This is a genomic window from Vibrio sp. B1REV9 (genome assembly GCF_905175395.2).
In the GTDB taxonomy this organism is placed as follows: Bacteria; Pseudomonadota; Gammaproteobacteria; order Enterobacterales; family Vibrionaceae; genus Vibrio; species Vibrio alfacsensis.
In genome coordinates this window covers 634386-692056 of the sequence record NZ_CAJIMW020000221.1, presented here as the reverse complement: position 1 = coordinate 692056, position 57671 = coordinate 634386, and the positions used below count along the sequence as shown (strand labels likewise).

Here is a 57671-nt window from a genome sequence, read left to right as displayed (position 1 = left end):
TGAAGCCGTCTTTACGAAAACGCTGCAGTTCTATCATGGAGGTAGTGACATCGGAGGCACTGATGATCTCGCCTCGACCAAGTTGGCGAGTAGAAACGATCATGGGTACGGATGCTGAGATCCTGACAGGGACATACACTTTCCAATTGTCGGCAACACACTCAACGAGAACATTAATGTTACTTCGTGTGCTACTGGTTGATGATGCTGAAGTTTCAAGTGGTTCGGGGCAATCGGTGGCTTTGATACGTGGATCAATATTTGCCGCATTGGCTGATAATTCTCCTCCCGCTGGTTGCTCTAGCGTGCTAAGAATGTGCTGTTCTGCCGCGGTTCTAATTTGATCAAGTTGGTTTTCCGTTGCTGAATGAACAAAAAAGCTAAACATACTGAGCATAATGCCGATAGACTTAGCGTACTTTATAAAGACCGCTCTACATATTGTCATGGTTAATGGTGTCGACATTATATTATGGTGCGCCATACTGTTTCCTTGGTATTATGCCTGCCAGTGGTAGAGTATCATTTAAAAACAAAAAGTTTGAGATGGAGTTGAGCATATGACGGGGATTCTTGATTCGGTGAATCAGCGTACGCAACTCGTCGGTCAGAACCGATTGGAGCTATTGACTTTTCGGCTGATGGGACGACAGCGCTACGGTATCAACGTATTCAAAGTAAAAGAAGTGTTGCAGTGCCCTAAGTTGACAATGATGCCAAATCTTCATCGATTGGTGAAAGGTGTTGCTCATATTCGTGGCCATACCGTATCTGTTATTGACTTGAGCTTGGCTATCGGCGGTCGCCCAACGACAGACATTGACAAGTGTTTTGTTGTGATTGCGGAGTTCAACCGCACTATTCAAGCATTTTTAGTGTCTTCGGTAGAGCGCATTATTAATATGCATTGGGAAGCAATTTTGCCACCACCAGATGGTGCAGGCAAAGCTCATTACCTGACGGCAGTGACGAATATCGACAATGAATTGGTTGAGATTCTCGATGTAGAAAAAATCTTAGCTGAAATTGCCCCTGTCGACGAAACCATGGATTCGAGCATTGGCGAAGAGATCGCAGTAGCAGAACAAGCGAAGCCAATCGTAAGACGTATTTTAATTGCGGATGACTCCACCGTTGCTCGTAAGCAAGTTGAACGTGCTATTACTTCTATTGGTTTTGAAGTTGTCTCTGTGAAAGACGGGAAAGAAGCGTACAATAAGCTGCTTGAAATGGCTCAACAAGGCAGTATTTACGACCAAATTTCATTGGTCATTTCTGACATAGAGATGCCTGAAATGGATGGATATACCTTAACGGCCGAAATTCGCAGAAATGCGGAGTTGAAAGATCTTTATGTTATTCTCCACTCCTCATTGAGTGGTGTTTTCAACCAAGCAATGGTTGAACGCGTAGGAGCTAACAGCTTCATTGCAAAATTTAACCCAGATGAATTGGGTAACGCGGTTAAATCTGCATTAACACAATAAAAGAGACATTAATGACTGCTATTACAATCAGTGATCAAGAGTATCGTGACTTTAGTCGTTTTCTAGAATCACAGTGTGGCATCGTGCTTGGCGACAGCAAGCAATACCTTGTACGCAGTCGTCTGAGCCCGTTAGTATCAAAGTTCAATTTAGGTTCTTTATCCGACTTACTGCGCGATGTTGTCATCGGACGCAATCGAGAGTTACGCATTGCTGCGGTGGATGCCATGACGACGAACGAAACACTGTGGTTCCGAGATGCTTATCCGTTCACGGTTTTAGCTGACAAACTTTTACCTGAAGTGGCGGCAAGTAAGCGTCCAATTAAAATTTGGTCTGCCGCTAGCTCTTCGGGGCAGGAGCCATATTCGATGGCAATGACGATTCTGGAAACGCAGCAACGTAAGCCAGGGTTATTGCCAAGCGTGTCGATCACGGCAACGGATATTTCTGCAAGCATGTTAGATATGTGTCGTGCGGGGGTATACGACAACCTCGCATTAGGACGCGGTCTTTCGCCTGAGCGTCGCCGTACGTTCTTTGAAGATGCTGGCGATGGCCGCATGAAAGTGAAAGACAATGTGAAACGATTGGTGAACTTCCGCCCGCAAAACCTAATGGACAGTTATGCTCTGTTGGGCAAGTTCGACATTATATTTTGCCGTAATGTACTGATTTACTTCTCACCAGAGATGAAGTCAAAAGTGCTTAACCAAATGGCAAACAGCCTCAACCCAGGTGGTTACTTACTACTTGGGGCATCAGAATCACTGACAGGATTGACGGACCGATTTGAAATGGTGCGCTGCAATCCAGGCATTATTTATAAATTAAAATAACTGCCTCCAAATAGCGGATTACCCATTTTGCTCACAAAGCCTGACCTTGCGTCAGGCTTTCTCTTTTCTGTCTCTTTCCTTTTTATTGCTTCGCTTCTTAATTTCCTTGTCCCATCATTCAACACGTTTTTACCCAATTCAAACAATAGGGTGTATATTTTGAAAGGATCGAGCTGATTACTCGATTTGATATGACATTCTATTAATCAGCCTGGCTTATAACTCGCTTGGCTTTTTACTTGCTTGGCTTTTTAATTGCTAAGTAACGACTTAAAAGTAAAGCGAGTTGAAGTAATGAACCAGCAGCAGGAGTTTTGTTTTAGCTTTAACTTTAACTTTAGTTTTTGGCACGCTACTTGCTATTTAATTATTAGTGACGGTCAGTTCTTAATGTAGAGGCGCAAATGGCTATATCTTTTGACAATGCACTGGGCATCCATCAACACACAGTGGGTGTACGTGAGCGTAATGCGGAGGTGATTTCCACCAACATCGCACAAGCGAACACTCCGGGTTATAAATCAAGAGGTTTAGACTTTGCTAAGGAATTACAGGCGGCAACATCTGGGGCAAGCATTGGTCTTAGCCGTACGGATGGTCGGCATATTCCTGCCACTGCAACGTTGACTGGGGATAAGTTATATCGCCTTCCAACACAACCTGATACGGGTGATGGCAACACCGTTGATTTGGATTTAGAGCGTAATTTGTTTATGCAGAACCAAATTAGACACCAAGCATCACTCGACTTTTTAGGTGGCAAATTCAAGAACTTAACCAAGGCAATCAAGGGACAATAATTTAGATGAGCTTATTTAACGTTTTTAATGTAACTGGTTCTGCAATGAGCGCTGAGTCTGTTCGTCTGAATACGACCTCAAGCAACTTGGCGAATGCGGATAGTGTTAGTAGCTCTGCGAAAGATACGTACAAAGCGCGCCATGCTGTCTTTGGTGCTGAGTTAAGTAACGCCATGCGTGGCGGTGATACGGTGCCAGTGAAAGTGTTAGGTATTGTGGAAAGCGATAAACCGCTAAGTGCGGAGTACAACCCAGATCACCCACTCGCGAACGAAGAGGGTTACATTTATAAGCCTAACGTTAATGTGATGGAAGAAATGGCAAACATGATTTCAGCTTCTCGTGCATACCAAACCAATGTGCAAGTGGCCGATTCAAGTAAACAAATGCTGCTGCGTACGCTGCAGATGGGTCAATAAGGATAAGGGGGTAGCGTATGGCCGGAATTAATAACGTTGGTCAAAGCGGCTTGTCCTATCTCGACCAGCTTAAAAGTTTACAAGAGAACAAGAAAACTGAAGAGAGCACAGGTAAGCAGGACCTAAAACAGGAAGACTTCCTATCTTTGCTCACTAAGCAATTGTCTCAACAGGACCCTTTTAAGCCGGTAAGTAACGACCAAATGATTGCCCAAATGGCATCATTTGCGACCGTTGATGGCATTGGCAAGATGAATTCTCAGTTTGAGAGTTTGAACTCATCAATGACATCAAACCAAGCGTTGCAAGCTTCTTCTTTGGTAGGGCGTGACGTATTGGTTCCTGGCGCGGCGGGTGTGAAGCAAGATAACGCCACGATGGCGGCAATGGTTAAGCTAACGCAACCTATCGACAACTTGTTTGTTCGTGTGGAAAACGAAGCTGGCCAATTGGTTCGTACTTTTGAGGTAGGTGCGAAACCCGCTGGTGACACTCGAGTGCTTTGGGACGGAAAAGATGAAAGCGGAAATCCAATGCCTGCTGGTAAATACAATGTGAAAGCATCGGGATTGGTAGAGGGCGCATCGCAAGAGTTCCCTGTTTCTACTTACGCCAATGTAAATAGTGTATTGCTAGGGAAAGGCGACGGAAACGTATTACTCAATTTGGCTGGTTTTGAATCGCCAGTTCGACTTGCAGAAGTTTTGGAAGTTGGCAAAGCGTAATCGATAGCCGCCCAGATTAGGAGAATTTAGAATGTCATATGTATCTTTAAGCGGGTTGTCCTCCGCTCAATTGGATTTGAACACCACCAGTAACAACATTGCGAACGCCAACACATACGGCTTTAAAGAGTCACGTGCAGAGTTTAGCGATGTGTACTCAAACTCTTTGTTTACCAACGCAAAAACTACCCCAGGTGGTGGTGCGCAAGCGAACCAAGTTGCGCAGCAGTTCCATGAGGGGTCGAGCATCTATACGAACAACCCTATGGACTTGCGTGTTGCGGGTTCTGGTTTCTTTGCCGTCGCGAAAGATCGTATGGTGCCGCAACAAAATGAAATGACGCGTAACGGTGCATTTCATTTAAACAAAGACAACTACATGGTGACAGCAAATGATGAGTTTTTGCTCGGTTATCAAGTAAATAAAGACACTGGTGAAGTGACATCTTATGAGCCTCAACCACTAAAAATTCCAGCTGAATTTGGTAAACCAAAACAGACGGCGAATATTGAAGTGGGGGTGAACCTACCTGCAAATGGCGATTTGAAAGATCCTACGCAGTTTGATTTTTCAGACCCAGATACATACAACCGTTCGACTTCTTCGACCATTTATGACTCGATGGGTCAGTCTTACAAGTTAACAACCTACTACTTGAAAGACCAAACTCAGCCAAATACATGGCAAACGTACTACACCGTGACAGATAAAGCGGGTGAAAAGCCACTCAATATTGCTAACGGTGACGCAGCAACACCAACGGGTCATGTTGGCCACACCATGAAGTTTAACAACGATGGTACGTTGGCAAGCTTGAATAATGGCCAACCGATTACTTCGGTAGCATTGGGCGATCCTGCAAGTAACCCTGCACCAATTGATTTAAATGGTGCAGACGCAATGCAAACATTGAACTTAGGTTTGGATTCGGCAACGCAATTTGCAGCCCCATTCGAACTGACTAAATTTGATGAAGACGGTGCAACAACAGGCTTCTTAACGAAGATCGATTTTGACGAAAACGGCAGCGTATTGGGTACGTACTCAAACGGTGAAAACGTAACATTAGGCCGTGTAGCACTAGTACGTGTTCCTAATGAGCAAGGTCTAGATAAGAAAGGCGGCACTCAGTGGGATTCAACGCAGTTCTCAGGTGATAAGATCTGGGGTGAATCAAACAAAGGTTCTTTTGGTACGATCAACAATGGCATGCTTGAGCAGTCAAACATTGATATGACTCAAGAGCTGGTGGACCTGATCTCTGCTCAGCGTAACTTCCAAGCAAACTCACGTGCGTTAGAAGTTCATAATCAGCTGCAACAAAATATCCTACAGATTCGCTAGTACGCTAGTCCGATAATCTGTTTGATCAAGCGAAACGAGCTGTTCTTCTTATCGCTTGATAACATCATGACATTCATCTGATGCTCAACCTGAACAAACCTCAATTCGGGTTGAGCATGCTTTTCTCTCTCACTTGCCGCTATTGCCGCTTTGTGGATCAAAGTTTTGCCTCTCTTGCGATTTATCCCTCTTCATTTTTTTCTTAAACGTCTCTTTTTACATTTAAGTTTTTGATTGATAAAATAATTTTTATATTGGCATAACTCTTGCTTCTTACTCCTTGTACAGAGAATTTTGGAGTAATTTATGGATCGCGCACTGTTTCTCGCAATGAGTGGCGCCAAGCAAAATATGCAGGCCCTGCAATTGCGTGCCAACAACTTGGCAAACGTGAGTACAACTGGCTTTCGTGCTGATTTAGCGCAAGCTCGTTCGATGCAAGCTTATGGTGATGGCTTACCGTCACGCGTATTCAGCATGACAGAACGTCCGGGGCACAACTTTGCTCAAGGCAGTGTGATCACAACCGGTCGCGATCTTGATATTACGGTTGAGGGCAGTGGTTGGATTTCTGTTATGGACCAAACTGGCAAAGAGGGTTTGACGCGTAACGGCAACCTAAAAGTCGATCAAAATGGCTTGCTAACTAACGCGAGCGGTCATGTAATTTTGGGCGAAAATGATGCGCCAATCACCCTGCCAATTCCTGTATCCAAAATCGAAATCGGTCGTGACGGCACCATCTCTGTACTGCCTCAAGGTGCGCCGGCTGAAGAACTAGAAGTGGTTGATCGTATTAAGCTTGTACGCACAGACGATCAAAACTTGTTTAAAGATACCAATGGCTTATTCCGCCATAAAACTCCAAACCAGCCTTACGAAGCAGATGGCTCTATCGGTATCCAAACGGGTGCGATTGAGGGTAGTAACGTCAATGCCGTAGGTGAAATGACCGCTCTGATTGACCTACAACGTCAGTTTGAAATGCAGGTCAAAATGATGAGCACCGCTGAAGAGATGGATAAATCTTCAGATTCATTGCTTCGTATGAGTTAACAGAGTTAGAGGTTCACAATGCATCCAGCACTATGGGTAAGTAAGACGGGTTTAGATGCCCAGCAAACCAATATCGCAACGATTTCGAACAACTTGGCGAACGCTTCTACCGTTGGGTACAAAAAGAGCCGTGCAGTATTTGAAGATTTGTTTTATCAGAACATCAACCAACCAGGTGGTCAGTCTTCTCAGAATACTGAGCTTCCAAGTGGTTTGATGCTGGGTGCGGGCTCTAAAGTGGTTGCGACGCAAAAAGTACACACGCACGGTAACGCACAAACCACCACTAACGCGCTCGACATGATGGTGGAAGGTGATGGTTTCTTCCAAGTGACGTTGCCAGACGGCAATATTGGTTATACCCGTAATGGTCAGTTCACGCTAAACGGCGAGGGTACATTGGTAACGGCTGGCTCTGGCTACGCAGTTGAGCCTGAGATCGTGATCCCAGAAGATGCGATTTCTATTACGGTTGGTACCGATGGTGAAGTATCTGTTCGTATTCGTGGTGAACAAAACAACGTGGTTGTGGGTCAGTTAACGATTACCGATTTCGTAAACCCTGGTGGTCTTGAGCCAATCGGTCAGAACCTTTACCTACCAACTGGCGCGAGTGGTGATCCACAAGAAGGCGTTCCTGGCCTAGATGGTTTGGGGGAGATTCGCCAATCCATGCTTGAAGCTTCAAATGTGAACGTAACGGAAGAACTGGTCAACATGATCGAAGCGCAGCGCGTTTACGAAATGAACTCAAAAGTGATCTCATCTGTCGACAAGATGATGAGCTTCGTAAACCAGCAACTGTAATAGCTAGGATTGGGATTTAAGGAGCCAATGATGAAACGTTTTTCTCTACTTGCACTTATTGTCACCATGTCGGGTTGTGCGATGCTAGAACCGATTGATACCGATGAAGTGACTCAAGCGACCACAGTGGTGGATGCCGTTGAGGGTGATAAGTCGAAAGAAGAGAGTAGTGGCATCATTGACACTTTACGCGGTAGGACCGATCCGCTGGCTGGCGATCCTGCTTGGGCTCCAATTCACCCAAAAGAAAAGCCAGAGCACTACGCTGCTGCGACAGGCTCGCTATTTAGCGCTGAGCATATCACCGATCTTTATGATGATTCCAAGCCACGCGGTGTTGGTGACATTATTACCGTCACGTTAGATGAGACGACACGCGCAACGAAGAGTGCTAACGCCGATTTATCAAAAACCAATGATGCGAAGATGGAGCCTTTGTCCGTCGGTGGTCAAGAGCTGCAAATTGGCGGCAAATACAACTTTTCATACGATCTGAACAACACCAACACCTTTGCGGGTGACTCTTCTGCTAAGCAGAGCAACAGTATTAGTGGCTACATTACCGTAGAAGTCATTGAAGTGTTGGCAAACGGCAACCTTGTGATCCGTGGTGAGAAGTGGATGACACTGAATACTGGCGATGAGTACATTCGCCTAAGTGGCACCATTCGTCCAGATGACATCAACTTTGATAATACGATAGCGTCAAATCGCGTCTCTAATGCAAGAATTCAATACTCTGGCACTGGTCTACCACAAGATATGCAAGAGCCGGGATTTTTGGCACGATTCTTTAATGTAGCCTTGTAAGACGCCGCATTGACGGCAATTTGACAGCAAGAGATTAAGTAAGCATGAAGAAAATCCTATTAGCACTGTTGAGCGTTGCGCTATTTGCAACCACGGCCCAAGCTGCACGTATTAAAGACGTCGCGCAAGTGGCAGGTGTGCGTAGCAACCAACTTGTGGGCTATGGTTTGGTTTCTGGCTTACCGGGAACGGGGGAATCTAACCCGTTTACAGAGCAAAGCTTTGCGGCAATGCTGCAAAACTTCGGCATTCAAATGCCGCCTGGCACAAAACCGAAAATCAAGAACGTTGCCGCAGTTATGGTCACAGCTGAGTTGCCTCCGTTTTCGAAGCCGGGTCAGCAAGTCGATGTGACGGTTTCTTCTATCGGCAGCGCAAAAAGCCTGCGTGGAGGGACCTTGCTACAAACTTTTCTAAAAGGTCTCGACGGCCAAGTCTATGCGGTCGCACAAGGCAACTTGGTGGTAAGCGGTTTCAGTGCAGAGGGCGCGGACGGTTCTAAGATCGTTGGCAACAACCCAACCGTCGGTCTTATTTCTAGTGGGGCAACGGTAGAGCGTGAAATTCCCAACCCATTCGGTCGAGGTGATTACATCACCTTTAACTTACTAGATTCTGATTTCACCACCGCGCAGCGATTGGCGGATGCGGTAAATAATTTCCTTGGTCCACAAATGGCAAGTGCCGTTGATGCCACTTCTGTGCGTGTGCGAGCTCCGCGTGACGTCAGCCAACGTGTGGCTTTCTTGTCGGCTATCGAAAACCTAGAATTTGATCCCGCAGATGGCGCAGCAAAGATTATCGTTAATTCTCGTACTGGCACGATCGTTGTTGGTAAGCATGTCCGTCTGAAACCTGCTGCGGTAACGCACGGTGGTATGACAGTGGCAATCAAAGAAAATCTCAATGTGAGCCAACCAAATGGCTTCTCGGGTGGTCAAACGGTTGTTGTGCCTGACTCAGATATCGAAGTAAATGAAGAGAAAGGCAAGATGTTTAAGTTCGAGCCGGGCTTGACGCTTGATGATTTGGTTCGTGCCGTCAATGAAGTTGGCGCAGCACCGTCGGATTTGATGGCTATCCTGCAAGCGTTGAAACAAGCAGGTGCCATTGAAGGCCAGTTGATCATCATCTAATCGATTAGGAGGCAAACTATGGTTAACAATCCTAACGATATCGGTTTTATTCATGACATCAGCTCTCTGGATACCTTGCGCCAAAAGGCGGTGAAAGAGGGCAAAGAGGGAGAACAAGAAGCGCTACGTGCGGCGGCGCGTCAGTTTGAATCCATTTTTACCTCGATGATGTTGAAATCGATGCGTGAGGCAAATGAAGGTTTTGAATCAAACTTCATGAGTAGCCAAAACGAAAAATTTTACCGTCAGATGTTAGATGACCAAATGGCGAGTAATTTGAGTGCTTCTGGCTCGATGGGCTTAGCTGACATGATTGTTAAGCAGCTATCTGTTGGTCAAGGCGACGACAAAAGTGAGACGGCGATGCGCGATGCAGCAAATAATGCCGTGGAATACCGTCGTGTGGATCCGAAGAAAGCACGTGAAATCGAGCAGCGCTTGATTGAATCGGGTCAGCTAAGTCGCTCAACGTCAGAAACAACGCGAGCAGGAACTGAACCCTCACGATTTGATACACCAGAATCTTTTGTTCATTCAATGAAGCCATACGCAGAACGTGCAGCTAAAGCTTTGGGTGTCGAACCTTCACTATTGCTTGCTCAAGCCGCGCTAGAAACCGGTTGGGGACAAAAAGTGGTGAAGAACGCGCGTGGCAGCAGTAACAACCTGTTTAACATCAAAGCAGATCGCAGCTGGCAAGGTGATAAAGTGACCACTCAAACACTTGAGTTCCACGACAATACACCTGTAAAAGAGACCGCTGCGTTCCGTTCTTACTCGAATTACCAAGACAGCTTTAACGACTATGTTCGCTTTTTGAATGAGAACCCGCGTTACGAAACGGCTCTCCAGCAACGTGGTAATTCAGAGTCTTTCATCCGTGGTATCCATAATGCGGGGTACGCAACGGACCCCGATTACTCAAATAAAGTACTGCAAGTGAAGCAGAAAATTGAGAGTATGTAATTCAATCCGATCTTGGATGCTGAGATACTTTTTGAGAAGGCTTGCCGCAGTGCAAGCCTTTCTTTTTGTGCGCTTTCTCGCCCACCCTTAAACTGGCACATCTTTTGCTAATTGCTAACTAGGTGATCGGTCAATACCGATTTTATTTCGTTTTTGGAGGCATGTATGGCGTCAGATTTGTTGAATGTGGGTACACAAAGTGTGCTTACTGCTCAGCGACAGTTGAATACAACTGGCCATAACATTTCTAATGCTAATACAGAGGGTTACAGCCGTCAGTCTGTTATTCAAGCTTCTAATGATCCGCGCCAGTTTGGTGGTTCGACTTATGGTATGGGCGTGCATGTGGAAAATGTTCGCCGCTCTTGGGATGAGTTTGCCGTTAAAGAGTTGAATCTTTCTACCACAGAGTACGCCAATAAACTTGATAACGAAAAGAACCTTGATTTGTTGTCGGGTATGTTGTCATCCGTATCATCAAAGAAAATCCCAGAAAACTTAAACGAATGGTTCAATGCAGTCAAAACCATGGCTGACACGCCAAATGATATGGGTGCAAGAAAAGTGGTGTTGGAAAAAGCGGGTCTGCTTAGTGACACACTTAATGAGTTTCATGAAACCGTTCGTCAGCAATCAGACATTGCCAACAAGTCCTTAGATATGGGGATTGAACGAGTCAACCAACTGGCGATTGAAATTCGTGATATGCATCGTTTGATGATGCGTAATCCTGGTCCACATAATGACTTAATGGACCAACATGAAAAGCTGATCAAAGAGCTGTCGGAATACACCAAGGTCACTGTAACGCCACGCAAGAATGCGGAAGGGTTCAATGTGCACATTGGTAATGGCCATACGTTGGTTTCTGGTACGGAAGCCAGTCAGTTAAAAATGATTGATGGCTCACCAGACGTTCATCAGCGTCGTCTTGCGATGGTTGAGGGTGGCGGTATTAAGGCAATCAAAGCGGATGATATTGATGGCAAGATTGGTGCCACTCTAAGAATGCGAGATGAGCACATTCCTCAGATTATGGATGAACTAGGACGCCTAGCGACAGCATTCTCTAGTGAAGTGAATCATTTGCAATCGCAAGGTTTAGATCACTACGGCAAGGTTGGGGATCCATTGTTTACTGACGTAAACTCAGAGCGATTAGCAACCTCACGCGTTATTACTGGACCGCAATCGACAGCAGATATGGCGGTTTATATTGATGATATTAGTGCACTGAAAGGCGGCGAATATTCATTACGTTACGATGGTGATCGTTATAGTGTGACCAAGCCAAATGGTGAGACGGTCAAAGTGGACACCGACTCATCGGGTAATGCCTTTTATCTCGATGGGATGCGTGTAGAAGTGCGCAATGAGCCTAAAGTGGGTGAGCAAGTGCTTCTTCGCCCTACGCGAAGCGGTGCCGCGCAAATGAAAATAGAAACGACAGATCCAAAGGCGATTGCCGCACAAAGTTACGAAGCGTCCACCACGTTTGCTCAAGGTAAGGCCAAGTTCGAGATCATAGATGCCGGTGATTTACGTGAATTTGAAGTTGTTGTGTCGCCAACGGGCGATCAATTTGCCGTTACGGATACTCAAGGGAATGTGGTGTTGGCGCCCCAACCATACCCACCGACGGAGCCAGTTTCCGTGTCACTACCAAGTTCACACCCCAATTATAAAAATGGTGCTGCAACCGTATTTGAACTGACGGGTGGTGCATTGGCAAACGATAAGTTTACCGCCAACTTAGTCCCATCGGAGGGTGATAACGGTAACTTGCGAAAAATGCTAAACATTCAAACAGATAAAAAGATGAACGGCAACGAGTCAACAATGCTGAGTGTGTACTTTAACCTCAATACTGATGTTGGTTTGAAAGCGTCTACGGCGACCCGTTTGTCTGATGTTGCTCGACTTGAGAATGAAGCCGCGCAAGAGCGTGTTGCGTCGATTTCAGGGGTAAACTTGGATGAAGAAGCGGCCAATATGATGAAGTTTCAGCAAGCCTATATGGCCTCATCACGAGTGATGCAAGCTGCAAACGACACCTTTAATACCATTTTGCAGTTGCGATAAAGGAGGCTGTAGATGTTAACGCGAATTTCTAGCTTCCATAATTACCAGTCGGTTCAAAATGACCTGCGTCGTCAAGAAAACAAGGTCCATCATAACCAAGCGCAACTTGCCTCAGGTAAACAGCTGACCAAGCCAAGTGATGATCCGTTAGCCACCCACTACATCCAAAGTATTGGGCAACAAGAAGAACAACTTAAACAGTATCTTGATGCGATTGTATTGGTACGTAACCGCTTAGAAAACCAAGAAGTCGTTATTGCCAATGCTGAGCAGTTTACCGACGAATCTAAGCGTATTTCAATGGAAATGATTAACGGTGCGTACTCTGCTGAAGATCGCGCGGCAAAAAAGCGTGAACTTGAAGAGTTAGCGAACAACTTTTTGGCGCTGGTGAATACACAGGACGAAACCGGAAATTACGTGTTTGCGGGTACGAAGCCAAAAAGCCAACCGTTCTTCCGTGATTATGATGGTACAGTGGTTTACACCGGCGATGACTATCAACGAAAAATGAAAGTTGCGAGTAACATAGAGCTGGGAATTAACTACCCGGGCAATCACTTGTTTACTGAAATACCAAACCCATTTGGTGATTTTGAACCGCAGTATGATTTGAAAGATGGTTCGGAGTTGTTGCTTGCTCAAGCGAACACACGTTCACGTGATGAAGCCAATTATAAGGTTACATTCGTTGATATGAGCAATGGTAAGTTTGGTTACCAGCTAGAGAAAAACGGCGATGTGGTTCAAGTGGATGATTACTCACCTATTGATGGCATTCAATATGAGGGCGTTAATATTCAGCTTAAAGGTCAAGTGACGGCTGGAGATAGTATTACGCTCGAGCCAAGAAAAACATTCAGCGTTTTTGATTCGTTTAAAGAAGCCATGACATGGTCAGATAGCTCCGTTTCGGATGCATCGGCAACGGCAAAATTGCATCAAATGACGGATGAGTTTCAAGCGGCATTCATTCATATGAACAAAGTGCGCACGGATATTGGTGCAAAGTTAAGCACGCTAGATATCCAAGAGCAAAACCATGAAGACTTCAATTTGTCTTTAGCGAAAGCCAAAAGTAACTTTGAAGATTTGGATTACTCAAAAGCAGTGATTGAATTTAGTGAAAACTCTAGAGCGTTACAGGCGTCTCAGCAAGCATTTGGTAAAACGAAAGATCTTACTTTGTTTAACTATATCTAAATTTAATTATATCTAAGTTTAGTTATTTCCAAATTCAATGGTTATAAATTCAAAGACATATATACCCAAGTAAAGAGTAACGCTCATTGCGTTAGTAACTTTGATGATTTCGAGTTTTATTCCATGCCTTATGTGCTATGCCTTAAGTGCGAAGTGATGATTCATCAACAATCGTTGAGTTTTGACGCGGCATATTTTTACCGAAAGCGGCAATCGGAAAAGTGGCAAATTCAGTGGCAAGAGAAAAAACTGAATCGCGCGCGACGATTTGAGTGTATCTAGCAAGATGAACATCGAATGCAAGGTTTTCTGTTTGTTTTAACTTGTTGTTTTTAGTTGGTTTTACGTTTTTGTTTGGTGGTTTGTATAAACTGGCACGCTAATTGTATTTACCATGTAAGAACCGATTTACTAGATTCTAATTCCTGCATTTAGGCAGAGTTTTAGTAAGAAATTTTCGGCTAGCGCTTATCAAATAGAGTGAAAGCAAGGCTGGCCGCTTCGCATAAGCTTGCGAACTCAACAGGAGAGTAAAATGGCTGTAACAGTTAGTACCAACGTCTCCGCGATGACCGCGCAGCGTTACTTAAATAAGGCGACCAATGAGCTCAATACCTCAATGGAACGTCTATCATCAGGTCACAAAATTAACAGCGCGAAAGACGATGCTGCAGGTCTGCAGATTTCTAACCGTCTAACCGCACAATCTCGTGGTCTTGATGTAGCAATGCGTAACGCGAACGACGGCATCTCAATTGCACAAACTGCTGAAGGTGCGATGAACGAAGCAACCTCAGTGATGCAGCGCATGCGTGACTTGGCACTTCAATCTGCGAATGGTACGAACTCTCCTGCAGAACGCCAAGCGATCAATGAAGAGTCAATGGCTCTGATTGATGAACTCAACCGTATTGCAGAAACGACGTCATTTGGTGGCCGTCGCTTGTTAAATGGCTCATTTGGTGAAGCCGCATTCCAGATTGGCTCCAACTCAGGTGAAGCCATGATCATGGGATTGACCAGCATCCGTGCTGATGACTCTCGTATGGGTGGCACAACATTCCTAAGTGACCTAGGCAAGGGTAAAGATTGGGGTGTGCCTGCAGATAAATCTGATCTTACGATTACTTTGCCAGATATGGGCGAAGATGAAGACGGCAACGTTCAGGATTTGACCATTAACATTAACGCGAAAGCGGGTGATGATATTGAAGAACTGGCGACTTACATTAATGGTCAAAGTGATTTGATCAATGCTTCAGTAAGTGGTGATGGTAAGCTGCAGATTTTTGTTGCAGAACCAAATGTAAAAGGCGCAATTGATATCTCTGGAGGTCTTGCATCTGAGTTAGGTTTCAAAGGTGTACCTATTGATACCACCGTTCAAGATATCGATATGACTACCGTTCAAGGTTCTCAAAATGCGGTTGCGGTTTTGGATTCTGCGCTGAAATATGTGGATTCGCAACGTGCAGATCTGGGTGCGAAGCAAAACCGTTTGAGTCATAGCATCAATAACTTGGCAAACATCCAAGAGAACGTTGATGCATCAAATAGCCGAATTAAAGATACTGATTTTGCGAAAGAAACAACGCAAATGACTAAAGCTCAAATATTGCAACAAGCAGGGACGTCGATTCTTGCTCAAGCAAAACAATTGCCAAACTCTGCGATGTCACTATTGCAGTAGTTTACCTAGCCTGCATTCAATTTTTCCAGACGTGGTTAAGAATACAGGCTTATGGCAAGCAACGTTATAATAGAATGTGCGGCTCTCTCATCTCTCACCTGCCAATCATTTTCAATGTAAGGTTGCACTCGGTGTGCCGGAAATGTGTTTATTTCTCTTGATCTCCACATAGGCTCTGGCGACCAACCTAGCCCCAGTTCTCTCAAAGGAAAAGGGGCTTTTTCTTTCCTATCGCTCTACCTAACGATCTAACCTGCAAATTTCATTAATGATGTTCCCTAACTAATGGTTGCTCCAACTAACTGCTGCCCTAACTAACTGCTGCTGGTTTTGTTTGTTTTTTGCACAAGTTACCACTTGGCGTACATCTGAGAAACTTGAGCGATTTTTTCTACTTTTCTCCCATTTTTCTAGCTAAATCTCACTAATCCACTTTTTTCGATTTTTTCCTAAAGCTTCTGATATACGAGTCGTTAATAAAAGTAACTTTGAGAGAACTACTTGGTTTTCCGAGACGTCGGAAACCGCTACATCGGAAAATCAATTGGAGAAATCACCATGGCAGTGAATGTAAACACAAACGTATCAGCAATGACCGCTCAGCGTTACCTAAATAGCGCAAACTCAGCACAACAAACGTCAATGGAACGTTTGTCTTCAGGTTCAAAAATCAACAGCGCAAAAGATGACGCTGCGGGTCTTCAAATTTCGAAACCGCTTGAACGTGCAAAGTCGTGGTCTTGATGTGGCAGTTCGTAACGCGAACGATGGTATCTCTATTGCACAAACGGCTGAAGGTGCAATGAATGAGACAACCAACATTCTGCAACGCATGCGTGATCTTTCTCTACAATCGGCAAACGGCTCAAACTCAAAAGCAGAGCGTGTTGCGATTCAAGAAGAAGTGACCGCGCTAAACGACGAGCTAAACCGTATCGCTGAAACGACCTCTTTTGGTGGCAACAAGCTACTGAACGGCACGCACGGCTCTAAATCTTTCCAAATCGGTGCAGACAACGGCGAAGCAGTGATGCTTGAGCTAAAAGACATGCGCTCAGACAACAAAATGATGGGTGGCTTGAGCTACCAAGCAGAAAATGGCAAAGACAAAAACTGGAATGTCGCTGAGGGTAAAAACGACCTTAAAATCAGCCTAAAAGACAGTTTTGGTCAAGAGCAAGAAATCAGCATTAATGCGAAAGCGGGCGATGACATCGAAGAGTTAGCAACTTACATCAACGGTCAAACGGATCTAGTAAAAGCATCGGTAGACCAAGATGGTAAACTGCAAATCTTTGCAGGTAACAACAAAGTTGACGGCGAAGTATCTTTCTCTGGCGGTCTATCTGGTGAACTAGGCTTCGGTGAAGCGAAGAACGTAACGGTAGATACGATTGACGTGACATCCGTTGGTGGTGCACAGGAATCTGTGGCGATCATTGATGCGGCATTAAAATACGTAGATAGCCACCGTGCAGAGCTAGGTGCTTTCCAAAACCGTTTCGATCACGCTATCAACAACCTAGACAACATCAATGAGAACGTGAACGCGTCGAAGAGCCGTATCAAAGATACTGACTTCGCGAAAGAAACAACTCAAATGACCAAGTCACAAATTCTATCGCAAGCGTCTAGCTCTATCCTTGCGCAAGCGAAACAAGCGCCAAACTCAGCGCTAAGTTTGTTAGGTTAAGCCTTAAAGATCATCGACGATATCAAGCAAAGCCAAGCACAATGCTTGGCTTTTTTATGCTCTGAATTCTGCACCTTGAAAACACTTGGGCATGTTATCTGAATTGAAACGATGTTTTCATAATCAGGTCGGGTGGCATTTCTTTCACCCATAAAAAAACGCTGCCAATGGCAGCGTTTTTCGTGTTCGACGAAGTAAAAAATTACTTAGTTACACGTAGAACTGGAGTTTCACCAACAGTTACAGAACCAGAAAGCTTGTTTAGCTCTTTGATTTCGTCCATGTTAGAGATAACAACTGGAGTTAGCGTTGATTTCGCTTTCTCTTCTAGAAGAGCAAGATCGAATTCAATGACAGTGTCGCCAGCTTTAACAGTTTGACCTTCTTCAGCGATACGCTTGAAGCCTTCGCCTTTTAGTTCAACAGTATCGATACCGAAGTGAACGAAAAGCTCAACACCGTCGTCAGACTCGATAGAGAACGCGTGGTTCGTTTCGAAGATCTTACCGATAGTACCGTTTACAGGAGCTACCATTTTGTTACCAGCAGGTTTGATAGCAATACCGTCACCAACGATTTTCTCAGCGAAAACAACATCTGGCACATCTTCGATATTCACGATCTCACCAGACAGTGGTGCGATAATTTCGATTGCACCTGCGTCAGCGCTGTCGTCAGATACTAGCTTCTTAAGTTTGTCAAACAGACCCATTGTGTCATGCTCCTAACGTTTTATTTAATTCTGTCGAATTATAGTATACCAATCTTACGAGATAGACGACTTTTTTTAACCGTCTATCTCATTGGAATTCGTTGATTATTGAGTTTTCTCTGCGATGAACTTCTCTACTACTGCTTCGATTTCCGCCGCTGTAGGTAGTGCAAGCGCTTCTTCAGCCATTGCTTTCACTTCTGCAAAGTTAGAGTTACGAATAACTTTCTTCACAGTAGGGATAGAGATACCACTCATAGAGAACTCATCTAGGCCCATACCTAGAAGTAGAAGCGTTGCACGCTCATCACCTGCAAGCTCGCCACACATACCAGTCCACTTACCTTCAGCGTGAGAAGCGTCGATTACTTGCTTGATCACAGTAAGTACCGCTGGTGATAGTGGGTTGTATAGGTGAGAGATCATCTCGTTACCACGGTCAACCGCTAGTGTGTACTGAGTTAGGTCGTTTGTACCGATAGAGAAGAACGCAACTTCTTTCGCTAGGTGGTGTGCGATAGCTGCTGCTGCTGGCGTTTCAACCATAACACCGATTTCGATTTCTTCGTCGAATGCGTGGCCTTCAGCACGTAGTTCTGCCTTGTACTCTTCGATCGCTTTCTTAAGCTCACGAATTTCTTCAACAGAGATGATCATTGGGAACATGATGCGTAGCTTACCGTGTGCAGATGCACGTAGGATACCACGTAGTTGGTCACGTAGGATTTCACGACGATCCAAGCTGATACGCACTGCACGCCAGCCTAGGAACGGGTTCATCTCTTTTGGAAGATCCATGTATGGTAGATCTTTGTCGCCGCCGATATCCATAGTACGGATGATCACAGCTTGACCGTTCATTGCTTCTGCAACTTCTTTGTAAGCGTGGTATTGCTCTTCTTCAGTTGGAAGTGCATCACGGTCCATAAACAGGAATTCTGTACGGTACAGACCAACGCCTTCACCACCGTTACGGATGATGCCGTCACAGTCTTTAACAGTACCGATGTTACCGCAAACTTCTACGCGGTGACCGTCAGTTGTTTCTGCGTGTAGGTCTTTTAGCTTCGCTAGCTCTTCTTTTTCAGCAAGGAATGCAGCTTTAACCGCTTTTGCTTCTTCTACTTCTGCATCTGATGGGTTTACAACAATCTTGTTGTTCATCGCATCAAGAATCAGCATGTCGCCGTTCTTAACTTGCTTAGTGATGTCGTTAGTACCAACGATCGCTGGAAGTTCTAGTGAACGAGCCATGATTGAAGTGTGAGAAGTACGACCGCCGATGTCACAAGCAAAACCAAGCACGTAATCTAGGTTGATTTGTGCTGTTTCTGATGGCGTTAGATCGTAAGCTACTAGGATAACTTCTTGATCGATATCGCTTAGCGAAACGATGTTGATGCCTAGTGCATTTTTAACAAAGCGAGAACCGATATCACGGATGTCAGTTGCACGTTCTTTTAGGTATTCGTCATCAAGAGACTCAAGAGCACAAGCTTGCTCTTCGATAACTGTATGGATAGCGTGATCCGCAGTCATCTTGTCATTTTTGATAAGTGCTAGGATTTCCTCTTCTAGCTCTTCGTCTTCAAGAAGCATGATGTGACCTTCAAAGATCGCTTCTTTTTCTTCACCGAACGTTTCAAGCGCTTTTTGCTTGATGGTTTCTAGTTGAGCAGAAGATTTGTTACGAGCGTCGAAGAAACGCGCAACTTCAGCTTCTACTTGGTCGTCAGAAATAGTGTTTGTGTTTAGGACAATTTCATCTTCTTGAAGTAGTAGTGCTTTACCGATTGCAATACCAGGAGATGCTAGGATGCCTGAAATCATAGCTTTACCTTAAGTTTGGTCAACTTTATAAAACGGGAGAATAATGGTGCGCTAACGAATAGTCTTAGCTTAATTTTGAGTCTATTTCCAACAAAGCCATTTTGCTTTCACAAAATGGCTTCTGAAAATAGGAGACCGTATTAGTGTAGCTCATCCATTAGAGCAACTAGGTGGTCAACAGCTTGTTGAGCTTGAGGGCCTTCAGCTGAAATAGTAACTAGAGTACCTTTTACTAGGCCTAGTGTTTGTAGCTTGAATAGGCTCTTAGCGCTAGCGCTTTTACCGTTAGAAGTCACAGTGATGTCCGCGTCGAATGCTTTAGCTTCTTTAACGAACTGTGCAGCTGGACGAGTGTGAAGACCGTTTTCTGCTGTGATTTCTACTTGCTTCTCGTACATGTGATATACCCCAATAAATGTATTTTTTTGTTAGTTGTGACTAAGTTTTAGCTTAACCGCTTTATATCTTGTGCGCTAGCACGGGAGAGTTCAAAGCGTTTCAGAACTGATACTAGTCAAAAGTTTGGTGATTACGCAACTGTTTGCGTGCGTGACCACACTGAAACCTTTTTTGTTAGATTCTTTATTTTGAACCTTAAAATAAAACACCCCGATATTACCAAAGGTGAGGCAAGGATCAACAAAAAAGCCCCTGACCGGGGCTTTTTTAAACGAAAAATTGATTTGACCACATATTACTGTTGGTTCTCTTTCTCAGTAAATATGCCTGCAAAAAGCGCGGTACTTAGGTAACGTTCACCAGAGCTTGGAAGCACGGTGACAATTGTTTTTCCTGCAAATTCAGGTAGTTCCGCGAGGCGATTTGCGGCAACGACAGCTGCACCAGAGGAGATGCCTGCAAGGATGCCTTCTTCTTCCATTAGACGTCGAGCCATCTCAATGGCTTCTTCTGAAGTCACTTGCTCTACACGGTCGATAAGCTCTAAATCTAAGTTACCAGGGATGAAGCCGGCACCGATACCTTGGATTTTGTGTGGTGCTGGTTGGATTTCTTCACCTGCTAGTGCTTGCGCAATAACTGGAGATTCTGCTGGCTCTACCGCAACAGAGGTAATCGCTTTGCCTTTTTCGCCTTTGATGTAACGGCTTGTACCAGTGATAGTACCGCCTGTACCTACACCTGCGACAAATACGTCGATTTCACCATCGGTTGCTTCCCAAATTTCAGGACCAGTCGTTTTTTCATGAATTTCTGGGTTCGCTGGGTTGTTGAACTGCTGAAGAAGCAGATATTTTTCAGGGTTGCTTGCGACAATTTCTTCCGCTTTTGCAATCGCACCTTTCATACCTTTCGCGGCTTCTGTAAGTTCAAGGTTTGCACCTAGTGCTTTAAGAAGTTTACGACGCTCAAGACTCATGGACTCAGGCATCGTCAGTGTTAGTTTATAACCGCGAGCTGCTGCTACGAATGCAAGTGCAACACCTGTGTTACCACTGGTCGGTTCAACGAGCTCTACACCTGGCTTAAGTGTGCCAGCCTTTTCTGCTTCCCAAATCATGTTCGCACCGATACGGCACTTAACGCTGAAGCTAGGGTTACGTGCTTCGATTTTTGCGAGAACTTTGCCTTTGCTCACTTTGTTTAGGCGAACGAGAGGGGTATTACCAATAGTAAGAGAGTTGTCTTCGTAGATCTTGCTCATAGTGATGTTCCTTCATTACACGATTTGTGAATATGATTAGAAGAATATGCCGTATGAAAACATGGGAAAAGGATTAAAAAGTTATATCTTATGAGGTTGGTCGAGAAACATACAAAATAACGGGGGAGTGCATCATCACTCCCCGTATTTTTAGAAAAACTGTCTATCGCTGATGTTTAAACTCAGCCACCCACATTGCTGTTGCACCACAGACAGCCACAGGCATAACAATGAGGTTAAGAATAGGAATGGTGGTAAATATCGAGACCAATACACCGAATCCATAGGCTTTGCCTTGTTTCTGTTTCAATTTGTAACGCATATCATTAAATGAAACTTTGTGATTATCGAATGGGTAATCGCAGTATTGAATGGCTAACATCCAAGCCGTGAAGATAAACCACAAGAATGGGCCGACTGTCTGACCTAGTGCAGGGATCAGTAATAGCAAAAACAGACCAATTGCTTTTGGTAATACATAAAGTAGTTTGCGCCATTCACGGGCCATCACGCGAGGTACATCCTTGATGAGTGCCGCAAAGCCGTCGTCATTGACTTTTTGTCCTGTGAGGGACTCTTCTACTTTCTCTGCCAACAACCCATTAAAAGGCGCGGCAATGAAGTTTGCTAATGTACTGAAAAAATACGAGAAAGTGGCAAGAATAGTCAGTACCAAAATCGGCCACAAGAGATAAGTTAACCAAGATAAGAATTCTGGTAGTTGTCCGATCCAACCATCAATCCACACGTCGAGATGCGAGAATAGGTAGAAGATCGCACCACCTACGAGCAAAATATTGGCTAATAGGGGCAACATGACAAAGCGTCGGATTTCTGGTGAGAGTGCAATCTGTATTCCATACAGAAAATAACCGAACCCGGTTCTTGATTGATTGTTTAGAGTCATATTGGTTTTGTTCTTTGTAAGTGAAAATTCATTGTACTTAAGCCAGTAATTCTTTCAATGCTCTAACAAAAGATGCCTTGTAAAGTGGAATCGTGGCAAGAATCACAACAAAAAAATGGAACTTCTTGCATTAAGTTGTTCTAAACCTACATATAGTTTTGGTAAAGTAAAAGCATCATTCGGATTTATTACACTTGAGTGACCACTTGAGGATGTATAAGTGGTTAGAACAAGTAGATTGAGAGTAAATAATGCAGGAATTGCGATTCGTACTCATTGTTGTTGGCGCACTAGCCATCGCCGCATTGCTATTTCATGGCTTGTGGACAAGCAAGAAAGAAGGCAAAGCAAAATTTGGTAACAAGCCATTAGGCAAGTTGGACGTTGACCAGATTGATAAAGAAGAGCAAGAGCGTGATTTTGCTCATGGTCCAGAAGACGATTTTGAAATCATTCGCAAAGACCGTAAAGAACCAGATTTTGGTGTTGATAACGACAATGTATTCGACAATAAGTTCGTTGCTGACCCGCTTATTGACGATGTTCTTGAGGCAAAAGAGAAACCTCGAGAAGAAGAAGCTATTCCAGCATTCATCGCAACAAAATCGGTTGATGATGTAGAGCCGTTAATTGCAGAACCATTAGTTTCAGAACCATTAGCTTCAGAACCATTAGCTTCAGAACCATTGATGACCGAGCCTGTTAAACCTTTTGTCGAAGATGAAAAAGTTGAGCCGGTGTTTGCCACGCGCGAAACGGTAGAGGTGCCGGACATTAAAGAGTCACCGGGAAGTATCGAAACTCCAGTTGCCGTAGCATCAGTTGAAGCGGTTGAAGAGCCTAAGCCGGAGCCGGAAATGCAAGTGATTGTGCTGAACGTTCATTGTGCCGGTGAGGAAGCATTTGTCGGCACGAAGCTTTTTGACAGTATGCAGCAAAATGGATTGATCTATGGTGAAATGAACATTTTCCATCGCCATGAAGATTGGGAGGGGAATGGTAAAGTTCTCTTTAGTGTGGCGAATATGATGCACCCAGGTACATTGGAACACGATGACCCTGCAGACTTTTCTACAAAAGGTATTTCATTCTTTATGACTTTGCCATGTTACGGCCAAGCAGAGCAGAATTTTAACCTCATGCTGCGCATTGCCCAGCAGATAGCTGATGATATGGGCGGTAACGTGCTTGATGATCAGCGAAACTTGATGACACCAGATCGATTAGCATTATATCGTCGTCAAATTGTTGAGTTTAATGCCGCTAAGGCATAACCTTAACACCAAATAATGATAGGGCTCCGTTAGGGGCCCTTTTTCTTAGATTTACATCCTCATTGATGACCATACACAGGGCTTTAATATGTCTGAATCAGTTTTTCAGCGACTAGAAGAGCTAAAAGAGTCGCTGCACTACCACGCAGTTCGTTATTACGTGGAAGATAACCCAGAGATCCCAGATGCTGAATACGATCGTATGATGCGCGAACTATTGGATATTGAAGCTGAACATCCAGAGTTGATTAGCGTGGATTCTCCTAGTCAGCGTGTCGGTGGAAAGCCGTTGTCTGAGTTCAGTCAAGTGACCCACGAAGTGCCAATGCTGTCGTTGGACAATGCCTTTGATGATGAAGAGTTGAACGGTTTTCAGAAGCGAGCGCAAGATCGAGTCGTTGGACAAACTATTAAGCAATATTGCTGTGAACCCAAGTTGGATGGTCTTGCTGTTAGCTTGTTGTATGAAAATGGTGTACTTGTTCAGGCAGCAACACGTGGTGACGGTACTACAGGGGAGAACATCACAGAGAACGTACGAACCATCAGTGCTATTCCGTTAAAACTGCAAGGTAATGATTGGCCAACGCGTTTGGAAGTCCGTGGTGAAGTATTTATGCCAAAAGCGGGGTTTGAAAAGCTTAACGAGATTGCCCGTAAGAAAGGCGAAAAAGTCTTTGTTAACCCTCGTAATGCAGCAGCAGGCAGCCTACGTCAATTAGATTCGCGGATTACCGCTTCGCGCCCACTGAGCTTTTATGCATACAGCGTAGGTGTGGTAGAGGGCGCGACGCTTGCAACTAGCCACTATGAGCGTTTTCTACAAATCAAATCTTGGGGCTTGCCAATGTGCCCAGAAACCAAGCGCGTAGATAGCTTGGCAGAAGTAAAAGCGTACTATCAAGACATTCTTGCGCGTCGTGAAACGCTGGCATATGAGATTGATGGAGTAGTAATCAAAGTTGATGATATTGCCATTCAAGAGCGTCTTGGCTTTGTTGCCCGTGCTCCACGTTGGGCTATTGCTTACAAATTCCCAGCTCAAGAAGAAATCACAACACTGAATGAAGTTGAATTTCAGGTTGGGCGTACTGGTGCAATCACGCCTGTGGCGAAACTGGAACCTGTATTTGTCGGTGGCGTAACTGTCAGTAATGCAACGTTACACAATGCTGATGAAATTGAGCGCCTACAAGTGATGGTGGGTGACCAAGTGGTGATCCGTCGAGCTGGTGACGTGATTCCACAAGTGGTGTCAGTGATCAGAGAACGCCGACCTGACAACGCCCGCGAAATTATTTTCCCGAATGCTTGTCCGGTGTGTGGTTCTCATGTTGAGCGCATTGAGGGTGAAGCAGTAACACGTTGTACCGGTGGTTTGGTGTGTCAGGCTCAACGTAAAGAAGCGTTAAAACACTTTGTGTCTCGTAAGGCTTTAGACGTAGATGGCTTAGGTGAGAAAGTTATAGAGCAGTTAGTCGATCGCGAAATGGTGGAAACACCTGCAGACCTGTTTAAACTGTCTGCGGGCGTACTAACGGTTTTAGAGCGAATGGGGCCAAAGTCTGCGACCAACATTGTCAATGCGCTTGAAAAGTCAAAGCTGACGACTCTGCCACGCTTTTTATACTCACTAGGTATTCGTGAAGTAGGGGAAGCAACGGCGGCAAATTTAGCTCAGCACTTTAAGAAGCTCGATGTCATTCAACAAGCAACAGAAGAACAGCTTATTGAAGTGCAAGACATCGGTGTGGTTGTAGCAAAGCACATTACGACTTTCTTCGGTGAAGAGAAAAACCAAGCAGTGGTGGGCGACCTATTATCTCAAGGCATCCATTGGCCAGAAATCTCGGCTCCTCAAGCGGGGATTGAGCTGCCATTGGAGGGCAAAACGGTAGTGTTAACGGGCACGCTTTCTCAGCTTGGCCGTAGCGAAGCAAAAGAGGCATTGCAAAACTTAGGCGCGAAAGTGACAGGTAGCGTCTCGAAAAAAACCGATATTCTGTTTGCTGGTGAGAATGCAGGTTCGAAGCTGGCAAAAGCTCAGGAGTTGGGTATTGAGATTAAAACGGAGCAAGACTTACTCAATTTGATGAAATAACCCACAAAATAGATTTATAAACAATCATTAGAGCCCCAAGTGCTGGTCATTTGGGGCTTTTTATTTGCGATTAAAAAGTCCCCGCTTTTACGCCAAAAGATTTGCTAATTTCTTTTCAGTGATCAGGGTCTCTCAATCAATTATTGTTTTTTTTTGAAATATCACTCTGCGACCAACTTCAAACTTAAGGTGCGATATTGGTATTAAGTTGTTGAATTTAAAGCATTTAACTTTTTATGTAAATCAAATATTAAAAATAAGATCTAGATCAACAAGTTATATGGAACTTTGGCGTGGCTCATATTTTTTTAGAAAAAAAATAAGTTCCATTTGGATGTTTTTAGTTGCGAAGTTAGTCTTAGACACATGGATACACGGTGTGTATGCAGGAACTAAAAAAAAGAACCGATTTAGAAATGATGAGGTTCAGATAGGAATTTACTTCTCTCCTTCGGCGGCCAACTAAAGGTGAGAAAGAAAAATACAGCTATATCCATTTTTAGGAGTTTTTCCATGGACAAATTTTTTAAAGTATCTGCTATTACTGCTGCAATGATGGGCGCAGTAGCAACAGCTCCAGCAATGGCGAATGAAGACCCAATGGGTCCTGCTTATGCAGCAGAAGTGTCAGAGTTTTTCTCTGAGTCTACGATCAGCGGTAATTTTAACCTTTTCATGCGTGCTCGTGACCGTGCTGGCAAAGATGGTCACGGTAACGATACATCAAAGGGCACTAACCTAGACCATGGCTCAATTTTTGCCAACTTAGGTTTCCACTCTGGTTATGTAGCAGATACCGTTGGTTTTGATGCTGTAATTTACTCGACATTTGATATGTGGGCAGGTGAAGAAACAGGTGGTTCATTCGAACATGAAATGAACTTCTTTGATTGTAGCTCTCCATACGGTGCTGCAACATCATGTGATTCATACAACACTGATAACGGCGTATCATACGCTACTGCTGCTCTTAAATTTAAGTTCGGTGAAGACTTCAATGCTAAGTTGGGTTACTTCCAACCATCGGTTCCTAGCACATTAGGCGTTAACTGGTCATTCGCTCCTGGTACATACCGCGGTGGTGAGGTGGGTGCAAACTTTGATGCGCTATCTCTAGGTTTTGTTTACGCGGACCAATACAAAGCACCTTGGTTTAAAGAAACTTATGAATTCCGAGATGGTTCGTTCTGGGGTTCTGCTGGTAAAGATGTTGGTGACGTTTACTCATTCGGTGCACGTTACGCATTTGAAAACGGCATCTCTCTTGACGCAGGTTACGGTGGCCTAACAGACGGTGATCGTAAAAACTTCCACGTAAAAGTAAAAGGCACAACAGATGGCGGTCTATACTGGTCTCCACAACTTTACGTAGTAGATGATGATAACCAATACGATAGCACAGCATTCCAAGCAGCGTTATTGACAAGCTTCTCTCAAGGTCAATACTCATACCGCGCTGAAGCAACGTACACATCAGCAGACTCTGATAAAAAACGTGGTCAAGTGGGTAACATGGCTTACCGTCTGACTGAGCAATACGGTGGCTCTAACGGTGCTTACGAAATCTGGTGGAACAACCGTTCTGACTTTAACCACGATGGTGAATACGCATTCTTCCTATCTGCGACTCGCGACTTCTCTGACATCGGTGGTACAGGCTTCAGCGCTGGTCTAAGCGGTGCATACGGTGCAGGTGCAAAAGCTGCTGGTTACGATGAGCTAGTAGAATACGCATACAGCTTCTTTGCGAACTACGCAATCCAAGGTGGTGCATTGAAAGATGCTAACATTAGCTTCTACTACACTAACTTCTACAACGATTCTGATGCGTCTGATTGGGGCCCTTACTCTAACGCATTTAACGATGAAACAGACTTTAAACTAATTCTTACAATGCCATTTGGTGTTAAGTAACTAGTAAGTTGATATGATTAAAGCTGAGCAATCGCTCAGCTTTTTTTATATCTGAATTTAGGGAGCATACAATGAAGAAATTTCTAGTTATTCCTTTTGTATTATTCACACTCCAAGGATGCAGCAGTACCCCACAAACCCCCGCAGAATATTGGTTTTCTCAAGGTGAGCGGTTTGGCGCAAATGGGTACCAATATGACAATCACGTTTTGGCAAACTTAAAAGAAAAGACACCTTTTGATGAAGCCTCATACAAGCAAGGTTATGAGGCTGGAAAAGCAGAATACTGTGACCCATTTAAAGCGTTTGATAAAGGGATTCAAGGTATTCGCTACACGGACCAATGTGTTGGTCAACCACAGGAAGTTATGATCAAGGCGGAGTGGCAAAGAGGATGGGATGCGTTTATCGGTTCCGATTTTTACAAGCTCTAATTGATATCAATGAACATGTTACTACCGGCGAAGCTTATCTGATAAAACTTAGAATCAGATAAGCTTTTTAACTTGCAATAACCGTAAATTATTTAAATTTACCACCATATATGGTACATAGCTCACGTGGAAGATGTTTCACTGTTCCATCACTGAACGTACAATCAACCCCTGTTCCGAAAGCATGGCCAGAATTATTTTTTGCAAAAGAAATTGGAGCAGCAAAAATGAAACAAGCGATGATTAAAGATGTGATTTTTTTCATGATAAGTCCTCTTTCAAAGAAATTGGCCTAGCACTAACTTCGTAAAACTATCCATCCATTTTAAATATAAAACCCACTCTTTCTTTAATTATAATCGGGCCAGCAGTATAGTCGATTGAATGGTTGTATTTTCAAGTGGTCTTTCTTGTTGATATATCCTAACGTTATTTACTCGTTGTAAGAGAAAAATGATCATAGTAGCGTATCAAGACGGCCTTTGTGGCGTTTGCTACGTACCTACGTACCTACATGCATACTTGCAAGCACGTTAAGCAAATTAATTCTCATGCAATAAGTATGTATTCAGACCCGGAAAGATCAAAAATAAATTCATCAATATTTAATTTTTTAAATTAAATTAGTCATGATTGTCTTGTGTGGTTATTATGTAGGTTATTGATTGTTGGAATGAGGTTGAGAAATTTAAATGTGACCTGAGATAGAAAGGTATTAATATTTCTATTACTTAATTATTGTTGGTAATTAAATAACATCTTAATAAATATGGATTAGATGGGTGATGTATTGGAGGGACTTTGTTGACCCCCTATGTTTTGGCATAAATTGGAATAAACTATTTTTAACCCAGCAACACCGATCGTTATTTTGGTTCAATTAATAAAGTAATACCGTCAATGTCGATGATTTCTACTTTTGTTCCTGCAGATATGGCATGTTCGGTGTATGCAGACCACGTACTGTCCCCAATTCTAAGTCGATTAATGCCAGCTTGAAAATCCTCTTCGAGTACGATGGTAGTACCAATGAGTTGCTTATGCTTTTGATTAAGATTTCTTTGCTGATCGTGCTTTTTGTCGTTGGACCATTGTCTTCGCCACCATAGCCAAGTGGTCAGTAAGCTAAAAGCGGCAAAAGAAAACCACTGAACCTGCCAACCAATCGGTAGTATTGAAAGAATCAGCCCTACAACTAATGCGGAGAGCCCTAGCCAAAGAAAGTACCCAGCAGTGCCTAGTAACTCCATCGCAAGTAGGGCTAAACCAAATGCAATCCAATGCCAATAATTGATGCTTTCTAATATGCTAAACAAATCCATTATTCTTTGCCTTGTTTAAACATTTCTGCGACACCTGCAATTGAGCCCATTAAGCCGGTTGCTTCTATTGGCAACATAATGATCTTCCCGTTTTCTGCTTGTCCTATACTTTTTAATGCCTCGGTATAGCCTTGGGCAATAAAGTAGTTAACCGCTTGCATGTCACCTTGTGCGATGGCATCAGACACCATTTGTGTTGCTTTTGCCTCTGCCTGTGCTGCACGTTCTCGTGCTTCGGCATGTAAGATTGCAGACTGCTTTTCACCTTCCGCCTTTAAGATCTCTGATTGTTTTTGACCTTCAGCACGTAAGATCTCTGCTTGACGCACACCTTCTGCCTCTAGAATTTCCGCACGCTTGTTACGTTCGGCTTTCATCTGGGCATTCATCGCAGCAGTCAGGTCCGCTGGTGGTTGCACATCTTTGATTTCTATGCGAGTCACTTTGACGCCCCAAGGATTAGTTGCTTGGTCTACAATAGTCAGCAACTTGGTGTTGATCATGTCACGTTGACTCAGCATTTCATCGAGCTCCATAGAGCCGAGAACAGTACGAATATTGGTGAGCGTTAGGTTTCGGATAGCGTGTTCTAAATCATTGACTTCATAAGCTGCTTTAGCTGCGTCGATGACTTGAACAAAACCGACGGCATCAATAACGACATTTGCGTTGTCTTTTGAGATGACTTCTTGTGCTGGAATATCAAGCACTCGCTCCATCATGTTGATTTTTTGTCCGACTTGGTCAATAAAAGGGATAATGAGGTTGAGGCCTGGTTTCAAGGTGTGGGTATAACGACCAAATCGTTCTACTGTCCAATTATTGCCCTGTGGAACCGTCTTTACCGCAGAGGCAAGGATGATTACGGCAAGGACAACGAAAAACCCGATGGTAATCAATGAGTCAATTGGCATAAATTATTCCCTTAATCGCATATGAATTGGTTCATTTTTGCGCATATTGAATCATTAAACAATCGAAGAAATGCGAACTGGCGCTTATTCCAGACAGAATAAAGGCCGGAATAATCCAGCCTCAGTACGACATTACTTGTTGTTTTTACTCTCTTCCATTTCGCTCATCAGTAAAGGATTGAGTAGAGTTGACGGCGATATTTACTAGCTAAAGTATTGCCTTGACCAAGAGCACTCAGGATATCCATAAAGGTTTTCTTTACTTCCCCATCTTGCGCGCCCAGATTGGTCTTTAGAATGTTCCAAAGCAGTTCAAGCGCTTCTTCATCTCGGCCTACTTGATTGTATTGCACTGCGAGTTCACAGGCTAATTCAAGGTTGCTAGGGTTAGCAGTGTGCTCTTGTTCAAGTCGTTGCAGTTCTGGGCTATCTGCCGCTTGAAGATGTAAATCCAATTTAGCAATTAAGCCTTTGTAATAGTTGTCTTGGTATTCAAGAGGGATGGCAGCTAATAGGTTTTGTGCTAAGTCGAACTGTTTGGTTTCTAGTAAACAATCTGCGGTAGCTAGCTTTACATCACCACGGTTTTGGAGTTCTTCTGAAAGTGTCTGCAGAATCGTTAGTGCTTGAGCATGTTCGCCCTGCTGTAGTAACTCGCTTGCTTGTTTTAACTGCATTTCATCTTGGCTTGGAAGATGTTTGGCAAGCATGGCGGAAATCGCGTCGATAGGTTGTGCTCCGCCTAAACCATCTACAGCCTGACCATTAATGAACAACGCAACGGTAGGCAGTACTTGAACACCGAACTGAGAGGCGAGCGCTGGTTGCTGTTCGCAGTTAAGTAAAGCAAGTGTAAAAGCGCCGTTGTATTGCTGAGCTAGCATTTGTAGATCTGGTATCACTTGTGCGCTCTCAGGCTGAGCATTGGCCCAGAAGTGAACGACTACCGGAGTGTTCATTGATCCTTCGAGCACTTCACGGAAATTTTGTTCTGTTAACTCAACGATAAATGGGGATTGCATCAGAGTATCCTTGCTTTTGTTCTCATCTTTGATTGTAGATATGGAGTTGATCTTTGGGAAATTCAAGTGAGATGTTTCGCGTAACCTCACACACTGTTAAAGAGGTTATTTAGGCACAAAAAAGTAGGCGCAAAAAGGAAAAACGCTGCCGAAGCAGCGTTGTCCTAATAGCAAGCGAAGATGCTAAGAAATGAAAAATTATTGCCTTTCGCTAAGTGTGGTATCAAAAGAGGATGAACATGGTCAACACTACACCCACACTAAGCCAGTTAAGCTGATTTAATGTCATTGTTGTCTCGCAAATGTACAAAACAGAAATGGGTGTCGATACCAACTCTAGAGTGAGTATCTACATCATGTTCAGGCAACGGTAGATGTAAACACTAACTAGAAATTGATTCGAATGATGAGGTTTTTTAACCTACATGCTTAGAATGGCATCACATTGTTACGTTAAAATTACATGAGGACAAAAAGTATTTATGCTGCCTGTCGCAAAATTTTATCAAGGATGCGAGTCGGGAGCAGTCGCTTTAGTACCGCAAAGACTTTGGTCGGGGTGGTGATACGATAACGTATTTTAGGATTATCATTGGTTAAAGCATGCAGAACGGGTTTGATACAAGACTCGGGAGGGAGGACGAATTTGTTGTTTGACTTATCATTGTCTAACCGTCGTTTTTGGCCATCATAAGCCGCTTTGTGCGGGCTGTTTTCCACATCTATCCATTGCTCAAAGGCTTTTAATGCATTTTGTCTGAATTGCGTTTCAATTGGGCCGGGTTCAATCAATGCAACCTTAATGTTGGTGTCCATGAGTTCTAGGCGAAGGGTGTCAGTCCATCCCTCTAGGGCAAATTTAGAAGCATTGTAAGCTCCTCGATATTTCATTGCGGCAAAGCCGAGTACGGAACTGTTCTGAATGATGCGACCTTCCCCTTGTGCTCGCATATGAGGCAGAACTTCTCTGACAAGTTGGTGCCACCCAAAAAAATTGGTTTGAAATTGCGCTTGTAATGCTTGTGTTGGAAGATCTTCGAGTGCGCCAGGTTGACCGTATGCACCATTGTTAAATACCGCATACAAATTACCGTTTGCTAGTTCAAGCGCATGACGGACACCATGGGTAATACTTTGTGGATCATTGAGATCAAGTTGAATACAGGTCAATCCCTCAAGATTTAAGCGTTCGACATCTTGTTCATTTCGACAAGACGCAATGACATGGAAGCCATATTTTTGTAATGCATGGGCACACACGTAACCAATGCCAGTTGAGCATCCGGTGATAAGAACTGTTTTTTCATGTGATAAGGCTCATTGAGGGGCAATGAGCCTTATCATTCAATAGCTTCGGTCTTGAAGCAAGTGTTTAAGTGCGGGTTCTACTCTCGAATAACTGAACTTAAATCCGAGTTCGGTCAGTTTTTTGGGTTTTGCGCGTATGCTGTCAAACAAGAGACAAGAAGATTCGCCCATTGCGATACTCATTACCCATTTCGGCGTAAACAGAATGTGCGGGCGTTTGAGTGTTTTTGCCAGTGTACGACTGAAAATACGATTACTAACAGGGTGAGGTGCGCATAGATTGAATTCTCCATGAGCATGTGGTGTTTCGAGGAGGTACATAATGGCGCGAACCATATCGAGTATATGAATCCAAGGCATGTATTGCTGGCCATTGCCGATAGGTCCACCTAATCCAAGTTTGTAGGGCAACAGCATTTTAGCTAGCGCGCCGCCATGGGAGCCAAGTACAATACCGGTTCTGAGAATACATACGCGAGTTTGTTCTGATTCAGCACGTTTAGCTATTTGCTCCCAATGGGCACAAACGGAATGGGCAAAACCATCGCTGTTGACGTGTAAGCATTCATCAAATGGGTGGTCTTGTTGATCGCCATAATAACCGACAGCTGATCCGCTAATAAAAACAGATGGTGGCTCGGTACTGGCATGAATTAATTCAACAATTCGCTCAGTGACTTTCCAACGGCTCTTGCAAATGATTTCTTTTTGCTCTTGCGTCCAACGTTTATCAGCGATGGGCTCACCAGCAAGGTTGATGATCGCATCAACATCATTTAAATCTTCTATCGAGTCAAGAGAATCTAAATATTCAATATTGCCGACATCAGCATGCTGTAGACGTTGTTTTGCTTGTGCAGGGGTACGAGTTAACAACATGACTTTATGGGTGGTGAGAAGCTTTAATAATTCGGACCCAATAAAGCCAGTTCCTCCCGTCAGTAATATTTTCATATCTATCCTTTGAACATAAAAACTATGCACACAGTATAGCTGTTGTCTATCAAAAGTGATCAATTCAATGACTTGTGATGTTGATTTTATTACTAATTCTTGCTTGTTTGGTGCAAAGCAGGGTTTAGTACAAAGTAAGGTTTTAGTGTAAAGCAGGGCTTAACGGGCTTAAGCTCCCATTTGAGTGAAGATAACAACGTATTATGTAGTCTTTAGTTTGCTCATATTGTGTTTGGGTAAGAACCTAGCTCAAAGAGCGATGGGATCTTTTGTTTGAGACAAAGGACAAACGATGTTGAAATTAACCGTGAGTGCGTGTGATTTGGCTATAGGTGTCATTGCATATCCGTATTCAGAGGCTTATTCTTTGATAAACAAAGAATCATTAAGGATGTCATAACATGCCGTTAGTTGCGTGCCCTGTATGTGAGAAGCAAATATCGAAACGTGCTCATACTTGCCCTGGTTGCGGAGAACCCGACCCTCTTAATCATCTAGCGAAATCCAAGTTTGTTTCGTTTGTTTTCTGGACAATTGTTTTGGTTGGAGCGGCTTACATCGCCTGGTTTTATCTTGTACCGATGCTGGTGGAGATGCTTCGACATAAGTAATTAAGTGGTACAAGTAATTAAGCGTCATAATTAGCTAAGTGCCATAAGCCGTTAAACAATGTAGTCCCGAGTCGAGGCTAAGTCGTATGGGACACCAGTTGAGCTTCTGCAGGAATATCGTAGAATACCCTCAAACTTTTTGAGGAGACGATGTCGTGAAACTCTTTTTTGCCTCAGATTTGCATGGTTCATTACCTGCAACAGAAGAAACGATTCAGCTGTTTTTAGCATCTGGTGCGCAGCACTTGATTTTGCTCGGTGATACATTAAACCATGGCCCGAGAAACCCGATCCCTGAGGGCTACAACCCAACTCAAGTCGCGGAGTTACTCAATCAGTATAGTGAGCACATTATTTCTGTTCGTGGTAACTGTGATAGTGAAGTGGATCAGATGCTATTGAACTTTCCAATGATGGCAGATTACGCTTGGCTCTTACTTGAATCAGGGCAACGTATGTTTTTAACGCATGGACACTTGTACAACAGCGCTAAGCGTCCACCATTGCGTAGCGGTGATATTATTGCTCACGGGCACACCCATGTACCGGTCGCTGAAATGCAAGAGGAAGCTGTGATTTTCAATCCAGGCTCAATGACGTTTCCCCGTAATGCTTTACCACGAAGCTATGGCTTGCTGGATGGGAAAACTCTCACGGTGAAAACGCCGGATGGTGAAGTCTTGGCTCAGACTATGATTTGAGAATCGTTTAATCGTTCGAAAATAATGGGAGCAATGCGCTCCCTATTTTGTATCTGAATGTCCTAGATGACGTTCTGGATCAATGAGGTCTCTTACGCGTTGCTTGAGTACCTTTGCTTCAGGGAAGCCGCCGTCTTTCTTGCGTTCCCAGATTTGATTGCCATTACAAAAAATCTCAAAACGTCCTCCTGTGTCTGGATGCAGACTGACGGTTTCAATCTCTTCACTAAAAGTATGCAGTAGCTCCTGTGATAACCAAGTTGATCGAAGCATCCAATTGCACTGCCGGCAGTAATAAATGTCGATGATGGCTTTATCCATGATTTCTTTCCTTTATTTAGAGTCTGTGGCTCTTTAAATCTGAGTCTTGCAGCGGTTTGCTAATCGTTAAAGAAGCAATTTAAAGCCGACCGCAAAGGTAAGGATCTCAAATGCTACCTTGATGATTCGATTACTGTATTTCATTGCAGCCCAAGCACCTAAACTGCCACCTAAAAATGAACTAAATAGCAATACGGGTAACCAAGCCCAATGAATGGGTGCACCTGCTTGTATGACAGCGATACCCCCAATACCATTCCAGAATAAACCAACACAAATCATCGTGTAAGCGACGGCTTGTTTGTAATCGTAACCGAACCAACGGACAAGGAATAAGGTGACGAGTAACCCTGATCCTGCGGTAAGGGAGCCGTTAATTATTCCAATTATCATTAAGCCCAAACCGCCCAAAACATAACCCAGAGTATCGCGATGAGTGGCCTGCTCAGTTTGTCCGAGTTCTTTTTTGAAACGGGAGTAAATACCAAGAGCAAGAATCATCGCACCAAGCATTTTTTCAGCGAGATGATCTGAAATTTGAACAATGATGTTTGCGCCGATGATAACGCCGATACTGCCAACGAAAATGAGATAAAGTGCCGTGTTTAGTTTTATGGTGCCTGCTTTTAGGTGCGTACTTGCGGCCCCTAATCCAAGGGCGACGGAAGCAACTTTGTGCGTACCAAGTGCGACCGAAAAGGGTAAGCCGAGAAAAATCAAAAGTGGGAATTGCAACAATCCAGCGCCACCACCAGACAGTGATGCGAGGGTGTTGGCAACAAGAGAGCCGAAGAAGAGTGTAAGCGTATTTAGCCAATCCATGTGCAAAATAAAAGGGGCATCATGCCCCTTTCTCATTGAATCGTTATCAATTTCTAAACAGTACCGTAGAACCGTGGTTCAAACTAGTCAGCAGGAGTGTTTTTTCGTTAACGACATCGATACGACGGCTTTGCTCTGCATCCAATTTAAATATTTGAGTGATTAAACGTAATTGTGCTTCTGAGAAATCTTTGGATTGAGAAGCTGAAACGTCCTTAAACTCAGATGGTGATACTAACAAGTAATTGTCACTGATTTCCCATCGTCCACGTTCGGATATGTTGATGGTTGAGTCAGCGGTATCGCCATCCTGAGCAAACAATTTGATATTAGCCACGCGGATATAATCACCGTTTGGTAAATACTTAACGTTTGATTCCACATTCACACGGCGTAGTGGGCCGACTTCGCTATCAGAGGAAACATCATCGACAATCAACGTCACCATGTTTGATTGCCACTCATTGGATGTTAGGACTTGCTCCAGTTTGAGGTCGCTGCCCCAATACAACCAACAGCTAAAAAGAACGGACACTGCGAGTAGCGCAGATGCAATTTTAATTTTCATCTCATCTTCCTCTAATTACAGATGTCTGCTGGGTCAGCTTGATTAGCAAAAATGCGCAGCGTAACGTTCTCATAGGAGTGTTCGCTACCGTGGATATAGTTGAGGATCAACTGGTTGTTCTGTCCTCCAGTTGCGATCACTTTCGTTGGTGAGGAGTCTTCAACGTGGTGTTCAACATAACTTTTTATGCATTGCTCAATCGATGGAAGCCAAGCGTTAAGTTGAGGATGGTTGACGGGCGTCATAATTGGCACATTGTGATACTCGCCAAGTTGACGGAATTTAGATTCGACAGGATTAGTAAATAAGATGACGCACAGAGGTAGTAAAAGAGCAAATAGTACGAGAATGCGTGCTACCCATTTTTTAGATGATACTTCAGATGGGGCTGGTGTTGCTTCAACGGACACCGTATCGGCACTCTCCAGAGCGTCGAGAGAAACATCCGATGGGTTTGATGTCTCTAGCTCAGCAGTAGCGGTGTCATTTTCAATTTCTTCGTCATCGTTGGAGAGTGATGTATCTGAAGACAATAGATTTAAACGTTCGACAGAACAAATGAGTTGGTAGCCTCGCTTTGGTACCGTTTTGACAAACTCAGGTGATTTTGTCGAATCTTTCAACATCTTGCGTAGCGTCGAGATTGCTTGAGTGAGGCTTGAGTCGTCCACTTCAAAACCTTGCTCACGCCACACGAACTCGTGTAGTTCGTTACGGCTAATTACTTCGTTAGGTCTCTCAGTCAACATGAGAAGTATGCGGCTTTCGTTACTTCCTAGTCGTACAACTTCGTCGCCACTCTGTTGATCTGCGAGCGAATTGCTATTTGGGTCAAAGACAAATCTTTGAGCAAGTAGAAATTTGGTGCCGATGTTTGTCATTTAGCTCTTCTTAGGTGGTGATGTTTTGATTTAATGTGACTCTCATCACAAAGGTGGGGAGCGCAATGGGCTCTCTTTTCGTTTTAGATACTTTTAGATCCGTAGGATAATCAAAAATATCTAAAAAACACTGTTTTTGCTAACATTGACCTTGAATTTACATTTGTCAGCCGCATGTTAATGACATCTTAGTTAAGCAATTTGATTTAAATTTTGCTGTTCGGGCTAGGTTAATTAAGCCCCCTTAGTTTAGATGTTATGGAGTAAACATGAGCGAAACCGTATCTCAAAACAAAGAAACTCGTGGCTTTCAGTCAGAGGTAAAACAGTTACTTCACCTGATGATTCACTCTCTTTATTCAAACAAAGAGATTTTCTTGCGTGAATTGATTTCTAACGCGTCAGATGCATCAGATAAACTTCGTTTCCAAGCACTATCAAACCCAGATTTATATGCGGGTAACGCTGATCTTGGCGTTAAGCTTGCGTTTGATGAAAGTGCAAATACGCTGACCATCTCTGACAATGGTATCGGTATGAGCCGTGAAGATGTCATTGAGCACCTTGGTACTATCGCCAAATCAGGAACAGCAGAATTTTTCTCAAAACTGTCTGATGAGCAGAGTAAAGACTCTCAGCTAATTGGCCAGTTCGGTGTCGGTTTCTACTCAGCGTTTATCGTAGCGGATGCGGTTACCGTTCGCACTCGTGCAGCGGGTCTTGCGGCTGACCAAGCGGTTCAGTGGCATTCTGCAGGCGAGGGTGAGTACACCATTGAGAACATTACAAAAGATTCTCGCGGCACTGACATCGTGCTTCATATGCGTGAAGAGGGTAAAGAGTTTCTCAATGAGTGGCGTCTGCGTGATGTGATCAGTAAATACTCTGACCATATCGGTATCCCAGTTTCTATCCAAACTGTAGTTCGCGATGAAGATGGTAAAGAAACGGGTGAGAAAAAGTGGGAGCAAATCAACAAAGCTCAAGCACTTTGGACACGCAACAAATCAGACATTTCTGATGAAGAATACCAGGAGTTTTACAAACACGTTTCGCATGACTTTGCCGATCCGCTTACGTGGAGCCATAATCGTGTAGAGGGCAAGAACGACTACACAAGTCTTCTTTACATCCCAGCGAAAGCGCCATGGGATATGATGAATCGTGACCATAAATCAGGCTTGAAACTGTATGTTCAACGCGTGTTTATTATGGATGATGCAGAGCAATTCATGCCATCTTACCTACGCTTTGTGCGTGGCTTGATTGACTCAAATGATCTACCTCTGAATGTCTCGCGTGAAATCTTGCAAGATAATAAGGTCACTCAATCACTGCGTAACGCATGTACTAAGCGTGTGCTGACTATGCTAGAGCGCATGGCTAAGAATGATGAAGAGAAGTATCAATCATTCTGGAAAGAGTTTGGCTTGGTCATGAAAGAAGGTGTCGCAGAAGACATGGCCAACAAAGAAAAAGTGGCTGGCCTATTGCGTTTTGCTTCAACAGAAGTCGATTCAGCAGAACAAACCATTAGTCTTGCTTCTTACATCGAACGCATGAAAGAAGGCCAAGATAAGATTTACTATCTAACAGCAGATAGCTACGCAGCCGCGAAAAACAGCCCTCACCTAGAGCAGTTCAAAGCAAAAGGCATCGAAGTGATTTTGATGTTCGACCGCATTGATGAGTGGTTGATGAACTACTTGACGGAGTTTGATGGTAAGCAGTTCCAATCCATCACTAAAGCGGGCTTGGATCTCAGTAAGTTTGAAGACGAAGCAGAAAAAGAGAAACAGAAAGAAACCGAAGAAGAGTTTAAGTCTGTGGTCGAGCGTACGAAGTCTTACCTAGGCGATCGTGTGAAAGAAGTACGCACAACGTTTAAACTTGCTACAACACCCGCTGTTGTTGTGACGGATGATTTTGAAATGGGTACGCAGATGGCGAAGCTTCTTGAAGCCGCAGGTCAAGCAGTACCAGAAGTGAAGTACATTTTTGAAATTAACCCTGATCATGCACTTGTTAAGCGTATGGCTGATGAATCGGATGAAGAAGCGTTCGGTCGCTGGGTCGAAGTTTTGTTAGGTCAAGCAATGCTGGCTGAGCGAGGCTCGATGGAAGATCCAACGCAGTTTGTTGGTGCTATCAACAAGCTTTTGACTAAGGTTTAATAGTAAAACATCGGCAAAAAGCTCGCGATCTGCGGGCTTTTTGTCTGTAAACGCATAGATTCACACTAAATGTGTTGAGTTAGTAGTCAATACGATAGGAAAGCTGGCATCGCTAACATTCTTTAGTCTTAATCTGCTCATTGCTCAATAAACCTGTGTTAGAATCTCAAACTTGAATGTGATTAATAAGGCGTGTATTTTTGTTCGCCAATACGTTATACCGAAACTTATCGTCGCAAGTGCTTCCAAGGCAAGATGTCGCAGAAGCCCAGCAGTTGTGAGCTTCGGTATAAATCTTAAATATTAAAGAGGATAAATCATGCGCATCATTCTTCTAGGTGCTCCAGGTGCAGGTAAAGGCACACAAGCAAACTTCATCATGGATAAATACGGTATTCCACAAATCTCTACTGGTGATATGCTTCGTGCTGCTATCAAAGCAGGTACAGAGCTTGGCAAACAAGCTAAAGCTGTTATCGACGCTGGTCAGCTAGTTTCTGATGAAATCATCCTTGGCCTAATCAAAGAGCGCATCGCTCAAGATGATTGTGCGAAAGGTTTCCTTCTAGATGGTTTCCCACGCACTATCCCTCAGGCTGATGGCCTAAAAGAAATGGGTGTAGACGTAGATTACGTTATCGAATTTGACGTAGCTGACAACGTGATCGTTGAGCGTATGGCTGGTCGTCGTGCTCACCTTCCATCAGGTCGTACTTACCACGTTGTTTACAACCCACCTAAAGTGGAAGGCAAAGATGACGTAACTGGTGAAGATCTTGTTGTTCGTGATGATGACAAAGAAGAGACAGTTCGTGCACGTCTAGGTGTTTACCACGAGCAAACTGCACCACTTATCGAGTACTACGGTAAAGAAGCAGAAGCGGGTAACACTAAGTACCTGAAATTTGACGGTACTAAACAAGTTGCAGAAGTAAGTGCAGATATCGAGAAAGCACTAGCATAAATTGCTACCAGCAAAATTTGATATTTTGATATATTTGAAAGCGGCCTTAGGGTCGCTTTTTTATTTTGTTTGTCGATGTGGTGAGCGATTTGCTTTAATGCTCCGTACAAACAACGCATGTTTACCATGAATAGGATGTTATGAAAAACAATAATAAACAAGGCGTGTTACTGGTGAATCTTGGAACGCCTGATGAGCCAACAGCCCCTGCGATAAAACGCTTTCTGAGCCAGTTTCTCCACGATCATCGCGTTGTAGACATGACGCGTTGGCTTTGGTGCCCAATTCTTCACGGAATCATATTACCTGTTCGAGCCCCAAAAGTAGCCAAGCTATATCAATCGGTATGGATGGATGAGGGATCGCCTTTGATGGTGTACTCTAAACGACAAGCAGAGAAGTTGCGATTGGCTTTAGACATGCCAGTTGAGCTTGGTATGACTTACGGTAACCCAAGTCTGCAGTCGGGCTTTGAAGCACTGCAAGCGCAAGGCGTAGAGCATGTGATTGTCCTGCCATTGTATCCACAGTACTCGGGCACAACGACCGCTGCAGTATCCGACGGTATGACTAAGGCATTCAAAAAGATGCCTGTGATGCCTGCGTTTAGCTTTATTCGTGATTATCATAACCATCCAAAGTACATTGCGGCATTAGCTCAGTCAGTGCGTGAACATTGGGAGGAAAATGGTCAAGGTGATTACTTGCTGTGCTCCTACCACGGGATTCCGAAGCGCTATGCAGACAACGGTGATATTTACCCTAGACATTGTGAAGAGACGACCCGTTTGTTGGGAGAAGCGCTAGGTTTGAATGCAAATCAAATAGGGATGACCTATCAATCACGCTTTGGACGTGAAGAGTGGCTACAGCCTTATACGGATAAGACGTTAGAAGTGTTACCAAACCAAGGTAAGAAGAAGCTCAACGTGATTACACCAGCTTTCTCAGCAGACTGTCTTGAAACGCTTGAGGAGATTTCAGAGGAGTGCCGTGAGATCTACTTAGAAGCTGGTGGTGATAGCTTTAGCTACATTCCTTGCTTGAATGACAACGATGAGCATATCGAGATGATGGTCGAGTTAGTCCGTTCTAAGCTTTGACGCCAATTTGTTTGACATTTATCTATCCCGAATTAATTCCAAAGTCGTTTGGGGTGGTCGAAACGAAAAAGGGCCGCAATCGCGACCCTTTATTTTATGTGTACTTTATGCCAACCATATTAAGCAACTTGAGTTTGTTGCTCTTCAATTTGTTCTGCTGTGCTGTGTGTATTCTCTGCACCGTGCATCCAACGTACTAGCGTATTGGCAAATAGCAGTAGAATAACACCTGAAATGGTCGCAGTGACTGCAATACCACTGAAGATAGCTAAGGCACCAAGTTCGCCAACGTGTGAACCAACATAACCAGCAACGTAGTTTGCGATAGCATTACAACCAAACCACGCACCCATCATCAACGAAGCTAGACGAAGTGGAGCAAGCTTTGTTACTAGAGACAAGCCAATTGGGGATAGGCACAGTTCACCAAGAGTATGGAAGAAGAACGCACCGACTAGCCATAGCATTGATGTTTTCGCAGTAGTGTCGCCACCCTGTTCCATCACAGCGCCAACCATACATAGGAAGCCTAGTGCTAGGAAGAACATTGCAAATGCAAACTTCATAGGTGAGTTTGGCTCACGTTTACCGAGTTTCACCCATAAAACGGCTAATACAGGTGCAAGAGTAATAATGAAGAATGGGTTTAATGATTGGAACCACGCCGCAGGTACTTCGAAACCACCAATCATGCGGTCAGTGTACTGCTGTGTGTAAATATTCATTAGACCGCCAGCTTGTTCAAAACCAGCCCAGAAAACGATAGTGAATAAACTCATCACAAGGATAACTTTAATGCGGTCTACTTCTTCTTTCGTTAGTGGCTCTTTTTTCGCTGACTTTTTCAGCGCAAGATCGCGCTTAGCTGCTGGTTCACGGCCAATATCACCAAGCCATGATTGAGCCATTGTCATTTGCATTACAAGGCTGATAAGCATACCAACACCAGCTGCCACAAAGCCTGCTTTCCAACCGAATTCGTTTGTTACTGTACCAGATACCACACCAGCAAGTAGCGCACCAATATTAATACCCATGTAGAAGATAGTGAACGCGCCATCACGACGGTTGTCACCCTCATTATAAAGGTCACCAACCATAGTAGAGATATTTGGCTTGAATAGACCATTACCTGCAATTAATAGCCCAAGACCTAGGTAAAATGAGTGTAGAGATCCCAGTCCAAGTGCATCTGCTGGTAGTGCGAGGGTAAACTGACCGATCGCCATTAATGCACCACCAATTAAGATAGAGCGGCGTTGGCCTAAGTAGTTATCCGCAAGGTAACCACCAATAAGAGGCGTGATGTAGACTAGTCCAGTATAGATGCCGTAAAGGTCTAGAGCATCTTTAGTCGACCAGCCAAGGCCACCGTTCATTGTTGCATCAGTGAGGTACAGAACGAGGATGGCTCGCATTGCGTAGTAAGAAAAGCGTTCCCACAGTTCAGTACCGAACAGTAAGAACAAGCCACGTGGGTGGCCAAAGTATTGATGTTGGTTTGACATAAGCTCTTCTAATAGTAGTTATTACATTTTTTAACGGAAACTACGTATACATCGCAAATTTGGCGCTGACAAATAATAAAATTTCATGTGTCGATTCAAAAATATTGTTAAGTCGCTGTTTTAGGTTGTTTTTGTGGATAAATTGTCGGTGCTTTTGGTGTGTTACAAACTTACATTTCATTTTTGGTTGTAGACGCGGAGGAGGATTTTGACATCAGACTAATCATCTAAATGTTCAATAGTTGACCGTTTTGTAATTGATTGTTTTAATGCCCATGACTCATCTTTGGCTTAATGCTAGGATGAGAAAAAAGGAATTGGCTAGAAGAATATGAAACGTTGGTATTTATTATATTGTAAGCGCGGTGAGCAGATTAGAGCGAAGCAACACCTTGAAAATCAAGGTGTCGAGTGTTTCTACCCAACGGTTGATGTAGAGAAAATCTTGCGAGGCAAGCGTCAGAAAGTCGAAGAGCCGCTGTTTCCGTGTTATATATTTGCTCGATTTGACTACGAGCAAGGGTTGAGCTTTACGACGGTACGTTCCACTCGCGGTGTGGTGGATTTTGTCCGATTTGGTGCGCAGCCAAAAGAGATCCAAGGTGACCTGATCTATGAGCTGAGGTTATTGGACAAGTGTACTGATGAACACGCCAGCTCAGAGAGTATCCCCCAACCAGGAGATGAGATTCGCGTTAAAAGCGGTCAATTTGCTGGTATTGATGCGATCTTCCAAGAGCAAGACGGTGAGAAACGATCCATTATGCTTGTCCAAATGATCACTAAACGCGTGCCAGTGAGCATCGATAACAGCGATTTAGATTTAAAATAGCTTATACCTATCCAGATTGATGTTACTTCATTCAAACATAAAAAAAGAGGTGCGTTTGCACCTCTTTTTGATCGTATCTATCTTGTCTGTCTTTTTTGTTTGTTTTTCTTTCAAGGGTTGATGGAACGGAACCAACCCTTATTGATATTACTTAACACTAGTAAGCATCGTTGTGAACGGTCTGTACGGCACGACCAGATGGGTCCACGCAGTTTTGGAACGATTCATCCCACTCAATTGCTTTCGCTGAAGAACACGCTACAGACGGCCCACCAGGAACACATTCAGCCGCAGATTGTAATGGGAACAACTCTTCAAAGATCTCACGGTATACGTAACCTTCTTTTGTGGTTGGCGTGTTGTAAGGGAAACGGTATTGTGCGGTTTCCATTTGCTGGTCTGTCACTTTTTGTGTAGCGACTTCTTTCAGTGTATCGATCCAGTTGTAGCCGACACCATCAGAGAACTGTTCTTTCTGACGCCATGCAATCGCTTCTGGTAGATAGTGTTCAAAACACTCACGCAGAATGTGTTTCTCCATTTTGCCGTTGCCACACATTTTGTCAGCAGGGTTTAGACGCATTGCGACGTCAATAAATTCTTTATCTAGGAATGGTACTCGTCCTTCAACGCCCCATGCTGCCAATGATTTGTTTGCTCGGGCACAATCGAACATGTTCAAGGCAAGCAGTTTACGTACGGTCTCTTCATGGAATTCTTGCGCGTTGGGTGCTTTATGGAAATAGAGGTAACCACCAAAGATTTCATCGGCACCCTCACCAGATAGCACCATCTTAATACCCATCGCTTTGATCTTACGGCCAAGCAGGAACATTGGCGTCGAAGCTCGGATCGTTGTCACATCGTAAGTTTCAATGTGGTAAATGACATCACGAATCGCATCCAACCCTTCTTGAATAGTGTAAGTCATTTCATGGTGAACGGTACCAATTTGCTCTGCAACTTCACGTGCAGCTTTTAGATCTGGTGCGCCCTCAAGACCAATCGCAAATGAGTGCAGTTGAGGCCACCACGCTTCAGATTTTTCATCATCTTCAATACGCATTGCTGCGAATCGTTTTGCTACCGCAGACGTGATAGAAGAATCCAATCCACCCGATAGAAGCACACCATAAGGTACGTCAGTCATGAGCTGGCGTTTCACTGCCGCTTCTAATGCTTCAGTCAGTTCTTCCTTGCTTGTGGTGTTGCCTTGTACCGCAGCGTATTCATTCCAATCGCGAATGTAGTAACGTTGTGGTTCAGAATCTGAGCTACTGTAGTGACTACCAGGAGGGAACTCGCTCACGGTTTTACATACTGGCACAAGCGCTTTCATTTCCGATGCGACGTAGTAGTTACCATGTTCATCATAACCTTGGTAAAGAGGAATGATACCAATATGGTCACGGCCGACTAGATATTCATCTTTTTCTTCATCGTATAGTACGAATGCAAAAATACCGTTTAGTTCTTCAAGTAAGTCAGCGCCCATGTCTTGGTAGAGTGCCAAGATCACCTCACAGTCAGAGTCCGTCTGGAATTCGTATTTGCCCTCGTAGCGTGCGCGAATTTCTTTGTGGTTGTAAATTTCACCGTTCACAGCAAGGATGAGTTTTTTATCAGGGCTGTATAATGGTTGCGCGCCACTATTCAAACCTACGATCGCCAAACGCTCATGCGCTAGAATTGCGCGATCTGATGAATAAATACCAGACCAATCTGGGCCACGATGACGAAGCTTTTTCGACATCTCAAGTGCGATAGGGCGCAATGCTGCGGCATCGCTTTTAATGTCTAAAATGCCAAATACTGAACACATACAACATCCTTTTTAAACTAAACAATATTTAATCGGTATAGATTCAATTTGCCATTCTTAGTAAAAAAAGCAACGTTTTGTGATTAAAAAAATGATAAAAAGGCTTGTTGGTTAGATAGTATTTAATTTATTGGCTTATTTAATGGATGAAATCAAAGTTTGGTATAGAAAGCGTACAAAAAAAGCCCTCTTTATTGTCAGAGGGCTCAATAAGTGGTCAAGTGAATAACGTTATTTCATCGGACTAAATTGAGGTTGGAGCTGTTCGCAAACATGGCGAGCGAAACCGCTACCTGCCTCATTATAGATATTAAATGCGGCATCAACGCCATTTTCGAGTAAGCCCTCAAGTTGGTCGGGATACTCGGCAATTGCGGCAATTTGGCCTTTGTAATTCCGACTGTGCAATTGTTCGAGGGCGGTTTGGTTACCCTGATGGTGTGGCATTGCAAGTAACACCATTTTCACGTTGCCAGTGTCTAAGATTCGTTCCCAAAAATCCGGGTCAGTTGCATCGCCAGCAATAACATTACGACCTTCGGATCTATGTTTGTGCGCCGCATCTTCGCGAACCTCGACCCCGAGAGAAATCTTGCCATAGCGGGCGCGTAGTTCATCATAAGCACCTGTACCAATTCGTCCCATTCCTAAAATTAGAACTTGTGCATGACCGGGATTGATCAACTGATCGCGTTGATTGAGTTTTTCTGCTGCGGTTTCTTGCAGCCATTTTCCAGAGTGTTGGTAAATCTGATGACCAAGTCGATTGAGTGGGGCTGAGATGATAAAGGAAATAGAAACTGCTACCGCAATCGCGGCAAGCATGTCGTTAGACATCCATCCCATTTTGTAAGCCAAGCCACCAACAATTAAGCCAAATTCACTGTAATTGAAAAGCGATAGCGACGTCAGCAAAGAAGTGCGTACGCGGAACTTAAAGTGATTAATGGTTAAGAAGTAGAGTAGACCTTTGATTGGTAGGAGCAAGATAAATAATAGAGCTAAGCCAACACCAGTAAAACTGAGTGATGCGGATAAACCAATGTTCAGGAAGAAGCAAACCAAGAACAGTTCTTTCATATTGAACAGTGACTTGGAAAGTTCTGATGCTTTTCGGTGCCCAGCAAGCAGCATTCCAAGGATCAACGCACCTAAGTCCGGTTTCATTCCCACGAGTTCAAATAATCCAGCACCAACAACTAGCGCAAAGAAGATGCCAAACAATACCAACAATTCGCCGTGACCGACTTTGTCTAGCAGTTTGAAGAACAATGGGCGCGCAAGCGGCAGTGCAAACAACCCAATCGCGTACCATTCTGGAATTTTTCCTGTTGAAGCGGTCAGGAAGACGACGGCAAAAATATCCTGCATAACGAGGATACCAATGGCTAGCGTGCCGTATGTGGCGTTCATTTCACCTTTGTCTTGCAGCGTCTTAACGGCAAAAACGGTACTAGAAAAAGAGAGGGCAAATGCCAATAGTAGGATCTGGGTGTTCTCCATGCTTGCTAATGAAGATAAACCCAATAGTTTTAACCCGATCAGAACCAATGCAAAAAAGAGAGTAGAAAGAATATTGTGTGCAGTGGCGCCTCCCCAAATTTCTTTAGAGAGTAGAGTTTTGACATCCAGTTTTAAACCAATGGTGAAGAGAAGGAGTGTTACACCAAGGTCTGCGAGAGTGATGATGACATCGTTACTTTGAAAACCGAAAGTATGCAAGCCAAAGCCAGCGAGTAAAAAACCAACTAAAGGAGGAAGGTTGCATTTAAGCGCAACGAAGCCCGCAAAGAATGCGGTTGTTATCAGAATTATTTCCATACTATTGAGTGATTGTCCTTATAAACAAAAACGGGCTGTAAAACCACAGCCCGAATTGTAACTCAATTAGTTGTATAAACTTAGTCTTCTAGTAACTTTTGTAACAAAACTCCGTTTAACATTGCACGTTTTATCATTGCAAATGCCCCCATGGTTGGTTGCTTATCAATATGAGATGCGACGATAGGAAGCTCGTTATGGAATGTTTTTAGAGACTGGTTTTCAACGTTGCGTCGAATGGCAGGGAAAACAATATCTTCAGCGGCCGTAATATCGCCTGCGATGACGATTTTTTGTGGGTTAAATAAGTTAATGGTGATAGCAACGGCTTTACCCAATTGATTACCCACACGCACTAAACTTTGTTTAGCCAGTTCGTCGCCGTTGATGGCATGGTTACACACGTCTTCGATAGTAATATGTTCAAGTTCCGTTAAGCTTGATTCGTAGCCCTGTGAGATGAGCTGTCTTACTCGCTGCACAATCGCGGGGTTTGCTGCCACGGTCTCAAGGCAACCAAAGTTGCCACACTGGCACTGCTCTCCAAGTGGATCAATTTGAATATGGCCAATCTCACCAACGTTACGGTTAAAGCCTAAGAATACTTGTCCATTTACGATGATGCCCGCACCAGTACCACGGTGAACGCTGACTAAGATTGAGTCTTGGCAATCTTGGCTTGCACCGAAGTAATGTTCAGCTAAAGCCATGCCACGTACATCGTTACCAACAAAACATGCCGTATTGAACTTCTCACGAATGATTTCACCCAATGCTAGGTTGTCGATATCCGTATTTGGCATGTACTCAACAACACCCGTTGTCGGGTTTACTAAGCCTGGTAAGGTAATACCAATCGCAATGAGCTGCTCGATTTTGTCTTGGCAACGGCTTTCGAAGTCTTTAAGCAAGTCAATCAAACCAGAGATAAGATCGGCTTGGTTAGAGTAGTGCAATTCATGCTGGTCAGACGCTAATGCGGTACCGCTTAGGTCGTATAAACAGAATTGAACATAATCACGCCCTAATCGAACGGCGATAGAGTGGAAAGGCTTGTCTTCGGTGGTTAAAGAGATCGCTCTTCGACCACCGGTTGAAGCTTGTTGGGCGACCTCTTTGATAAGGCCGCGCTCGAGTAATTGACGGGTTATTTTGGTAACACTTGCAGGTGCAAGCTGGCTTACATCGGCTACCTGTATGCGGGAGATAGGACCTTGTTGGTCAATCAACCTATAAACAGCAGCACTGTTTAACTGTTTTACTAAATCTACGTTACCAATCTGTCCGCCATTCATGCTTAATTTTGCTCGTATTGTCCGTTAACAACCGTCGCTTTTACATTGAAGTCACGATCGAAAATGGTCAGGTTTGCCACCATTCCTTTTCGAATTCGGCCAAGACGATCCTCAACACCGATTGCGGTAGCTGGGTACAACGTAGCCATTCGTAGAGCTTCATCTAAAGCGATGCCCGCGTGCTCAACCGAATTCTGAACTGCTTCGATCATTGTTAGGGCTGAGCCGCCTAGTGTGCCGTTTTCATCAACACACTTACCATCCCTGTAATATACTTTCTTACCAACAAAAATAAAGTGATCCATGTCCGCACCTGCTGGAGCTGTGGCATCGGTCACCAAAACTAGCTTTTCACCTTTGATTTTGTGGGCAATTCGGATGTTTGCGTAATCAACGTGGAAACCGTCAGCAATGATACCTGCGTAAACTTCAGGGGTGTCATAGATTGCACCAACTACGCCAGGTTCACGGCCAACCATCGGTGTCATCGCATTAAATAGGTGAGTCGCGAATGTAATACCCGCTTCAAATCCTTCGCGTGCTTCCGCGTAGGTTGCGTTAGTGTGACCAATTGAAACCACGATACCTGCCGCTTTTAGACGGGCGATATGTTCAGGATCATTTTGCTCAGGGGCAAGGGTTACTTTCGCAACGATATCCGCATTTGCACAGATTAGGTCGATCATGCCGTCGTCTGATGGACGGATAAAATCGACGCTGTGAATGCCTTTTTTCGCGACATTTAGGTAAGGACCTTCAAGGTGCAAACCTAGAGATTGGTTTTGGTACTTATTGTGGTATTCACGCGCAGCGCTTAGAGCCGCTTGCATGTCTTCATCAGAAGAAGTGATTAAAGTAGGAAGGAAACTTGTACAGCCAGACTTAAGGTTAGCTTGGTGCATGATCTGCATGGTTTCTGGAGTGATTTCATCATTTAGCATCACTCCGCCACAGCCATTAAGTTGAAGGTCAATAAAACCTGGGCTTAGATTCGCACCGTTCAGGTCTTTAACTTCAATACCGCTAGGTAGTTGGGCCTCTGGCACTACAGATTGGATTTGACCGTTTTCAATGATAACCGCATGGTTAGTTAGAACGTCACTACCGGTATAGATTTTACAGTTACTTAGCGCGTACATAGTCAGCTAATCCTTATAAATGAGAATTCAATTTATGACGTGCTATCTAGGTGATGACTGTGTGAGTCATATGGATTACTTAGTTTGTATCACTGATTTAGATAGCAGGTCACATACAGCAAGCCGCGTTTTATCAATGTTGTTGTCATTGTAACCATCTGAAAAACTGGGCTTTAGTTCGATTTTATGATTATTTCTCAGAGCGAAGTTACAGTGATCGAGCTTTAATATACATAAAGTAACACTGATTCTTTCTTGCATAAAGTGCGAGAATATTATCTTTAAAACGCCATTTTTTCGTATAATAAAATAAGTTTTATGATCTCGCTAGCAAAAACCTTTGGTGAGGGCAAAATCTGGTGATTATGATCACAAACAATGAGGTTTTAATTTGCGGAGCAAAATTAATATCATAAACTGATAGCGACTAAATTGAACGACTGAAATAAGTCATTCGACAAAACATAAAATCCTATAGGGGGAACTTAAGGTGAATATTCTTGGATACGCGCAGAAGTTAGGTAAAGCTCTTATGCTTCCTATCGCAACGCTTCCAGTTGCAGCGCTTTTACTACGTTTGGGTCAACCTGACCTGTTAGATATCGCGTTTATGGCATCTGCTGGTAACGCAATCTTTAGCCAACTACCACTATTATTCGGTTTAGGTATCGCGATCGGTCTTTCTAAAGATGGTCAAGGTGCAGCTGGTCTTGCTGGTGCAGTTGCTTACTTCGTACTAACGGCAACTGCAGCTACAATCGATGCAAGCGTTAATATGTCATTCTTTGGCGGTATCATTGCAGGTATCATCGCTGGTCACTCTTACAACGCTTTCCATGCTACTCGTCTTCCTGAGTGGTTGGCATTCTTCTCGGGTAAACGTCTAGTACCTATTATGGCTGGTCTGTTTGCTCTAGTAATGGGTGCAATCATGGGTGTTGTATGGCCTTCAATTCAAGGCGCACTTGACGCTCTAGCTCACGCAGTTTCTACTTCTGGCGCTATTGGTCAATTCGTTTACGGTACGCTTAACCGCGCACTTATCCCTGTAGGCCTACACCATGTATTGAACTCTTACTTCTGGTTCGGTATGGGGTCATGTCAAGAGATCGTGATTTCAGCAGCATCTGCAGCTGGTCAAGCTCTACCATCACTAAAACAGTTGTGTGTTGACCCAGCTCTAGCGAAAACTCTAGTAGCAGGCCAAGAGTACACGTTCAACTTTGTTAACACAGTAACGCCTGAAATCACTGCAACTGTTAACACTGTAACAGATACTATCAAGTCTGGTGACCTACACCGTTTCTTCGGTGGCGATAAGTCTGCTGGTGTATTCATGAACGGTTTCTTCCCTGTAATGATGTTTGGTCTACCTGGTGCAGCTCTAGCAATGTACCTAGCAGCGCCTGCTGAAAAACGCAGCCAAGTTGGTGGTGCACTATTCTCAGTAGCATTCTGTTCATTCCTAACAGGTATTACAGAGCCTCTAGAGTTTATGTTCGTGTTCCTAGCGCCTGCACTATACGCAATGCACGCGGTATTTACTGGTCTATCTTTAGTCGTTGCGAACATGTTTGGTACACTGCACGGCTTCGGCTTCTCTGCAGGTCTAATTGACTTCCTACTAAACTGGGGTCTAGCAACTAAACCTCTAGTTTTACTAGTAATCGGTCTAGGTTTCGGTGCTCTATACTTCTTCACATTCAGCTTCGCAATCCGTGCTTTCAACCTGAAATCGCCAGGTCGTGAAGACGACGACGAAGCGCCAGCGGCACCAGCTGCAGGTGATGCGAAAAAAGGTGACCTAGCACGTCAATATCTAAAAGCGCTAGGTGGTCACGATAACCTAACTTCAATCGACGCGTGTATCACTCGTCTACGTCTAACGCTGAAAGACCGCTCTGTTGCTGACGAAGCTGTACTTAAGAAATTAGGCGCGAAAGGTGTGGTTAAACTAGGTGAAAACAACCTACAAGTAATCCTTGGTCCTCTTGCTGAAATCGTTGCTGGTGAAATGAAAGCAATCGGTGCAGGTGAAGACCTATCAGATGTAAAACTTCCTTAATTACATCTTAATGACTCTCTGTAAAGACCTCCCTTGGGAGGTCTTTTTTTGTTTATATGAATGAAATCGGCGTTGCAGCTTAGTTAAGTAGAGAAATATTGTCGTTTTAACGACGGTTCTTGTTGTCTAATCGACAAGAATTGTGGATCATTAGGAACAATGCACTCTGCAAAACCAACCTTGGTTGCAGAGTACCGTTTTCTCTGACAATACTAATATTTGAGGTGCTATAGATGAGTGAAACTGATGCTCGTCCATCAAACTTTATTCGCCAGATCATTGATAAAGATCTAGCGGATGGTAAACACACTAGCGTGCATACTCGATTTCCGCCGGAGCCAAATGGCTACCTGCATATCGGTCATGCTAAGTCTATCTGTTTGAACTTCGGTATTGCTCAGGACTACCAGGGTCAATGTAACTTGCGTTTCGACGATACAAACCCTGAAAAAGAAGACATCGAATACGTTGAGTCTATCAAGAAAGATGTAAACTGGTTGGGCTTCGAATGGGATGGTGAAGTATGTTACTCATCAAACTACTTTGATAAGCTTTACGAATATGCAATTGAATTGATTAATAAAGGCTTAGCGTATGTTGATGAGCTAAGTCCAGAGCAGATTCGTGAATACCGTGGTACGCTAACGGCGCCGGGTAAACCAAGCCCTTACCGCGATCGCCCAATCGAAGAAAACCTAGCGCTATTTGAAAAAATGCGTGCAGGTGAATTCGAAGAAGGTAAAGCGTGTCTTCGTGCGAAGATCGATATGGGTTCGTCATTCATGGTAATGCGTGATCCTGTTATCTACCGTGTACGTTTCGCGACTCACCACCAAACGGGTGACAAGTGGTGCATTTACCCAATGTACGACTTCACACACTGTATCTCTGACGCATTAGAGGGCATTACGCACTCTATTTGTACGCTAGAGTTCATGGACAACCGTCGTTTGTACGATTGGGTACTTGAGAACATTACGATTGATTGTCGTCCACACCAATACGAATTCAGCCGTTTGAATCTTGAATACACGGTGATGTCTAAACGTAAACTAAACCAACTTGTGACTGAGAAATTAGTTGATGGTTGGGATGACCCTCGTATGCCAACCGTTTCTGGTCTACGTCGTCGTGGTTTCACACCTGCATCTATCCGTGAATTCTGTAAGCGTATCGGTGTAACGAAACAAGAGAACATGATTGAGTTCGGTTCACTAGAATCTTGTATTCGTGACGATCTAAACGAAAATGCACCACGTGCAATGGCGGTTTTAGATCCAGTGAAAATCGTTATCGAAAACTTCGAAGAAGGTGCGGTAGAAACACTGACCGTCGCTAACCATCCAAACAAGCCTGAAATGGGCGAGCGTGAAGTACCATTTACTCGCGAAGTTTGGATTGAGCGTGAAGACTTCCGCGAAGAAGCGAACAAGAAGTACAAGCGTTTAGTTCTAGGTAAAGAAGTTCGTCTGCGTGGCGCATACGTTATCCAAGCGGAACGTATCGAGAAAGATGCAGAGGGTAACATTACAACGATTTACTGTACTTATGATGCGGATACGCTAGGTAAAAACCCTGCAGATGGCCGTAAAGTAAAAGGTGTTATTCACTGGGTATCTGCGGATAAAGGCTTACCAGCTGAAATTCGTTTATACGATCGTTTGTTTACTGTTGCTAACCCAGCGGCTGCAAATGACTTTGCTGCGACAATTAACCCAGAATCACTTGTGGTTCTCAACGGTTTTGTTGAGCCAAGTTTGGTGGCGGCAGAAGCTGAGCAAGGCTTCCAGTTTGAACGTATGGGCTATTTCTGTGCAGATTCAAAAGATTCTTCAGCAGAGAAGTTAGTGTTCAACCGTACGGTTGGTCTACGTGATACATGGGCGAAAATTGAGAATCAATAATCTCAGTTAACTGCTGAAAAAATAATTGCTACAAAAACGCCAGCTTAATCGCTGGCGTTTTTTTGATATAAAAAAACGCTGACCATTGCCAGCGTTTAAAATATTTATTTTAGAAACGTTCTCGATTCTATTTGTTTGGCTTGTGTGCGTCAGGGTTCTGTTTACACGAACCGTCACCACATTTACCGTAAAGGTAAAGGCTGTGGTTTGTTAGCTTCACGTTGTATTTAGCCGCAATTTCGCGTTGACGTTGTTCAATCACGTCATCAGAAAATTCAATAACTTCACCGCAATCAAGACACACAAGGTGGTCATGGTGATGTTGAGTTGACAATTCAAATACGGATTTACCACCTTCGAAGTGGTGACGAGTGACAATACCAGCATCATCAAACTGGTTGAGTACACGATAAACTGTTGCAAGACCTATCTCTTCACCTAGATCAATCAACTTTTTGTACAAATCTTCAGCACTGATGTGCTGGCAGTCTGGCTGCTGAAGTACTTCTAGAATTTTTAGCCTTGGAAGGGTTACTTTTAAGCCCGCATCCTTCAGCGCCTGATTATTATCTGACATATACTTTCCCGTTGGATCATCTGCAGCGATTTAACAGAATTTATTATGCTTACCATTATAGGCGAAGCACCGTGAACATTAAACCACGAACTTCAAAGGGTTAATAGATTCTTTTTGTAAATTGGAAACGGGTCGATTATATTACAGATCAGACCAGTTACAAATTGATAACATTGAATCGAAAATACTATGGATAGGTATGAATAAGCGACTTGAAAAAATATATAAGCCAGGGATAGTTAAGTTTTCGCTTAATATTTGGCCGCCATTTTGGGGGGCAGGTATTAAAATCTTACATATTTCTGATGATTTTAGAGTGGTTAAAGTTCGTCTGAAGCTTCGATGGTGGAATAAAAATGCGAATCGGACTCAGTATGGGGGGAGCATTTTTTCACTGACTGACCCAATTTATTCATTAATGCTGATGGGTATTTTACGTGAGGAATATTACGTATGGGATAAAGAAGCTAGCATCAATTTTATTAAGCCTGGGCAGAGTGATTTGTTTGCTGATTTTGAAGTCACAGACAGTATGCTTGATGAAATCTACCAATTGACGCGAAATGGTGAGAAGTGTTTCCCTGAGTTCATTACACATGTAAAAGATAAAAACGGAAATGTGGTTTCTGAAGTGCAGCGCAAGTTGTATGTGAGGAAAAAGCCTCAGTATCGTGAAGAAGAGGTCGCCACAGAGGCGCAGTAGTTGTTAACCGTAATTGTGAGTAATTGCGAAAACTATCAAGTTGAGGCTAAATAACGACCATACTTACGATATTTTGCATAAAAAAAGACCTCCGAAATAGAGGTCTTTTGATGTCAGAATGTATTCTTAACCTTCGAGTTCAGCTAGGCACATTTCTTCGTAGATTTGTTTTACCCAGTTCTCAACGCGTTGTTCTGTTAGCTCTGGTTGACGATCTTCGTCAATACATAGACCAACAAATTGGCTGTCGTCGCCTTCAACTAGCGCTTTCGATGCTTCGAACTCGTAACTGTCTGTTGAAGTGTGGCCTAGGATAGTGCCGCCTTTCGCTTCAACGATGTCGCGTACAGTACCCATAGCATCACAGAAGTACTCTGCGTAATCTTCTTGATCACCACAACCAAAGATTGCAACCAGCTTGGTTGAGAAGTCGATTTGCTCAAGTTCTGGGAAGAAATCATCCCAATCACATTGCGCTTCACCGTAGTACCAAGTAGGGATACCTAAAAGAAGAAGATCAAAGCTATCAATGTCTTCTTTGCTGCTTTTTGCGATGTCTTGAACGTGAACTAGTTGTTTACCTAGTTGCTTTTGAATCATCTTTGCAACGGCTTCAGTATTACCTGTGTCGCTACCGAAGAAGATACCTACACTTGCCATAGAGTCTATACCTTTACATTGTTTTGTTACTGGCGATGGCGGAGCGGTAATTAGCCTAGCCCCGAACCTTCCCAACTGAGTTGAATAATGCCTTTAGCAATGAAACCAGCACAGCCAAGGAAAAGAACTAACCACACAATACGACGACCGAAAACCGGTACATTACCTTCTTTCAGAACATCTTTTATTGCCATCCCAATGAAAAAGAAGATAGCAGCAAAAAGAAGATCAAGCCCAATAGACTCGAGCATATCCATATAGTCGTATAGCATAGTCATCCTTTATGCCAAAAATTCTTGGCCGCACTATACCACTGTTAATCCGTAAAGTTAATGGACTACGAGAGGGGTTATTTCAATATTCTGGCGTTGTTTTTCTAATTTGTTAACTTGAAATGTGTTTCCTGATCACGCGTAGAACTTCAGCTGGTTTTTCTGCATGTAACCAGTGCCCAGTATTGGCGATAATGTGCGCTTTTGCATTATTAAATTGTCGCTTCACTGCTGGTTGATGCTCGGGCATGAGATAATCTGAATCGCCACCTTTAATGAACAGAGTGGGGATACCAGTTGGAGTAATCTCTTCCCATCCGATAATGTTGGTGTAATTTCTAAGTAAGCTACCTACATTAAAACGCCAATCCATTTTGCCGTCATTATTAAATAGTGATTTAGATAAAAACTGCCTAACGCCGTCGATCTCGATATGTTGAGCGAGAATCGTCATCGCCTGTTGTCGGTTAGTCGGTTGCTCTGCGATTACCGCTTGAAGTCCACTAAACACATTCTCATGGCGATTCGTATCGTATGCCACTGGAGCGATATCCAAGACCATAAGCTGTTTGACCAGTTGTGGAGCAATATCAGCGACTTTCATGGCGACTTTGCCTCCCATAGAGTGTCCTATCACGAGTGCAGATTGGACGTTTAAATGGGTAAGTAAATCAACGACATCTTGCGCCATGGAAGGATAATCATGAACATCGGTATGAAATGACAAACCATGATTTCGCAGATCAATACTGATCACGGAATGATCTTGTGAAAGATCGCGTGCCAGTAAGCCAAGATTACTGAAACTTCCAAACAATCCATGAATCAAAACAACCGTTTGGCCTTGGCCTTCTTGTTTATAGTTGAGCAATGCTGACATTTTATCTTATTCGTGATGGGTTTAACGTGGAGTATCCGTGAGGATCTCGTTATAATCCCCCAGAGTTTAAACATTGAGAATGTGAAAAGCGAATGAAAACAATTGAGGTTGATGAGGATCTATACCGTTTTATTGCAAGTCAAACTATGCATATCGGTGAAAGCGCCTCGGATATTTTGCGACGCCTTTTAAACCTTGATGGCCAGTTGCAGGAAGCAGAACTTGCTCCTGTTATCGAGCAGCCTCAAGGTATTGTAGTAAGTAAAGATGCGGGTAAAACAGATTCTGTAGACTTAGTGAAAGAGATGCGTTCTCTGCTGATTTCTGATGAATTTGCCGGATTAAAGAAAGCGATTGATCGCTTCATGTTGGTGCTATCAACCTTACATCAATTGAACCCAGAGGGTTTCTCTCAGGCGACCAAAGTAAAAGGACGCAAGCGTGTTTACTTTGCTGACAATGAAGAAACGCTATTGGCGAATGGCAATACTACCAAACCAAAAGCAATCCCAGGGACACCGTTTTGGGTAATCACGAATAACAATACCAGTCGTAAACGACAAATGGTTGAACAAGTGATGGCTAACATGGAATTCCAACCGGACTTAATAGAAAAAGTGACAGGTTCAATTTAA

General features: G+C 43.7%; 52 protein-coding genes and 2 pseudogenes (1 of these 54 only partly in view). 29 read left to right on the top strand and 25 right to left on the bottom strand.

Annotated features, from left to right (window positions below; all coding sequences use genetic code 11):
• A protein-coding gene (flgA, locus tag KHN78_RS03525; RefSeq protein WP_128811405.1) for a flagellar basal body P-ring formation chaperone FlgA crosses the window boundary here: on the bottom strand, positions 1–484 show its 5' portion. Its footprint begins 263 nt before the window's first position; 484 of the gene's 747 nt are visible here — the first part of the coding sequence; its start codon is at positions 482–484; the stop codon falls past the left edge of the window.
• Between the two features lie 76 nt (positions 485–560).
• Here flgA and KHN78_RS03520 point away from each other — a divergent pair, with 76 nt between their 5' ends.
• The 15 genes and pseudogenes from KHN78_RS03520 (at position 561) to KHN78_RS03450 (ending at position 17058) form a co-directional block, all read left to right on the top strand.
• Positions 561–1487, top strand: a complete 927-nt coding sequence (locus KHN78_RS03520; RefSeq protein ID WP_128811404.1) for a chemotaxis protein CheV — start codon at positions 561–563, stop codon at positions 1485–1487.
• A gap of 11 nt (positions 1488–1498) precedes the next feature.
• Positions 1499–2326: a protein-glutamate O-methyltransferase gene (locus tag KHN78_RS03515; RefSeq protein WP_211919831.1), complete on the top strand. Its 828-nt coding sequence runs from the start codon at positions 1499–1501 to the stop codon at positions 2324–2326.
• 404 nt (positions 2327–2730) lie between these two features.
• On the top strand, positions 2731–3126 hold the full coding sequence (gene flgB, locus KHN78_RS03510; RefSeq protein WP_128811402.1) for a flagellar basal body rod protein FlgB: 396 nt from the start codon (positions 2731–2733) through the stop codon (positions 3124–3126).
• A 5-nt stretch (positions 3127–3131) separates the two neighbouring features.
• Entirely contained in the window at positions 3132–3545 is a 414-nt protein-coding gene (gene flgC / locus KHN78_RS03505; RefSeq protein WP_128811401.1) for a flagellar basal body rod protein FlgC, read from the top strand.
• Positions 3546–3562: 17 nt separating this feature from the next.
• Positions 3563–4270 carry a flagellar hook assembly protein FlgD gene (gene flgD / locus KHN78_RS03500; protein ID WP_128811400.1) on the top strand — a complete coding sequence of 236 codons (708 nt, stop codon included), beginning with the start codon at positions 3563–3565 and terminating at the stop codon, positions 4268–4270.
• 31 nt (positions 4271–4301) lie between these two features.
• On the top strand, positions 4302–5615 hold the full coding sequence (gene flgE, locus KHN78_RS03495) for a flagellar hook protein FlgE (protein WP_211919830.1): 1314 nt from the start codon (positions 4302–4304) through the stop codon (positions 5613–5615).
• A gap of 306 nt (positions 5616–5921) precedes the next feature.
• Positions 5922–6671, top strand: coding sequence for a flagellar basal body rod protein FlgF (locus tag KHN78_RS03490; protein ID WP_211919829.1), 750 nt, complete (start codon positions 5922–5924; stop codon positions 6669–6671).
• 18 nt (positions 6672–6689) lie between these two features.
• Complete coding sequence (gene flgG / locus KHN78_RS03485; RefSeq protein ID WP_211919828.1) at positions 6690–7478, top strand: flagellar basal-body rod protein FlgG; 789 nt, start codon at positions 6690–6692, stop codon at positions 7476–7478.
• Positions 7479–7508: 30 nt separating this feature from the next.
• Positions 7509–8288, top strand: a complete 780-nt coding sequence (gene flgH / locus KHN78_RS03480) for a flagellar basal body L-ring protein FlgH (protein ID WP_211919977.1) — start codon at positions 7509–7511, stop codon at positions 8286–8288.
• A 44-nt stretch (positions 8289–8332) separates the two neighbouring features.
• Positions 8333–9424, top strand: coding sequence for a flagellar basal body P-ring protein FlgI (locus tag KHN78_RS03475; RefSeq protein WP_211919827.1), 1092 nt, complete (start codon positions 8333–8335; stop codon positions 9422–9424).
• A gap of 18 nt (positions 9425–9442) precedes the next feature.
• Positions 9443–10390: a flagellar assembly peptidoglycan hydrolase FlgJ gene (gene flgJ, locus KHN78_RS03470; protein ID WP_211919826.1), complete on the top strand. Its 948-nt coding sequence runs from the start codon at positions 9443–9445 to the stop codon at positions 10388–10390.
• A 165-nt stretch (positions 10391–10555) separates the two neighbouring features.
• Positions 10556–12472, top strand: a complete 1917-nt coding sequence (gene flgK, locus KHN78_RS03465) for a flagellar hook-associated protein FlgK (protein WP_211919825.1) — start codon at positions 10556–10558, stop codon at positions 12470–12472.
• Positions 12473–12484: 12 nt separating this feature from the next.
• Entirely contained in the window at positions 12485–13675 is a 1191-nt protein-coding gene (gene flgL / locus KHN78_RS03460; protein ID WP_211919824.1) for a flagellar hook-associated protein FlgL, read from the top strand.
• A gap of 535 nt (positions 13676–14210) precedes the next feature.
• Positions 14211–15365, top strand: coding sequence for a flagellin (locus tag KHN78_RS03455; protein WP_211919823.1), 1155 nt, complete (start codon positions 14211–14213; stop codon positions 15363–15365).
• Positions 15366–15923: 558 nt separating this feature from the next.
• A pseudogene (locus KHN78_RS03450) lies at positions 15924–17058 on the top strand (flagellin).
• A 202-nt stretch (positions 17059–17260) separates the two neighbouring features.
• Here the strand turns inward: KHN78_RS03450 and crr are convergent.
• The 5 genes from crr to cysZ form a co-directional block, all read right to left on the bottom strand.
• The gene (gene crr / locus KHN78_RS03445; RefSeq protein ID WP_005425608.1) at positions 17261–17770 is read right to left on the bottom strand and encodes a PTS glucose transporter subunit IIA; all 510 of its coding nucleotides are present in this window, start codon (positions 17768–17770) and stop codon (positions 17261–17263) included.
• Between the two features lie 105 nt (positions 17771–17875).
• On the bottom strand, positions 17876–19600 hold the full coding sequence (gene ptsI, locus KHN78_RS03440) for a phosphoenolpyruvate-protein phosphotransferase PtsI (protein WP_211919822.1): 1725 nt from the start codon (positions 19598–19600) through the stop codon (positions 17876–17878).
• Between the two features lie 140 nt (positions 19601–19740).
• The gene (locus tag KHN78_RS03435; protein WP_099079289.1) at positions 19741–19998 is read right to left on the bottom strand and encodes an HPr family phosphocarrier protein; all 258 of its coding nucleotides are present in this window, start codon (positions 19996–19998) and stop codon (positions 19741–19743) included.
• 296 nt (positions 19999–20294) lie between these two features.
• Positions 20295–21263 carry a cysteine synthase A gene (cysK, locus tag KHN78_RS03430; RefSeq protein ID WP_128811389.1) on the bottom strand — a complete coding sequence of 323 codons (969 nt, stop codon included), beginning with the start codon at positions 21261–21263 and terminating at the stop codon, positions 20295–20297.
• A gap of 163 nt (positions 21264–21426) precedes the next feature.
• Positions 21427–22170: a sulfate transporter CysZ gene (cysZ, locus tag KHN78_RS03425; protein WP_211919821.1), complete on the bottom strand. Its 744-nt coding sequence runs from the start codon at positions 22168–22170 to the stop codon at positions 21427–21429.
• Between the two features lie 251 nt (positions 22171–22421).
• On the opposite strand from cysZ, the gene zipA reads away from it, so the two are divergent.
• The 4 genes from zipA to KHN78_RS03405 all read left to right on the top strand — a co-directional run bounded on the left by zipA (position 22422) and on the right by KHN78_RS03405 (position 27893).
• Complete coding sequence (gene zipA / locus KHN78_RS03420; protein WP_211919820.1) at positions 22422–23444, top strand: cell division protein ZipA; 1023 nt, start codon at positions 22422–22424, stop codon at positions 23442–23444.
• 88 nt (positions 23445–23532) lie between these two features.
• On the top strand, positions 23533–25545 hold the full coding sequence (gene ligA, locus KHN78_RS03415) for an NAD-dependent DNA ligase LigA (RefSeq protein ID WP_211919819.1): 2013 nt from the start codon (positions 23533–23535) through the stop codon (positions 25543–25545).
• 513 nt (positions 25546–26058) lie between these two features.
• Positions 26059–27459 (top strand): multidrug transporter, encoded by a 1401-nt coding sequence (locus KHN78_RS03410; RefSeq protein ID WP_211919818.1) that lies wholly within the window; start codon positions 26059–26061, stop codon positions 27457–27459.
• A gap of 71 nt (positions 27460–27530) precedes the next feature.
• A complete protein-coding gene (locus KHN78_RS03405; RefSeq protein ID WP_211919817.1) occupies positions 27531–27893 on the top strand; it encodes a DUF2799 domain-containing protein in 363 nt (120 codons plus the stop codon).
• A gap of 88 nt (positions 27894–27981) precedes the next feature.
• On the opposite strand, the gene KHN78_RS03400 is transcribed toward KHN78_RS03405, so the two are convergent.
• The 6 genes and pseudogenes from KHN78_RS03400 to KHN78_RS03375 all read right to left on the bottom strand — a co-directional run bounded on the left by KHN78_RS03400 (position 27982) and on the right by KHN78_RS03375 (position 33413).
• Positions 27982–28158, bottom strand: a complete 177-nt coding sequence (locus KHN78_RS03400) for a hypothetical protein (protein WP_211919816.1) — start codon at positions 28156–28158, stop codon at positions 27982–27984.
• A gap of 601 nt (positions 28159–28759) precedes the next feature.
• Entirely contained in the window at positions 28760–29215 is a 456-nt protein-coding gene (locus KHN78_RS03395; protein WP_211919815.1) for an NfeD family protein, read from the bottom strand.
• A complete protein-coding gene (locus tag KHN78_RS03390; RefSeq protein ID WP_211919814.1) occupies positions 29215–30129 on the bottom strand; it encodes an SPFH domain-containing protein in 915 nt (304 codons plus the stop codon). Before KHN78_RS03390 ends, KHN78_RS03395 begins: the two co-directional genes overlap by 1 nt.
• Before the next feature lie 167 nt (positions 30130–30296).
• Entirely contained in the window at positions 30297–31151 is an 855-nt protein-coding gene (locus tag KHN78_RS03385; RefSeq protein WP_211919813.1) for a thioredoxin family protein, read from the bottom strand.
• A 480-nt stretch (positions 31152–31631) separates the two neighbouring features.
• Positions 31632–32456: pseudogene (locus KHN78_RS03380) on the bottom strand (SDR family oxidoreductase); the annotation flags it as partial.
• A 39-nt stretch (positions 32457–32495) separates the two neighbouring features.
• A complete protein-coding gene (locus KHN78_RS03375; RefSeq protein ID WP_211919812.1) occupies positions 32496–33413 on the bottom strand; it encodes a TIGR01777 family oxidoreductase in 918 nt (305 codons plus the stop codon).
• 401 nt (positions 33414–33814) lie between these two features.
• Between KHN78_RS03375 and KHN78_RS03370 the strand changes: the two genes are divergently transcribed.
• Positions 33815–34024: a hypothetical protein gene (locus tag KHN78_RS03370; protein WP_223917759.1), complete on the top strand. Its 210-nt coding sequence runs from the start codon at positions 33815–33817 to the stop codon at positions 34022–34024.
• A gap of 155 nt (positions 34025–34179) precedes the next feature.
• Entirely contained in the window at positions 34180–34725 is a 546-nt protein-coding gene (gene yfcE, locus KHN78_RS03365) for a phosphodiesterase (RefSeq protein ID WP_211919811.1), read from the top strand.
• A 42-nt stretch (positions 34726–34767) separates the two neighbouring features.
• Here yfcE and KHN78_RS03360 read toward each other — a convergent pair whose 3' ends face one another.
• The 4 genes from KHN78_RS03360 to KHN78_RS03345 form a co-directional block, all read right to left on the bottom strand.
• On the bottom strand, positions 34768–35046 hold the full coding sequence (locus tag KHN78_RS03360) for a SelT/SelW/SelH family protein (protein ID WP_211919810.1): 279 nt from the start codon (positions 35044–35046) through the stop codon (positions 34768–34770).
• A gap of 66 nt (positions 35047–35112) precedes the next feature.
• Entirely contained in the window at positions 35113–35868 is a 756-nt protein-coding gene (locus KHN78_RS03355; RefSeq protein WP_211919975.1) for a sulfite exporter TauE/SafE family protein, read from the bottom strand.
• A gap of 46 nt (positions 35869–35914) precedes the next feature.
• Entirely contained in the window at positions 35915–36436 is a 522-nt protein-coding gene (locus KHN78_RS03350) for a regulatory protein ToxS (RefSeq protein ID WP_211919809.1), read from the bottom strand.
• 11 nt (positions 36437–36447) lie between these two features.
• Complete coding sequence (locus tag KHN78_RS03345; protein ID WP_211919808.1) at positions 36448–37317, bottom strand: transcriptional regulator; 870 nt, start codon at positions 37315–37317, stop codon at positions 36448–36450.
• A 269-nt stretch (positions 37318–37586) separates the two neighbouring features.
• On the opposite strand from KHN78_RS03345, the gene htpG reads away from it, so the two are divergent.
• The 3 genes from htpG to hemH all read left to right on the top strand — a co-directional run bounded on the left by htpG (position 37587) and on the right by hemH (position 41558).
• The gene (gene htpG, locus KHN78_RS03340; RefSeq protein ID WP_211919807.1) at positions 37587–39491 is read left to right on the top strand and encodes a molecular chaperone HtpG; all 1905 of its coding nucleotides are present in this window, start codon (positions 37587–37589) and stop codon (positions 39489–39491) included.
• 319 nt (positions 39492–39810) lie between these two features.
• Positions 39811–40455, top strand: coding sequence for an adenylate kinase (gene adk / locus KHN78_RS03335; protein WP_128811372.1), 645 nt, complete (start codon positions 39811–39813; stop codon positions 40453–40455).
• Between the two features lie 140 nt (positions 40456–40595).
• A complete protein-coding gene (gene hemH / locus KHN78_RS03330) occupies positions 40596–41558 on the top strand; it encodes a ferrochelatase (protein ID WP_211919806.1) in 963 nt (320 codons plus the stop codon).
• A 119-nt stretch (positions 41559–41677) separates the two neighbouring features.
• On the opposite strand, the gene KHN78_RS03325 is transcribed toward hemH, so the two are convergent.
• Positions 41678–43066: a peptide MFS transporter gene (locus KHN78_RS03325; protein ID WP_128811370.1), complete on the bottom strand. Its 1389-nt coding sequence runs from the start codon at positions 43064–43066 to the stop codon at positions 41678–41680.
• 331 nt (positions 43067–43397) lie between these two features.
• Here KHN78_RS03325 and rfaH point away from each other — a divergent pair, with 331 nt between their 5' ends.
• Positions 43398–43898: a transcription/translation regulatory transformer protein RfaH gene (gene rfaH / locus KHN78_RS03320; protein ID WP_211919805.1), complete on the top strand. Its 501-nt coding sequence runs from the start codon at positions 43398–43400 to the stop codon at positions 43896–43898.
• Between the two features lie 157 nt (positions 43899–44055).
• Here rfaH and asnB read toward each other — a convergent pair whose 3' ends face one another.
• The 4 genes from asnB to nagA form a co-directional block, all read right to left on the bottom strand.
• Positions 44056–45720 carry an asparagine synthase B gene (gene asnB / locus KHN78_RS03315; RefSeq protein WP_211919804.1) on the bottom strand — a complete coding sequence of 555 codons (1665 nt, stop codon included), beginning with the start codon at positions 45718–45720 and terminating at the stop codon, positions 44056–44058.
• 231 nt (positions 45721–45951) lie between these two features.
• Positions 45952–47541 carry a cation:proton antiporter family protein gene (locus KHN78_RS03310; RefSeq protein WP_211919803.1) on the bottom strand — a complete coding sequence of 530 codons (1590 nt, stop codon included), beginning with the start codon at positions 47539–47541 and terminating at the stop codon, positions 45952–45954.
• A gap of 80 nt (positions 47542–47621) precedes the next feature.
• Complete coding sequence (gene nagC, locus KHN78_RS03305; RefSeq protein ID WP_211919802.1) at positions 47622–48836, bottom strand: DNA-binding transcriptional regulator NagC; 1215 nt, start codon at positions 48834–48836, stop codon at positions 47622–47624.
• Between the two features lie 2 nt (positions 48837–48838).
• A complete protein-coding gene (gene nagA / locus KHN78_RS03300; RefSeq protein WP_211919801.1) occupies positions 48839–49975 on the bottom strand; it encodes an N-acetylglucosamine-6-phosphate deacetylase in 1137 nt (378 codons plus the stop codon).
• A 490-nt stretch (positions 49976–50465) separates the two neighbouring features.
• Between nagA and nagE the strand changes: the two genes are divergently transcribed.
• Positions 50466–52040, top strand: a complete 1575-nt coding sequence (nagE, locus tag KHN78_RS03295; protein WP_211919800.1) for an N-acetylglucosamine-specific PTS transporter subunit IIBC — start codon at positions 50466–50468, stop codon at positions 52038–52040.
• Between the two features lie 233 nt (positions 52041–52273).
• Positions 52274–53944 (top strand): glutamine--tRNA ligase, encoded by a 1671-nt coding sequence (gene glnS, locus KHN78_RS03290; RefSeq protein WP_128811364.1) that lies wholly within the window; start codon positions 52274–52276, stop codon positions 53942–53944.
• A 127-nt stretch (positions 53945–54071) separates the two neighbouring features.
• Here glnS and fcrX read toward each other — a convergent pair whose 3' ends face one another.
• Complete coding sequence (gene fcrX, locus KHN78_RS03285; RefSeq protein ID WP_128811363.1) at positions 54072–54521, bottom strand: ferric iron uptake transcriptional regulator FcrX; 450 nt, start codon at positions 54519–54521, stop codon at positions 54072–54074.
• A 199-nt stretch (positions 54522–54720) separates the two neighbouring features.
• Here fcrX and KHN78_RS03280 point away from each other — a divergent pair, with 199 nt between their 5' ends.
• Positions 54721–55224 carry a DUF4442 domain-containing protein gene (locus KHN78_RS03280; protein ID WP_211919799.1) on the top strand — a complete coding sequence of 168 codons (504 nt, stop codon included), beginning with the start codon at positions 54721–54723 and terminating at the stop codon, positions 55222–55224.
• Between the two features lie 126 nt (positions 55225–55350).
• Here the strand turns inward: KHN78_RS03280 and fldA are convergent, their stop codons facing one another.
• From fldA to KHN78_RS03265, 3 genes are all read right to left on the bottom strand, one after another.
• Positions 55351–55884: a flavodoxin FldA gene (gene fldA, locus KHN78_RS03275; RefSeq protein ID WP_211919798.1), complete on the bottom strand. Its 534-nt coding sequence runs from the start codon at positions 55882–55884 to the stop codon at positions 55351–55353.
• A 50-nt stretch (positions 55885–55934) separates the two neighbouring features.
• Positions 55935–56156, bottom strand: a complete 222-nt coding sequence (locus tag KHN78_RS03270) for a DUF2788 domain-containing protein (RefSeq protein WP_128812327.1) — start codon at positions 56154–56156, stop codon at positions 55935–55937.
• Positions 56157–56268: 112 nt separating this feature from the next.
• Positions 56269–57036, bottom strand: coding sequence for an alpha/beta fold hydrolase (locus KHN78_RS03265; protein WP_211919797.1), 768 nt, complete (start codon positions 57034–57036; stop codon positions 56269–56271).
• A 92-nt stretch (positions 57037–57128) separates the two neighbouring features.
• On the opposite strand from KHN78_RS03265, the gene seqA reads away from it, so the two are divergent.
• On the top strand, positions 57129–57671 hold the full coding sequence (gene seqA / locus KHN78_RS03260) for a replication initiation negative regulator SeqA (protein ID WP_128811361.1): 543 nt from the start codon (positions 57129–57131) through the stop codon (positions 57669–57671).

Coding starts and splice junctions, on each gene's coding strand:
- KHN78_RS03515 (WP_211919831.1), top strand. CDS start 1,499: ATGACTGCTATTACAATCAGTGATCAAGAGTATCGTGACTTTAGTCGT.
- crr (WP_005425608.1), bottom strand. CDS start 17,770: ATGGGTCTGTTTGACAAACTTAAGAAGCTAGTATCTGACGACAGCGCT.
- cysZ (WP_211919821.1), bottom strand. CDS start 22,170: ATGACTCTAAACAATCAATCAAGAACCGGGTTCGGTTATTTTCTGTAT.
- nagC (WP_211919802.1), bottom strand. CDS start 48,836: ATGAATGGCGGACAGATTGGTAACGTAGATTTAGTAAAACAGTTAAAC.
- rfaH (WP_211919805.1), top strand. CDS start 43,398: ATGAAACGTTGGTATTTATTATATTGTAAGCGCGGTGAGCAGATTAGA.
- KHN78_RS03280 (WP_211919799.1), top strand. CDS start 54,721: ATGAATAAGCGACTTGAAAAAATATATAAGCCAGGGATAGTTAAGTTT.
- flgD (WP_128811400.1), top strand. CDS start 3,563: ATGGCCGGAATTAATAACGTTGGTCAAAGCGGCTTGTCCTATCTCGAC.
- KHN78_RS03370 (WP_223917759.1), top strand. CDS start 33,815: ATGCCGTTAGTTGCGTGCCCTGTATGTGAGAAGCAAATATCGAAACGT.
- flgK (WP_211919825.1), top strand. CDS start 10,556: ATGGCGTCAGATTTGTTGAATGTGGGTACACAAAGTGTGCTTACTGCT.
- htpG (WP_211919807.1), top strand. CDS start 37,587: ATGAGCGAAACCGTATCTCAAAACAAAGAAACTCGTGGCTTTCAGTCA.
- KHN78_RS03490 (WP_211919829.1), top strand. CDS start 5,922: ATGGATCGCGCACTGTTTCTCGCAATGAGTGGCGCCAAGCAAAATATG.
- flgH (WP_211919977.1), top strand. CDS start 7,509: ATGAAACGTTTTTCTCTACTTGCACTTATTGTCACCATGTCGGGTTGT.
- flgC (WP_128811401.1), top strand. CDS start 3,132: ATGAGCTTATTTAACGTTTTTAATGTAACTGGTTCTGCAATGAGCGCT.
- KHN78_RS03325 (WP_128811370.1), bottom strand. CDS start 43,066: ATGTCAAACCAACATCAATACTTTGGCCACCCACGTGGCTTGTTCTTA.
- KHN78_RS03265 (WP_211919797.1), bottom strand. CDS start 57,036: ATGTCAGCATTGCTCAACTATAAACAAGAAGGCCAAGGCCAAACGGTT.
- KHN78_RS03390 (WP_211919814.1), bottom strand. CDS start 30,129: ATGCCAATTGACTCATTGATTACCATCGGGTTTTTCGTTGTCCTTGCC.
- KHN78_RS03385 (WP_211919813.1), bottom strand. CDS start 31,151: ATGCAATCCCCATTTATCGTTGAGTTAACAGAACAAAATTTCCGTGAA.
- KHN78_RS03410 (WP_211919818.1), top strand. CDS start 26,059: ATGGACAAATTTTTTAAAGTATCTGCTATTACTGCTGCAATGATGGGC.
- KHN78_RS03310 (WP_211919803.1), bottom strand. CDS start 47,541: ATGGAAATAATTCTGATAACAACCGCATTCTTTGCGGGCTTCGTTGCG.
- KHN78_RS03395 (WP_211919815.1), bottom strand. CDS start 29,215: ATGGATTTGTTTAGCATATTAGAAAGCATCAATTATTGGCATTGGATT.
- KHN78_RS03405 (WP_211919817.1), top strand. CDS start 27,531: ATGAAGAAATTTCTAGTTATTCCTTTTGTATTATTCACACTCCAAGGA.
- KHN78_RS03360 (WP_211919810.1), bottom strand. CDS start 35,046: ATGGATAAAGCCATCATCGACATTTATTACTGCCGGCAGTGCAATTGG.
- flgJ (WP_211919826.1), top strand. CDS start 9,443: ATGGTTAACAATCCTAACGATATCGGTTTTATTCATGACATCAGCTCT.
- fcrX (WP_128811363.1), bottom strand. CDS start 54,521: ATGTCAGATAATAATCAGGCGCTGAAGGATGCGGGCTTAAAAGTAACC.
- adk (WP_128811372.1), top strand. CDS start 39,811: ATGCGCATCATTCTTCTAGGTGCTCCAGGTGCAGGTAAAGGCACACAA.
- KHN78_RS03455 (WP_211919823.1), top strand. CDS start 14,211: ATGGCTGTAACAGTTAGTACCAACGTCTCCGCGATGACCGCGCAGCGT.
- hemH (WP_211919806.1), top strand. CDS start 40,596: ATGAAAAACAATAATAAACAAGGCGTGTTACTGGTGAATCTTGGAACG.
- KHN78_RS03520 (WP_128811404.1), top strand. CDS start 561: ATGACGGGGATTCTTGATTCGGTGAATCAGCGTACGCAACTCGTCGGT.
- nagA (WP_211919801.1), bottom strand. CDS start 49,975: ATGTACGCGCTAAGTAACTGTAAAATCTATACCGGTAGTGACGTTCTA.
- seqA (WP_128811361.1), top strand. CDS start 57,129: ATGAAAACAATTGAGGTTGATGAGGATCTATACCGTTTTATTGCAAGT.
- zipA (WP_211919820.1), top strand. CDS start 22,422: ATGCAGGAATTGCGATTCGTACTCATTGTTGTTGGCGCACTAGCCATC.
- ptsI (WP_211919822.1), bottom strand. CDS start 19,600: ATGATTTCAGGCATCCTAGCATCTCCTGGTATTGCAATCGGTAAAGCA.
- KHN78_RS03375 (WP_211919812.1), bottom strand. CDS start 33,413: ATGAAAATATTACTGACGGGAGGAACTGGCTTTATTGGGTCCGAATTA.
- glnS (WP_128811364.1), top strand. CDS start 52,274: ATGAGTGAAACTGATGCTCGTCCATCAAACTTTATTCGCCAGATCATT.
- ligA (WP_211919819.1), top strand. CDS start 23,533: ATGTCTGAATCAGTTTTTCAGCGACTAGAAGAGCTAAAAGAGTCGCTG.
- flgE (WP_211919830.1), top strand. CDS start 4,302: ATGTCATATGTATCTTTAAGCGGGTTGTCCTCCGCTCAATTGGATTTG.
- KHN78_RS03435 (WP_099079289.1), bottom strand. CDS start 19,998: ATGTACGAGAAGCAAGTAGAAATCACAGCAGAAAACGGTCTTCACACT.
- KHN78_RS03475 (WP_211919827.1), top strand. CDS start 8,333: ATGAAGAAAATCCTATTAGCACTGTTGAGCGTTGCGCTATTTGCAACC.
- KHN78_RS03345 (WP_211919808.1), bottom strand. CDS start 37,317: ATGACAAACATCGGCACCAAATTTCTACTTGCTCAAAGATTTGTCTTT.
- flgG (WP_211919828.1), top strand. CDS start 6,690: ATGCATCCAGCACTATGGGTAAGTAAGACGGGTTTAGATGCCCAGCAA.
- fldA (WP_211919798.1), bottom strand. CDS start 55,884: ATGGCAAGTGTAGGTATCTTCTTCGGTAGCGACACAGGTAATACTGAA.
- flgB (WP_128811402.1), top strand. CDS start 2,731: ATGGCTATATCTTTTGACAATGCACTGGGCATCCATCAACACACAGTG.
- KHN78_RS03350 (WP_211919809.1), bottom strand. CDS start 36,436: ATGAAAATTAAAATTGCATCTGCGCTACTCGCAGTGTCCGTTCTTTTT.
- cysK (WP_128811389.1), bottom strand. CDS start 21,263: ATGAGCAAGATCTACGAAGACAACTCTCTTACTATTGGTAATACCCCT.
- KHN78_RS03270 (WP_128812327.1), bottom strand. CDS start 56,156: ATGCTATACGACTATATGGATATGCTCGAGTCTATTGGGCTTGATCTT.
- asnB (WP_211919804.1), bottom strand. CDS start 45,720: ATGTGTTCAGTATTTGGCATTTTAGACATTAAAAGCGATGCCGCAGCA.
- KHN78_RS03355 (WP_211919975.1), bottom strand. CDS start 35,868: ATGGATTGGCTAAATACGCTTACACTCTTCTTCGGCTCTCTTGTTGCC.
- KHN78_RS03400 (WP_211919816.1), bottom strand. CDS start 28,158: ATGAAAAAAATCACATCTTTAATCATCGCTTGTTTCATTTTTGCTGCT.
- flgL (WP_211919824.1), top strand. CDS start 12,485: ATGTTAACGCGAATTTCTAGCTTCCATAATTACCAGTCGGTTCAAAAT.